Origin of the sequence: Streptomyces sp. NPDC047117 (assembly GCF_040643545.1) — a bacterium.
Lineage (GTDB): Bacteria > Actinomycetota > Actinomycetes > Streptomycetales > Streptomycetaceae > Streptomyces.
The window spans coordinates 57,509-114,002 of record NZ_JBEYUN010000013.1 but is presented as its reverse complement, the minus strand read 5'-3'; the positions used below and the strand labels follow the sequence as shown (position 1 = coordinate 114,002).

At 73.0% G+C, this 56,494-nt stretch carries 52 protein-coding genes and 1 riboswitch (2 of these 53 cut by a window edge); of the genes, 17 read left to right on the top strand and 35 right to left on the bottom strand.

What is annotated here, in order from left to right; genetic code table 11:
• Positions 1-64, bottom strand: the 5' portion of a protein-coding gene (locus ABZ840_RS24615) for an ROK family transcriptional regulator (protein ID WP_361562277.1). The gene continues 1,178 nt to the left of window position 1, outside the view; 64 of the gene's 1,242 nt are visible here — the first part of the coding sequence; it begins with the start codon at positions 62-64; the stop codon falls past the left edge of the window.
• Between the two features lie 80 nt (positions 65-144).
• Between ABZ840_RS24615 and ABZ840_RS24610 the strand changes: the two genes are divergently transcribed.
• Both ABZ840_RS24610 and ABZ840_RS24605 read left to right on the top strand, forming a co-directional pair.
• Complete coding sequence (locus ABZ840_RS24610; protein WP_361562276.1) at positions 145-648, top strand: metallophosphoesterase; 504 nt, start codon at positions 145-147, stop codon at positions 646-648.
• A gap of 157 nt (positions 649-805) precedes the next feature.
• A complete protein-coding gene (locus ABZ840_RS24605; RefSeq protein WP_361562275.1) occupies positions 806-2,569 on the top strand; it encodes a coagulation factor 5/8 type domain-containing protein in 1,764 nt (587 codons plus the stop codon).
• 37 nt (positions 2,570-2,606) lie between these two features.
• Here ABZ840_RS24605 and ABZ840_RS24600 read toward each other — a convergent pair whose 3' ends face one another.
• Entirely contained in the window at positions 2,607-2,834 is a 228-nt protein-coding gene (locus ABZ840_RS24600; protein ID WP_361562274.1) for a DUF6480 family protein, read from the bottom strand.
• A 225-nt stretch (positions 2,835-3,059) separates the two neighbouring features.
• On the opposite strand from ABZ840_RS24600, the gene ABZ840_RS24595 reads away from it, so the two are divergent.
• Positions 3,060-4,682 (top strand): tannase/feruloyl esterase family alpha/beta hydrolase, encoded by a 1,623-nt coding sequence (locus ABZ840_RS24595; RefSeq protein ID WP_361562273.1) that lies wholly within the window; start codon positions 3,060-3,062, stop codon positions 4,680-4,682.
• Positions 4,683-4,709: 27 nt separating this feature from the next.
• Here the strand turns inward: ABZ840_RS24595 and ABZ840_RS24590 are convergent, their stop codons facing one another.
• Both ABZ840_RS24590 and ABZ840_RS24585 read right to left on the bottom strand, forming a co-directional pair.
• Complete coding sequence (locus ABZ840_RS24590) at positions 4,710-6,188, bottom strand: FGGY-family carbohydrate kinase (protein WP_361562272.1); 1,479 nt, start codon at positions 6,186-6,188, stop codon at positions 4,710-4,712.
• Positions 6,189-6,235: 47 nt separating this feature from the next.
• A complete protein-coding gene (locus tag ABZ840_RS24585; RefSeq protein ID WP_361562271.1) occupies positions 6,236-7,753 on the bottom strand; it encodes an MFS transporter in 1,518 nt (505 codons plus the stop codon).
• Positions 7,754-8,132: 379 nt separating this feature from the next.
• Between ABZ840_RS24585 and ABZ840_RS24580 the strand changes: the two genes are divergently transcribed.
• Positions 8,133-8,894: a GntR family transcriptional regulator gene (locus tag ABZ840_RS24580; protein WP_361562270.1), complete on the top strand. Its 762-nt coding sequence runs from the start codon at positions 8,133-8,135 to the stop codon at positions 8,892-8,894.
• A gap of 94 nt (positions 8,895-8,988) precedes the next feature.
• A complete protein-coding gene (locus ABZ840_RS24575) occupies positions 8,989-10,158 on the top strand; it encodes an adenosine deaminase (RefSeq protein WP_361562269.1) in 1,170 nt (389 codons plus the stop codon).
• Positions 10,159-10,237: 79 nt separating this feature from the next.
• Here ABZ840_RS24575 and ABZ840_RS24570 read toward each other — a convergent pair whose 3' ends face one another.
• The gene (locus ABZ840_RS24570; RefSeq protein WP_361562268.1) at positions 10,238-11,131 is read right to left on the bottom strand and encodes a serine hydrolase; all 894 of its coding nucleotides are present in this window, start codon (positions 11,129-11,131) and stop codon (positions 10,238-10,240) included.
• 271 nt (positions 11,132-11,402) lie between these two features.
• On the opposite strand from ABZ840_RS24570, the gene ABZ840_RS24565 reads away from it, so the two are divergent.
• Positions 11,403-11,618, top strand: coding sequence for a hypothetical protein (locus ABZ840_RS24565; protein ID WP_234426847.1), 216 nt, complete (start codon positions 11,403-11,405; stop codon positions 11,616-11,618).
• A 70-nt stretch (positions 11,619-11,688) separates the two neighbouring features.
• Here the strand turns inward: ABZ840_RS24565 and ABZ840_RS24560 are convergent, their stop codons facing one another.
• Positions 11,689-13,068 (bottom strand): peptidase C39 family protein, encoded by a 1,380-nt coding sequence (locus ABZ840_RS24560; RefSeq protein WP_361562267.1) that lies wholly within the window; start codon positions 13,066-13,068, stop codon positions 11,689-11,691.
• Between the two features lie 145 nt (positions 13,069-13,213).
• Here ABZ840_RS24560 and ABZ840_RS24555 point away from each other — a divergent pair, with 145 nt between their 5' ends.
• Positions 13,214-13,861 (top strand): hypothetical protein, encoded by a 648-nt coding sequence (locus ABZ840_RS24555; RefSeq protein ID WP_361562266.1) that lies wholly within the window; start codon positions 13,214-13,216, stop codon positions 13,859-13,861.
• Between the two features lie 468 nt (positions 13,862-14,329).
• Positions 14,330-16,216, top strand: a complete 1,887-nt coding sequence (locus ABZ840_RS24550) for an AAA family ATPase (RefSeq protein WP_361562524.1) — start codon at positions 14,330-14,332, stop codon at positions 16,214-16,216.
• 67 nt (positions 16,217-16,283) lie between these two features.
• Here ABZ840_RS24550 and ABZ840_RS24545 read toward each other — a convergent pair whose 3' ends face one another.
• From ABZ840_RS24545 to ribD, 10 genes are all read right to left on the bottom strand, one after another.
• Positions 16,284-17,405 carry a hemolysin family protein gene (locus ABZ840_RS24545; protein WP_361562265.1) on the bottom strand — a complete coding sequence of 374 codons (1,122 nt, stop codon included), beginning with the start codon at positions 17,403-17,405 and terminating at the stop codon, positions 16,284-16,286.
• Positions 17,402-18,757, bottom strand: a complete 1,356-nt coding sequence (locus ABZ840_RS24540; protein ID WP_361562264.1) for a hemolysin family protein — start codon at positions 18,755-18,757, stop codon at positions 17,402-17,404. The genes ABZ840_RS24545 and ABZ840_RS24540 overlap by 4 nt, the downstream gene beginning before the upstream one ends.
• A 259-nt stretch (positions 18,758-19,016) precedes the next feature.
• Positions 19,017-19,466, bottom strand: a complete 450-nt coding sequence (locus ABZ840_RS24535; protein ID WP_361562263.1) for a PH domain-containing protein — start codon at positions 19,464-19,466, stop codon at positions 19,017-19,019.
• A gap of 105 nt (positions 19,467-19,571) precedes the next feature.
• Complete coding sequence (gene hisG, locus ABZ840_RS24530) at positions 19,572-20,420, bottom strand: ATP phosphoribosyltransferase (protein WP_030610537.1); 849 nt, start codon at positions 20,418-20,420, stop codon at positions 19,572-19,574.
• Between the two features lie 64 nt (positions 20,421-20,484).
• Positions 20,485-20,757 carry a phosphoribosyl-ATP diphosphatase gene (locus ABZ840_RS24525; protein WP_030251465.1) on the bottom strand — a complete coding sequence of 91 codons (273 nt, stop codon included), beginning with the start codon at positions 20,755-20,757 and terminating at the stop codon, positions 20,485-20,487.
• Positions 20,758-20,791: 34 nt separating this feature from the next.
• Positions 20,792-21,277, bottom strand: a complete 486-nt coding sequence (gene ribH, locus ABZ840_RS24520) for a 6,7-dimethyl-8-ribityllumazine synthase (RefSeq protein ID WP_361562262.1) — start codon at positions 21,275-21,277, stop codon at positions 20,792-20,794.
• Between the two features lie 66 nt (positions 21,278-21,343).
• The gene (locus ABZ840_RS24515) at positions 21,344-22,636 is read right to left on the bottom strand and encodes a bifunctional 3,4-dihydroxy-2-butanone-4-phosphate synthase/GTP cyclohydrolase II (RefSeq protein ID WP_361562261.1); all 1,293 of its coding nucleotides are present in this window, start codon (positions 22,634-22,636) and stop codon (positions 21,344-21,346) included.
• Positions 22,633-23,286 (bottom strand): nicotinamide mononucleotide transporter family protein, encoded by a 654-nt coding sequence (locus ABZ840_RS24510; protein WP_361562260.1) that lies wholly within the window; start codon positions 23,284-23,286, stop codon positions 22,633-22,635. The genes ABZ840_RS24515 and ABZ840_RS24510 overlap by 4 nt, the downstream gene beginning before the upstream one ends.
• The gene (locus ABZ840_RS24505; protein WP_361562259.1) at positions 23,283-23,891 is read right to left on the bottom strand and encodes a riboflavin synthase; all 609 of its coding nucleotides are present in this window, start codon (positions 23,889-23,891) and stop codon (positions 23,283-23,285) included. Before ABZ840_RS24505 ends, ABZ840_RS24510 begins: the two co-directional genes overlap by 4 nt.
• A gap of 1 nt (position 23,892) precedes the next feature.
• On the bottom strand, positions 23,893-24,969 hold the full coding sequence (ribD, locus tag ABZ840_RS24500) for a bifunctional diaminohydroxyphosphoribosylaminopyrimidine deaminase/5-amino-6-(5-phosphoribosylamino)uracil reductase RibD (protein WP_361562522.1): 1,077 nt from the start codon (positions 24,967-24,969) through the stop codon (positions 23,893-23,895).
• 182 nt (positions 24,970-25,151) lie between these two features.
• Positions 25,152-25,282, bottom strand: a riboswitch (FMN riboswitch).
• A gap of 199 nt (positions 25,283-25,481) precedes the next feature.
• On the opposite strand from ribD, the gene ABZ840_RS24495 reads away from it, so the two are divergent.
• Complete coding sequence (locus ABZ840_RS24495) at positions 25,482-26,294, top strand: NAD(P)H-binding protein (RefSeq protein WP_361562258.1); 813 nt, start codon at positions 25,482-25,484, stop codon at positions 26,292-26,294.
• Between the two features lie 12 nt (positions 26,295-26,306).
• On the opposite strand, the gene ABZ840_RS24490 is transcribed toward ABZ840_RS24495, so the two are convergent.
• Positions 26,307-27,119 (bottom strand): GAF and ANTAR domain-containing protein, encoded by an 813-nt coding sequence (locus ABZ840_RS24490; protein WP_361562257.1) that lies wholly within the window; start codon positions 27,117-27,119, stop codon positions 26,307-26,309.
• 286 nt (positions 27,120-27,405) lie between these two features.
• On the opposite strand from ABZ840_RS24490, the gene ABZ840_RS24485 reads away from it, so the two are divergent.
• Both ABZ840_RS24485 and ABZ840_RS24480 read left to right on the top strand, forming a co-directional pair.
• Positions 27,406-28,155: a response regulator transcription factor gene (locus ABZ840_RS24485; protein ID WP_361562256.1), complete on the top strand. Its 750-nt coding sequence runs from the start codon at positions 27,406-27,408 to the stop codon at positions 28,153-28,155.
• 6 nt (positions 28,156-28,161) lie between these two features.
• On the top strand, positions 28,162-29,937 hold the full coding sequence (locus ABZ840_RS24480) for an ATP-binding protein (RefSeq protein WP_361562255.1): 1,776 nt from the start codon (positions 28,162-28,164) through the stop codon (positions 29,935-29,937).
• A gap of 25 nt (positions 29,938-29,962) precedes the next feature.
• On the opposite strand, the gene ABZ840_RS24475 is transcribed toward ABZ840_RS24480, so the two are convergent.
• Positions 29,963-31,252: an ROK family transcriptional regulator gene (locus ABZ840_RS24475; protein WP_361562254.1), complete on the bottom strand. Its 1,290-nt coding sequence runs from the start codon at positions 31,250-31,252 to the stop codon at positions 29,963-29,965.
• A gap of 75 nt (positions 31,253-31,327) precedes the next feature.
• Here ABZ840_RS24475 and ABZ840_RS24470 point away from each other — a divergent pair, with 75 nt between their 5' ends.
• Complete coding sequence (locus tag ABZ840_RS24470; RefSeq protein ID WP_361562253.1) at positions 31,328-32,545, top strand: MFS transporter; 1,218 nt, start codon at positions 31,328-31,330, stop codon at positions 32,543-32,545.
• A gap of 102 nt (positions 32,546-32,647) precedes the next feature.
• Here the strand turns inward: ABZ840_RS24470 and ABZ840_RS24465 are convergent, their stop codons facing one another.
• Positions 32,648-33,124, bottom strand: a complete 477-nt coding sequence (locus tag ABZ840_RS24465; protein ID WP_361562252.1) for a thioesterase family protein — start codon at positions 33,122-33,124, stop codon at positions 32,648-32,650.
• A 244-nt stretch (positions 33,125-33,368) separates the two neighbouring features.
• On the opposite strand from ABZ840_RS24465, the gene ABZ840_RS24460 reads away from it, so the two are divergent.
• Positions 33,369-34,778, top strand: coding sequence for a solute carrier family 23 protein (locus ABZ840_RS24460; RefSeq protein ID WP_361562251.1), 1,410 nt, complete (start codon positions 33,369-33,371; stop codon positions 34,776-34,778).
• Positions 34,779-35,094: 316 nt separating this feature from the next.
• Here ABZ840_RS24460 and ABZ840_RS24455 read toward each other — a convergent pair whose 3' ends face one another.
• Complete coding sequence (locus ABZ840_RS24455; protein ID WP_361562250.1) at positions 35,095-35,787, bottom strand: DUF5995 family protein; 693 nt, start codon at positions 35,785-35,787, stop codon at positions 35,095-35,097.
• Between the two features lie 206 nt (positions 35,788-35,993).
• Here ABZ840_RS24455 and ABZ840_RS24450 point away from each other — a divergent pair, with 206 nt between their 5' ends.
• Positions 35,994-36,923 carry an LLM class F420-dependent oxidoreductase gene (locus ABZ840_RS24450; protein ID WP_361562249.1) on the top strand — a complete coding sequence of 310 codons (930 nt, stop codon included), beginning with the start codon at positions 35,994-35,996 and terminating at the stop codon, positions 36,921-36,923.
• 100 nt (positions 36,924-37,023) lie between these two features.
• Here the strand turns inward: ABZ840_RS24450 and ABZ840_RS24445 are convergent, their stop codons facing one another.
• From ABZ840_RS24445 to ABZ840_RS24425, 5 genes are all read right to left on the bottom strand, one after another.
• On the bottom strand, positions 37,024-38,715 hold the full coding sequence (locus tag ABZ840_RS24445; RefSeq protein ID WP_361562248.1) for an NAD(P)/FAD-dependent oxidoreductase: 1,692 nt from the start codon (positions 38,713-38,715) through the stop codon (positions 37,024-37,026).
• Positions 38,716-38,828: 113 nt separating this feature from the next.
• Positions 38,829-39,626, bottom strand: coding sequence for a carbon-nitrogen hydrolase family protein (locus tag ABZ840_RS24440; RefSeq protein ID WP_361562247.1), 798 nt, complete (start codon positions 39,624-39,626; stop codon positions 38,829-38,831).
• 198 nt (positions 39,627-39,824) lie between these two features.
• The gene (locus tag ABZ840_RS24435) at positions 39,825-40,280 is read right to left on the bottom strand and encodes an Lrp/AsnC family transcriptional regulator (RefSeq protein WP_361562246.1); all 456 of its coding nucleotides are present in this window, start codon (positions 40,278-40,280) and stop codon (positions 39,825-39,827) included.
• Between the two features lie 10 nt (positions 40,281-40,290).
• A complete protein-coding gene (locus ABZ840_RS24430; RefSeq protein ID WP_361562245.1) occupies positions 40,291-41,772 on the bottom strand; it encodes an amino acid permease in 1,482 nt (493 codons plus the stop codon).
• A 402-nt stretch (positions 41,773-42,174) separates the two neighbouring features.
• On the bottom strand, positions 42,175-43,611 hold the full coding sequence (locus tag ABZ840_RS24425) for a GuaB1 family IMP dehydrogenase-related protein (protein WP_361562244.1): 1,437 nt from the start codon (positions 43,609-43,611) through the stop codon (positions 42,175-42,177).
• 286 nt (positions 43,612-43,897) lie between these two features.
• On the opposite strand from ABZ840_RS24425, the gene ABZ840_RS24420 reads away from it, so the two are divergent.
• Both ABZ840_RS24420 and ABZ840_RS24415 read left to right on the top strand, forming a co-directional pair.
• The gene (locus ABZ840_RS24420; RefSeq protein WP_361562243.1) at positions 43,898-44,887 is read left to right on the top strand and encodes a hypothetical protein; all 990 of its coding nucleotides are present in this window, start codon (positions 43,898-43,900) and stop codon (positions 44,885-44,887) included.
• Between the two features lie 117 nt (positions 44,888-45,004).
• Entirely contained in the window at positions 45,005-45,454 is a 450-nt protein-coding gene (locus tag ABZ840_RS24415) for a GNAT family N-acetyltransferase (RefSeq protein WP_361562242.1), read from the top strand.
• A gap of 19 nt (positions 45,455-45,473) precedes the next feature.
• Here ABZ840_RS24415 and ABZ840_RS24410 read toward each other — a convergent pair whose 3' ends face one another.
• The 9 genes from ABZ840_RS24410 to fmt all read right to left on the bottom strand — a co-directional run bounded on the left by ABZ840_RS24410 (position 45,474) and on the right by fmt (position 54,514).
• Positions 45,474-45,917 (bottom strand): barstar family protein, encoded by a 444-nt coding sequence (locus ABZ840_RS24410; RefSeq protein WP_361562521.1) that lies wholly within the window; start codon positions 45,915-45,917, stop codon positions 45,474-45,476.
• Between the two features lie 166 nt (positions 45,918-46,083).
• A complete protein-coding gene (locus ABZ840_RS24405) occupies positions 46,084-47,070 on the bottom strand; it encodes a sugar-binding domain-containing protein (RefSeq protein WP_361562519.1) in 987 nt (328 codons plus the stop codon).
• A 205-nt stretch (positions 47,071-47,275) separates the two neighbouring features.
• Positions 47,276-47,959, bottom strand: a complete 684-nt coding sequence (gene rpe / locus ABZ840_RS24400; RefSeq protein WP_361562241.1) for a ribulose-phosphate 3-epimerase — start codon at positions 47,957-47,959, stop codon at positions 47,276-47,278.
• A 42-nt stretch (positions 47,960-48,001) separates the two neighbouring features.
• Complete coding sequence (locus ABZ840_RS24395; RefSeq protein WP_361562240.1) at positions 48,002-49,213, bottom strand: M20 family metallopeptidase; 1,212 nt, start codon at positions 49,211-49,213, stop codon at positions 48,002-48,004.
• Positions 49,210-50,643, bottom strand: a complete 1,434-nt coding sequence (locus tag ABZ840_RS24390; RefSeq protein WP_361562239.1) for an MFS transporter — start codon at positions 50,641-50,643, stop codon at positions 49,210-49,212. The genes ABZ840_RS24395 and ABZ840_RS24390 overlap by 4 nt, the downstream gene beginning before the upstream one ends.
• 87 nt (positions 50,644-50,730) lie before the next feature.
• Positions 50,731-51,384 (bottom strand): TetR/AcrR family transcriptional regulator, encoded by a 654-nt coding sequence (locus tag ABZ840_RS24385; protein WP_361562238.1) that lies wholly within the window; start codon positions 51,382-51,384, stop codon positions 50,731-50,733.
• Positions 51,385-51,576: 192 nt separating this feature from the next.
• A complete protein-coding gene (locus tag ABZ840_RS24380) occupies positions 51,577-53,007 on the bottom strand; it encodes a transcription antitermination factor NusB (protein WP_361562237.1) in 1,431 nt (476 codons plus the stop codon).
• 43 nt (positions 53,008-53,050) lie between these two features.
• Positions 53,051-53,491, bottom strand: coding sequence for a nuclear transport factor 2 family protein (locus tag ABZ840_RS24375; protein WP_361562236.1), 441 nt, complete (start codon positions 53,489-53,491; stop codon positions 53,051-53,053).
• A 90-nt stretch (positions 53,492-53,581) separates the two neighbouring features.
• The gene (gene fmt, locus ABZ840_RS24370) at positions 53,582-54,514 is read right to left on the bottom strand and encodes a methionyl-tRNA formyltransferase (protein WP_361562235.1); all 933 of its coding nucleotides are present in this window, start codon (positions 54,512-54,514) and stop codon (positions 53,582-53,584) included.
• Positions 54,515-54,739: 225 nt separating this feature from the next.
• On the opposite strand from fmt, the gene ABZ840_RS24365 reads away from it, so the two are divergent.
• Positions 54,740-55,261: a hypothetical protein gene (locus tag ABZ840_RS24365; RefSeq protein WP_361562234.1), complete on the top strand. Its 522-nt coding sequence runs from the start codon at positions 54,740-54,742 to the stop codon at positions 55,259-55,261.
• A gap of 285 nt (positions 55,262-55,546) precedes the next feature.
• Here the strand turns inward: ABZ840_RS24365 and ABZ840_RS24360 are convergent, their stop codons facing one another.
• Positions 55,547-56,494 carry the end of a primosomal protein N' gene (locus ABZ840_RS24360; RefSeq protein ID WP_361562233.1) on the bottom strand. Its footprint extends 1,197 nt past the window's final position, so 948 of the gene's 2,145 nt are visible here — the last part of the coding sequence; the start codon falls outside the window, past its right edge; its stop codon occupies positions 55,547-55,549.

Sequence of the window (56,494 nt, the reverse complement as noted above, 5' to 3'; positions counted from 1 at the left end):
GGTTGTGCCGCCGCACGGTGGACCTGTCCGCCTTCGCCGCCGGCGGCACCTGAGTGTTCTTCATCGCCCGGTGAGCCTATGCGACCGGGCCCCGGAGCGGACCACGTGTACCGTGGCGAGCCCGTACGCCAGGGAGGCCGCCCGGTGCGTCTGCTGCTGACCGCCGACACCCATCTGCCCAAGCGCGCCAAGGTCCTGCCGGACCCGCTCCTCGCGGAGATCGCGCGCGCGGACGCCGTGCTGCACGCCGGCGACTGGGTGGACACCGCGACGCTGGACCTGCTGGAGGCGCGGGCCCGCCGGGTCATCGGCGTGTACGGCAACAACGACGGGCCGGAGCTGCGGGCCCGGCTGCCGGAGGTGGCACGCGCCGAACTGGGCGGGCTGCGCTTCGGTGTCGTGCACGAGACCGGCGCCGCGCAGGGCCGCGAGCGCCGCTGCGCCGAGCGCTTCCCGGACCTGGACGTGCTGGTCTTCGGCCACAGCCACATCCCCTGGGACACCGTCGCGCCGGGCGGCCTGCGGCTGCTCAACCCCGGCTCCCCGACGGACCGCCGCCGCCAGCCGTACTGCACGTACCTCACCCTGACCGCGGCCGACGGCGAGCTGAGCGACGTGGAGCTGCACCGGCTGCCGCCGCGCCGCTGACGCTTCACCTCCAACGATTCGCCTCCAACCAACGAAAAGTACAGTCCATTTGGTCCGTACCTCTTGACGCTATGTCGCCATGCGATGAACATGCGTCGGGCAAGAGAGCGCTCCCAGGGAATCCCCACCATTCATTTCCTGAACAAGGAGAGACGCCATGCCCGCACGCCGCACCGTCCTGGCCGCCATGGCCGCAGCCGTCCCGGCGGCCGGCCTCCCGGCCCTCGCCACCCCCGCCGCCGCGGCACCCGCCGCACCCGGGAGGCCCGCCGCCCTCCCCGGCGGCGGCGACCTCGGCCCGAACGTCATCGTCTTCGACCCCGGCACCCCGAATATCCAGGGCAAGCTGGACGAGATCTTCCGGCAGCAGGAGAGAGCCCAGTTCGGCACCGGCCGGTACGCACTGCTCTTCAAGCCGGGCACGTACCAGGGCCTCAACGCCCAGCTCGGCTTCTACACCTCCATCGCGGGGCTCGGCCTCTCCCCCGACGACACGTCCATCAACGGCGATGTCACCGTGGACGCGGGCTGGTTCAACGGCAACGCCACGCAGAACTTCTGGCGTTCCGCGGAGAACCTCGCCCTCACCCCGGTCAACGGCACCAACCGCTGGGCGGTCGCGCAGGCCGCGCCGTTCCGCAGGATGCACATCCGCGGCGGGCTGAACCTCGCGCCCGACGGCTACGGCTGGGCCAGCGGCGGCTACATCGCCGACAGCCGCATCGACGGCACGGTGGGCCCTTACTCGCAGCAGCAGTGGTACACCCGCGACAGCTCGGTGGGCGGCTGGACCAACGCGGTGTGGAACATGGTCTTCTCCGGCGTCGAGGGCGCCCCGGCGCAGAGCTTCCCCGAACCGCCGTACACCACCCTGAACACCACCCCCATCTCCCGCGAGAAGCCCTTCCTCTACCTGGACGGCAGCGCGTACCGGGTCTTCCTCCCCGAGAAGCGCACGAACGCCCGCGGCACCACCTGGGGCAACGGCACCCCGCGCGGCACCTCCCTGCCACTGGACCAGTTCTACGTCGCCAAGCCCGGCGTCACCGCCGCCACCCTGAACGCGGCCCTGGAGCAGGGCCTCCACCTGCTGTTCACGCCCGGCATCTACCACGTCGACCGGGCCATCGAGGTCAAGCGCGCCAACACCGTGGTGCTCGGCCTCGGTTACGCGACGATCATCCCGGACAACGGCGCGACGGCCGTGAAGGTCGCCGACGTCGACGGCGTACGGCTCGCCGGCTTCCTGATCGACGCGGGCACCACCAACTCCGCCACCCTCCTGGAGGTCGGCCCCACCGGCGCGTCCGCCGACCACTCCGCCAACCCGACCACCGTCCAGGACGTCTTCATCCGGATCGGCGGCGCGGGCGCGGGCAAGGCCACCGTCAGCATGGTGATCAACAGCCGGCACACGATCGTCGACCACACCTGGGTCTGGCGCGCCGACCACGGCGACGGCGTCGGCTGGGAGACCAACCGCGCCGACTACGGCGTCCGCGTCAACGGCGCCGACGTCCTCGCGACCGGCCTGTTCGTCGAGCACTTCAACAAGTACGACGTGGAGTGGCGCGGCGAGCGCGGCCGGACCATCTTCTTCCAGAACGAGAAGGCGTACGACGCGCCGAACCAGGCCGCGATCCAGAACGGCAGCCTCAAGGGCTTCGCCGCGTACAAGGTCGCCGACTCGGTCACCACGCACGAGGGCTGGGGCATGGGCAGCTACTGCTACTACAACGTGGACCCGACGATCCGCCAGGACCACGGCTTCGCTGCGCCCCGCACCTCCGGGGTGAAGTTCCACGACCTGCTGGTGGTCTCGCTCAGCGGCCACGGCCAGTTCGAGCACGTCATCAACGACACCGGGGCCGCCACCTCGGGCACCGACACCGTGCCGTCGAAGGTGGTCTCCTACCCCTGAGGAGCCCGGGGGCGGACCCCCACCGCCCCCGGCAGCATCACAGCATGATCGCGTAGGCGAGGAAGAAGACCGCGCAGAGCACGACCACGATGCCGATCGCGATCAGCGGCCCCTTGCCCCAGCCCTTGGCCGGGTTGTACGTCTCCTGCGGACCCGCCCAGGGAGTGCTGCCCTCGGCAGGCGGGGTCTCGCCCGGCGGCACGCCACCGCCGGGCTCCAGCCCCGGCGTGCGCCGCGGGTCCGGGTCCGGATTCTGCTCGGTCATACGAACGCCTCTCCTGTTCACGGCGCGGGGCACGCAACATCTACCACGGTGCTCCCGCGGTGCCGGGGTACCGGCGCGTGCTCAGCGCGGCGCCCCGCCGGGTGGCGGAACCCCCGGTGCCCACAGGATCCGGCGCGCCGCCGTGGGGCCCGTTCACATAGCCGCGGAGCGGGACCGCGCGCAGGATCCGGTGCGGTGCTGTACGACGGGTTCCCGGAGGTGCGCATGCGACACGTTCTTCCCTGGACGGCGGCAGGGCTGCTCCTGCTGCTCGGCAGCGTGCCGGCGCCCCCGGCACACGGCGCGGCCCCCGCGGACTGCGCGGACCTGCGGGGCACCACCGTGCCGGCCGCCGCCATCGGACTGCCCACCGGGGGCGGCGAGGTGACGACCGCCCAGGAGGTGCCCGGCACCCAGTCCCTCGGCGCGTACTGCCGGGTGGAGCTGGCCGTGCGCCCGGTGGACCGCGCGGCGCCGGACATCACCGTACGGATCGGCCTGCCGGCCGGCTGGAACCACAAGGCGGTGATGTTCGGCGGCGGGGGCTACGACGGCGCCGTGCCGGACGTCGCGGGCAACGTGCCGTTCGGCACGGCAGGCGGCCCCACCCCGCTGGCGCGCGGGTACGCCACCTTCGCGAGCGACTCCGGCCACCGCTCGCAGGCCGCCGATCCCTCGCTCGACGGCTCGTTCGCCCGCAACGACGAGGCGCTGCGCAACTTCGCGGGCGACGCGCTGAAGAAGACCCGCGACGCGGCGCTGTACGTCATCGGGAAGCGGTACGGCGACGGGCCGCCCCGGCAGTCCTACTTCGCGGGCGGCTCGACCGGCGGGCGCGAGGCGCTGGCCGTCGCGCAGCGCTGGCCGCGCGACTTCGACGGCGTGATCTCCGCCTACCCGGCCTGGAACGCGGCGAGCCTGGACCTGTTCTTCGGGTACGAGGCACAGGTCCTGGCGCGCCCCGGCGCGTTCCTGAACCAGGCGGAGCAACGCCTGCTGTACGACCGGGTGCTGGCGGCCTGCGACGGCGACGACGGGCTCCGCGACGGTGTGATCTCGGACGAGGCGGGCTGCCGCTTCGACCCGCGCGTGCTGCGCTGCCGGGACGGCGCCGACCGCGGTGACGCCTGCCTCTCGGACCCGCAGATCCGCGCCGTGCGCATGCTGTCCTCGCGCTTCACCTGGCCCTACCGCATCGCGAGCGGCGAGCGGAGCTACCCGGGCTTCCCCTTCCTTTCCGGGGCCGACATGACCACGCCGCGGCTGGGCATGGGCACCACGGCGCCGGCCGACCCGATGCCGGCGACCAGCGGGTACGGCGTGCGCTTCTGGGACCAGTGGGTGAAGCATTTCGTCACCCGCGACCCGGCGGCCGGCGCGCTGTCGGTCGACCCGCGCCGGCCGGGCCCCTGGCGGGAGCGCATCAGCGCGCTGTCGGCCCTCCAGGATGTCAACGATCCGGACCTGCGGCCCTTCGCGGCGGCCGGCGGGCGGCTGCTGCTCCTGCACGGCACCGCCGACGAACTGGTCAGCCACCGCTCGACCGTGGAGTACGCCGAGCGGATGCGGAAGGTCATGGGGAAGCGGGCGGCGGACGCGTTCGCGCGCTTCTACCTCGTGCCCGGCGCCAACCACGCCAACGTCGACGCCGCGTTCGCCGCGGGCTGGGACTCGCTCGGCGCCCTCGACACCTGGGTGGAGCGCGGCACCGCGCCCGCACACCCGGTGGTCGCGGACAACTCCCCTGCCGGGAACGGCCGTACGCGGCCGCTCTGCGCCTACCCGGGCCGGCCGCGGTACACCGGCGGCGACCCCGGCCGCGCGGACAGCTTCCGGTGCGTCCGCTGACCCCGGCGGCCGGGGGGCCGTCCCCGGTCAGCGGCTCCCGCGGGCGGCGAGGGCGTGGACCACGTCCGCCGTCGCCGGATAGAGGTCGCGGTACAGCCCGTACAGCTCGGCGTACTCCGCGGCGGCCGCCGGGTCCGGCACGACCGTCTCCCGCACCGGGTTCCAGTCGTCGGCCGTGACGTCGCCGAGGAGCTGAGCGGCGAGCAGGGCGCCGCCGTAGCTCGCGCCGATGGAGGTTGTACGAACCTCCTGCTCACGGCCGGTGACGTCGGAGACGATCTGCGTCCAGAGCCCGCCCTGCGTGCCGCCGCCCACCGCGACGGCCCGCCGGATGTCGCCGCCGACCGCCTCGATGGCCTCGATGTTGTGCCGGACGCCGAACGCGGTGGCCTCCAGCGCCGCGCGGTAGAGGTCGCCGCGGGTGTGGGAGAGGGTGAGGCCCGCGATGACGCCGCGGGCCTGCGGGTCCATGACCGGCGTCCGTTCGCCCGCGAAGTACGGCAGCATCAGCAGGCCGTTGGCCCCGGTGCCGGACGCCTCGGCCGCCCGCAGCAGATCGGCGTGGTCGGGCGCGCCGGTCAGATCGCGCAGCCAGGCGGTGACCGCGCCGGAGGTGGCCATGCCGCCGGCGAGGTTGCGGGTGCCGGGCAGCGCGCCGACGGTGCTCCACAGGGCGGGCGCGGTGAGCAGCCCCGGCACGGTGTGAACGAGGAACATCGTCGTGCCGTACATCAGCATCAGGTCGCCGACGGAGTGCGCGCCGACGCTCAGGGCCTCGGCCCAGGCGTCGACCGTGCCGGTGATGACGGGGATGCCGGCCGGCAGGCCGGTCTGCCGGGCGGCCTCGGCGGTGACGGTGCCGGCGGCCTCGCCGGACCAGCGCAGCGGCGGAAGTTCCAGGTCCGGGCAGATCAGTTCGGTCCACGGCGCGTACCAGTCGCGGGCGACGGTGTCGTAGAGCGGCGTGGTCTGGCTCGCGGAGTGGTGGTCCAGGACGTAGGCACCGGTGAGCTTACGGACCAGCCAGGAGCTGGGCATGTAGAGGCGGCGGGCGCGGGCGAACACTTCCGGCTCCTCGTCCGCGACCCACGCGATCTTCGCCCCGGCGGCCTGGCTGCTGAGCCCCGATCCGCAGCGCGCCCGGATCTCCTCGGCGCCCAGCCGCTCTTCCAGCCGGGCGATCTGCTCGGTGGCGCGGGTGTCGACGCCGTACAGGATCGCGGGCCGCAGCGGCACGTCGTCGGCGTCGGTGAGCAGGACGCACGGGCCCATGCCGCTGACGCCGACGGCGCCGACCTCGGGCCCGCCGTCCGCGGTCAGCTCACGGACGAGCGAGCCGAACTCCTCCCACCAGACGGCGGCGTCCATCTCGACGTGTCCCGGGGCCGGCCGGTCGACGGTGTGCTCGCGGACGGCCGAGCGGAGCAGTGTGCCGTCCGGCCCGACCAGGACGCCCTTGCTGCTGGAGGTGCCGATGTCGACACCGATCACTGCGTGAGGAACCATGCGCACACGTTCGCAGAGTCCGCGGGCGCCGGCCGGGCCCGGGGCCGTCAGAGGTGGACGGCCGGCACACGCTCCGCGTCGCGGGCCCCTTCCCCCGCGTCCGCCGGGACCGCCTTGATCGCGAGGGCCGTGACCATGGCGAGGGCCAGCAGCGCGAGGGCGGCCTCGAACGCGCCGGTGTACGCGGCGGAACCGGTCGCCCCGCCGGTGCTCGCCGCGGTGATCAGCCCGGAGGCGAGGGCGGTGCCGAGGGAGGCGCCGATGCCGAAGCACGCGCCGGTCAGGCCGGTGAGCGCGCCCTGCTGGTCCTTGGGCGCGGAGACGACCGCGAACCCGTTGAGCGCGGTGATGCTGAGGCCGTTGTACGTCAGGCCCAGTACGGCGAGCGCGGCGAAGAGCGCCCAGGGCTGCTCCCTGAAGGGCACGGCGACCGCGAAGGCCAGCAGCGAGCCGGCCGAGCCGACGAGCGCGACGCGGCGCCAGCCGACGCGCGGCCCGAAGTAGCCCGCCAGCGGGGCGCCGATCACGCCGATCGCCGCGGCGGGCGTCGCGTACAGCAGTGCCGAGCGGGTCGCGGAGAGGCCGTATCCGGCCTGCGGGTCCTGCGTGAAGAGCGGGATCGTCAGGGCGAGGGCGCCGAACGCACCGGCGAGGGTGAGGGTCACCGTCAGCAGCAGCGGCCAGGCCCGGCGCGAGGCGAGCAGCCGGATGTCGATGACGGCGGTGGTGGTGCGGGCGGCCGGGCGGGCGTCGGCACCGGCGGCCGTACCGGGGTCCGTGCCGCCGCCGGCCGAGCGGGTCCGCTGGACGAGGACGAAGGCGGTCAGCGCGGCCAGGCCGCCGAGTACGCAGCCGAGCGTGGCCGCCGAGGTCCAGCCCCAGCCGGCGCCCTGCGCCAGGCCGACGAGCACGCCGGACAGTCCCAGCCCGAGCAGCGTCGCGCCCAGCCAGTCCATGGCCCCCTCCGCCTTCGGCGCCACGGCCGGTACGTACCGGGCCACGGCCGCCGTGCCCACGACCGACAGCAGCAGACCGCCGAAGAAGATCGCGCGGAAGCCCACCGTGTCGGCGAGCCGGCCGCCGACGATGGCGTCCACTCCCGCGAAGCCGCCGTTGACGGCGCTGATGATGCCGGCGGCGCGGCCGAAGGCGGCGGGCGGGAGCAGGTCGTTGAGGGTCAGGAAGGAGAGCGAGAACATCGCGGCCGACACACCCTGCAGGACGCGCCCGGCGAGGTAGACGGAGATGTCGGGCGCCAGGGCGCAGGCGAGGTTGCCGAGGATGAGCAGCGCGCCGCACAGCAGCATGATCGGTTTGCGGCCGCGGTAGTCGCTCAGCCGCGCCATCGTGACCTGTCCGACGGCGGCGAGCAGGAAGAACAGCGTCTGCGACAGGCCGACCAGGCTGCTGCTGGTGTCCAGCCGGCGGGCGACGTCGGGCAGCGCCGGGCTGAGCATCGTCGCGTTGATCTGGTACCCGAGCACGGCCAGCACCAGCGCGGGCAGCAGGAAGCGCGGGGTGGCGGGCGGCGCGGTGACCACGCGCTCGCGGCTCCGGAAGGGCATGACGGCTCCTGGGACTGAGGGGAGAGGCGGCGGGCGGACGCGTCGCACGGTCGCGGCCGGGTCACGGCCCGCTGCACCGGGCGCCCGTCCCGCACGGAGGGCGTCAGCAACGCTCGTGCGCGTCACGTGGCATCGGCGACGCTCGTTCGGCGTCACTTGTCAGACAGGAACGCGTCGTGCGCTCTGGTCTACCCCTCGCCCCGGAGGGTGTCAAGAGTTCACCTGAAGATCACCAACGACGGGACCGGACCCCACCACCCCTCCCTTCGGGCTGCGTACGCCCCGTTCCCGCGATGCGAAACTGGGGGCCGCGCGCTGCCGCGAGCGCGCGGCCAGCCACCCCCGCGCGGGGGCGACGTCGGACCGCGGCCCCAGGGAGATGAACATGGCCGGCAGACAGCCCGCACCGCCTCAACGGCGGCCGGTCGTCGTGCTGTACGAGCGCCTGATCGAAGCCATCCGGGACGGCACCTACCCGCCGGGCTCCACCCTGCCGACCGAGCCGCGGCTCGCCGCCGAGCTGGGCGTCAGCCGCCCCGCGCTGCGCGAGGCGCTGATCCTGCTGCAGGAGGACGGCGCGATCACCGTACGGCGCGGGGTGGGCCGTACGGTCAGCCCGCACCTGCCGCCGCGCGGCTTCGAGTACCTCAAGCCGGTGGAGCAGCTGCTCAGCGAGGGCCGGCAGGTGCGGACCTCGGCGCTGGCCCGCGCCCACGAGGAGCCGACCGACTTCTCCACCCAGCACCTGCTGCTGCCGGGCACCAGCCGGGTGCGCTTCTGGGAGAGCCTGATCGAGGTCGGCGGGCTGCCGGCCTGCCTGACCCAGGAGTGGGCGGCCCGCGACGAGACACTGGACGAGCTGCTGCCGGACGCGGCGGCCGCGTTCGACGGACCCGCCTCGACCACCTCGTCCATGCTGGGGATACTCCTGGAGACCGGCCGCGAGCTGCCGCTGACGGGCAGCAGCAGCATCGTGGCGACCACGCTCGGCCGCCAGCGGGGCGAACAGCTCGGCCGCCCGGCCGACTCCCCCGCCGTCCTGGTCACCCAGGTCGTACGGCTGGACCGCACCCCGCTGCTCGCGGCCAAGCACATGCTGCCCGCGGGGGCACCGGCGCTTCCCGTGTGGCAGGCGCGCTGACAGGACCCTTCCCGGCGTCCCGGGTGCGGTGCCGGCCGGTCGTCGATGAGACGCGGTCGCTCGCACCCGGGACGCCGTGTCATACTCCGACCCCATGACGCTGTCTGACAAGTACACCGACGCTCCGCACTCCCCCGCGCACCCCCTCGCCGAGGACCTCGTCCGCCGGGCCCCCAAGGTGCTGCTCCACGACCACCTCGACGGCGGCCTGCGCCCGCGCACCGTCGTGGAACTGGCCCAGGAGGCCGGCTACGACGCGCTGCCCACCACCGACCCCGCCGCGCTGGGCGAGTGGTTCCGCGACGCCGCCGACTCCGGTTCGCTGGAGCGCTACCTGGAGACCTTCGCGCACACCTGCGCCGTGATGCAGACCGCCCCCGCGCTCTTCCGCATCGCCGCCGAGTGCGCCGAGGACCTGGCCGCCGACGGCGTGGTCTACGCCGAGGTGCGCTTCGCCCCCGAACAGCACCTCGCCGCGGGGCTCACCCTGGACGAGGTCGTCGACGCGGTGAACGCCGGCTTCCGCGAGGGCGAGCGCCGGGCCGCGGCCGACGGCCGCCGGATCCGCGTCGGCACGCTGCTGTGCGCCATGCGGCACGCCGACCGCGCGCTGGAGATCGCCGAACTCGCCGTCGCCCACCGCGACAGCGGCGTGGCCGGCTTCGACATCGCGGGCGGTGAGATCGGCAACCCGGCGAGCCGGCACGCCGCGGCCTTCGACCACCTCCGCAGCGAGGGCGCCCGGGTGACCGTGCACGCCGGTGAAGCCGTCGGCATGGAGTCCATCCGGGAGGCGGTGCTGCGCTGCGGCGCCCACCGCATCGGCCACGGCGTCCGCATCACCGACGACATCGAGATCGCCGACGACGGTTCGGTACGCCTCGGCCGGCTCGCCTCCTACGTACGCGACATGCGCATAGCCCTGGAGGTCTGCCCCACCTCCAACCTGCAGACCGGCGCCGCGGCGAGCTACCCCGGCCACCCGATCGACCTGCTCCGCCGGCTCGGCTTCCGCGTCTGCCTCAACACCGACAACCGCCTGGTGAGCGGCACCACCATGACCCAGGAGTTCCAGCACCTGGCCACCGCGTTCGGCTACGGCCCGGCGGAGCTGGAGGAGTTCACGGTCAACGCGGCGAAGGCGGCCTTCCTGCCCTTCGACGAGCGCACCGCCCTCATCAACGAGGTCATCCGCCCCGGCTACGCCCACCTGCACTCCCGCGCCCTGGGCCACGTCCCGGTGCGCGGCGCGGCGGCGGCCTGACGCGGAACGGGGCCGGAACGGCCGGGAGGTCGCCCTCCCCGCCGTTCCGGCCCCGCGTACTTCCGCCGGGTTCCCGCGGCTACTTCTTGAACCCGTAATCCATCAGCTTCTTCGCGTCGGCGGTGCGGTTGGCCACCGAGGTGGACGCGAGGACGGTGCCGATGACCGTCTTGCCGCTGCGGGTGGCGGCGAAGACCAGGCAGTACTTGGCCTCAGGACCCGAACCGGTCTTGACGCCGATGGTGCCCGAGTAACTGCCGAGCAGGTTGTTGGTGTTGCTCCACGACATGTAGCGGTAGCCACCGCTCTTCGTCGTGACCTTCTGCTTCGTGGACTTCGTCTTCACAACCGTACGGAACGTGGAGTACTTCATCGCACTGCTGGCCAGCTTCGTCAGGTCGCGCGGCGTCGAGTAGTTCGCGCCCTTCCCGATGCCGTCGAACGAGTCGAAGTGGGTGTTCTTCAGCCCGAGGCTCTTGGCCGTGGTGTTCATCTTGCCGATGAAGGACTTCACGCGCGCGGACCGCGTGGATCCCGTGCCGAACTTGTCGGCCAGGGCATAGGCGGCGTCGCAGCCGGACGGCAGCATCAGCCCGTACAGCAGCTGGCGGACCGTGACCTTGTCGCCGACGATCAGCTTGGCCGAGGAGGCCCAGTTGTTGTCGACGATGTAGTCGCTGTACGCCTTCTGGATCGTGACCTTCGAATCCAGGTTCAGGTTCGCCTGCGCGAGCACCACCCGGGCGGTCATGATCTTGGTGGTGGACCCGGTGGAAAGCCGGGAGTCGGCGGCCTTGGTGAAGAGGCTCTTCCCCGTGCCGTTGTTCATCACGAACCCGCCCTTGGCGGTGATCGTGGGCGCCTTGGGCGTGGCGGCCTGCGCCGGGGCGGCGAACGCCCCGGCGGCCAGCACCGCACCCGCGGTCACCAGGACCGCGGACGCACGACGCGTGCCATTGATGCCAATGTTCAAGTCGAGTACTCCATTACCCTGCCGTGCGGTCACATGAGAGTGCCGCTCACTCTTGAGACGCACGAATCGCAGCAATGGATGCGCTCCCCCGTCCGCCTCACCCTTCGCACACCAGTCGGTCAACCGGTGACGCGGGAGAACCGACGTGACGGAGGTTGACGGAGGTGGCCGTGGCCGATTGCGAGCGGCCCACCGGACAAGGCAGGGTTACGCCATGTCCTACGTGCGGCTTGAAGCCTGGATCGGGGGTGCATGGCTCGAGGTGAACTGCGTGAGCGTCACCGTCATGGACTCTGCGCTCACCCTGTCCTTCGAACGCCAGCGAACCGAGTCCGGCTACCAGGAGCTCATCTGGCAGCCCCTGGAGAAATTCCTCAAGGAGTACCGCGACGAACCCCTCGTCGTCGTCCCCCGGGGCCAGGACCTGCCGGCCATGTACGGCCCCGGCGCCGCGGGCCCCTTCCGCCTGACCAAGATCACCGACTGACCCCGGACCGCCCGCACGAAGGGCCGCACGGACACCCCGTACGGCCCTGCGACTCCCCGCCGGCACCCGGCTACGGACAGATCCCCAGCTCTCGCAGCGCCCGGTTCTGGGTCGGGGTGGGCCTGGCCGGGAAGTAGAGGTAGCAGACGCCGCCGGTGCCGGACTTCACGGCGCCGCTCGCGTCCTTGCGCTTGGTGCGGAGCCAGATGTTCTCCCACTGGCGGCGCTTGTAGATGTGGCGGACGGCGACGTTGGAGGGGGAGGCGGGGTCGTTGGCGATGATGTCGCCGGACTGCGTGAACCCGATGACCGTCATCAGGTGGCCCGACGTGCCGTAGCCCGCGCCATCCAGTTCCGAGGCGATGAAGGACTGGGAGGTGATGACGGGGATGCCGACGTGGATGAGCTTCTCGATGTCGGTGAGGGAGTGCAGGCGCGTCACCACGCCCTGGAGGTCGTGGTACGTCGCGGCGTAGGCGGCGTTGAAGGGCCAGTTGCCGCAGCCCTCGTACTGGTAGTCGAAGGTGTAGCGGGCCGCGTGGCAGACCTGGGGGTCCGCGTAGTCGGGGTTGACCCATGCCAGGTCGTCGGGGCTGGGGCGGCGGCCCCAGGACTCGATGATCATCTGGGACGAGGTCGGGCTGCACCACGCCTCTCCCCCGTTGTCGTACTCGGGGTACTGGCCCTTGTGGATCTCCTGGGAGTACCGCGGGACGGCCAGCTCGCGGCCACGGGCGATGCCGGGCTTGGAGGCGGGGACGGTGTAGCGGTCGGGGATGTCGGATCCCATGGCGCCCACCCGCCACACCGTGGGCGTGAGGTCCGTACCGGGTTTGCGGTAGAGGGTGACGCGCAGTTCGTACGAGACGATGCGGAGGCCGCTCGCCGGGGAGTCCACCGAGAGGGTGTCGGTGTAGACCGTGCTCTTGTCGTCGGTCTGGTCGTCCACGGACGTACGGCGGATGTCCTGGTCGCCCGCGGCCCAGCGGCCCATGACGTACCACGGGGTGCGGGACTTGTCCGAGTACATGCCGCGCACCTCGACGGCGATCCAGGTGCCGGCGGGGGTGTGCGCGTTCCAGGACGCGATGATCTCGGTGGCCGGGACCCTGAGCTTGTGGGCCGGGGAGGTCCAGGTGGCGTACTCCCACGTCGAGGTCTTGTTCAGGTGCGGGTCGCGGTAGTCGATGGTGCCGATCGGGACCGCGATCTGCACGCCGGGCCGGGCGCCGGGCTCGATGCGGGTGCCCTGCCCCGAGCCCGCGAGCCAGTCGGCCACTCCGGTCCAGCCGTGGTAGTCCACGAGCGGGGCGGCGGCGGGGTGCGCGGCGCCGTGCGGGTCGGGCGTTCCGGAGCGGCCGGCGGCGAAGGCGGGCAGGGGGGTCGCGGCGCCGGCGGCGACGGCGAGGGCGGCGGCCAGCACGGTGCGGCGGGGAGCGTATCTGGTCATGGGCGTCAGGTCCCCCAGTCGGGTGCGGGATGAGCGTCACGGCAGTCGTGGCTCAACTATCACCGCACCGTCGCGGTTCGGCCAGCGGTTCGACGCGCGTCGCGCGACGAAATATTGGTGTGGACCAGTGTCGTACGCTGGCCCGATGGAAGGTGCCGCCGATCTCTCCCTCGCCGCGCTCGCCGCGCGTCTGCGCGCCCTGCCCCCTTCGTGCGGTCCGGTGCGGCTGGTGGCCGTGGACGGGCACGCGGGGTCGGGCAAGAGCACGTTCACGGAACGGCTGGCGGCGACGCTCGGAGCGGCAGCGGCAGCGGCCGAGGAAACGGCGGAAGCAGGGCAGGTCACGGCGGCGGCCCCCGTCATTCACCTCGACGACCTGGCGACGCACGACGAGCTCTTCGGCTGGGACGAGCGGCTGCGGGAACAGGTGATCGAGCCGTTCTCCGCGGGGCGGAGCGCGCGGTACGGGGTGTACGACTGGGTGCACCGCCGCTTCGCGCGGGAGCGCACGCTGGCGCCCGCCCCGGTGGTGCTGCTGGAAGGCGTCGGCGCCGGCCGCCGCGCGCTCCGCCCGCACCTGGCGTGCCTGCTGTGGATGGAACTGCCCGACGAGACCGCCTGGTCACGGGGGCGGCGGCGGGACGGGCCGGAGCTCACCGGGTTCTGGGATGGCTGGATTCCGGCGGAGCGCGCGCACTTCGCGGTCGATCCTTCCCGCCCCCACGCCGACCTGTTGGTGACACAGGGACAGGTGGGGTACGAGTGGCTTGCGGGGCCGGTGGACGCGCGTTGACTCCCCCATTCCTTCACACTCCGTGACGGGCCGGGGCCGGCGCACCGAGGCGGGCCGACAGGCTCCCGCCGAGTGCCCCAACTCGGCTTGACCTGGGGGCCGTACAGGACTTACGTTCTCAATGTGCGGTTCTGACGGACCGCCCACAGACGCGAAGCCCCCGGTTGTTCCCCCGTGATCGGGGGCTTCGTTCTGTCCTCATCCCCCGAATCCCGCGCTTCGCGCCGCTTCTCCCTCACCCTCGGTCACCGGCCCCTTCGCGCCGCCGAGTCCCAGCTTCCCCGCTGCGCCCCTCTTCGGCAGGCGTCCGCACCGCAGGTACGATGCCAGTTCGTGCCACCCGAGGACACGAACCGACGGGCGCGCGACGGCGTGCAGATCCCGTCCACAGCACGCTGCTTCGATCACGCCGCTGCCGGGTAGCCACCTGGCGGGCACGGGCGCGGGGGATCATTTGTGGGGGACAGGATGGATTGTGGCGCGCAGGGCACGGCGGCCCCGGCCGAACTCGCCTGGCTGCGCGCGGTGGACGCGTACACCATGGGCGCGTACGCGCAGGCCGAGGAGGAGTTCCGGGCCGCGGTACGCATCGATCCCTCGATGGCGGACGCCTGGCTCGGACTGCACGCGCTGCGCGCGGACACCACCACGGCACTGCTGCGCATGTACCGGCACCGCGACCGCTTCGGCGAGCAGCGCGCCCGCCACCGCCGCACCCTGAACTCCTGGTACTGGCTGGGCTGGTGGGTGCAGCCGGTGCTGGAGACCGGCCGCGACCTGCTCCTCGCGCACGCCTCGCACTGGCTGGACGGTCGGCACGTCGCCGAGCTGGACCAGGCGCTGGCCGGCTGCCCGCCGGTCGACACCGACCCGCAGGTGCGTTTCCTGCACGCCTGCCGCGCGTACCTGGTCAAGGACTGGGAGCAGCTCGTACGGCACACCGAGACGCTGATCGACGATCCGCTGCTGGGCATCGAGTCGGGGCTCTTCGGGGGCATGGCGCGGGTCCGGCTGGAGATGTACGGCCAGGCCGAACCGCTGCTGTCGGCCGCCCTGATGCGGTGCCGCAGCGAGCAGCCGCAGCGCAAGGAGCTGCGGTACTGGCTGGCGCGGGCGCACGAGGGCACGGGCCGCAGCGCCGCTGCCCTCCCTCTGTATCGCGCCGTCCACCGCGTGGATCCGGCCTTCATGGACACCGCGGCCCGGCTCGCGGCCATCGCCGAGTGCGACGGGCTGGAGGAGGGCGCCGACCTGGCCACCGTCCCGGCCGGGCTCGGCCAGGAGAACGGCGCGGACCTCGACCCGCTGGCGCCGCTGGACCCGGTGGACGGCCGGGAGCTGCTGGCGACGGCCGACCCGGACGGGCCGGACGACAGTGATCTGCTCGGCACGCCGGCCGCCGGCGTCCCGGGCCCGGCCCGCGTCAAGGGCGTACCGGAGCAGCGCACCGCCGACCAGCTGCCGGCCGGCCCCGCCGACCCCGTCCTGCTGGAGCAGGCGCTCCAGGAGCTGGAGCGGATGGTGGGCCTGGAGCCGGTGAAGCGGCAGGTGCGGGCGCTGTCCGCGCAGCTGCGGATGGCGCGGCTGCGGGCCGGGCAGGGGCTGCCCGTCCAGCCGCCCAAGCGGCACTTCGTCTTCTCGGGCCCGTCCGGGACCGGCAAGACGACCGTGGCACGGATACTCGGGCGGGTCTTCTACGCACTGGGGCTGCTCGGCGGCGACCATCTCGTGGAGGCCCAACGCGCCGACCTGGTGGGCGAGTTCCTCGGCCAGACGGCGGTGAAGGCGAACGAACTGATCGACTCGGCGCTGGGCGGCGTGCTCTTCGTCGACGAGGCGTACTCCCTCTCCAACTCCGGTTACACCAAGGGCGACGCGTACGGTGACGAGGCGCTCCAGGTGCTGCTGAAACGCGCGGAGGACAACCGCGACCGGCTGGTGGTGATCCTCGCCGGGTATCCGGAGGGCATGGACCGGCTGCTGGCCGCGAACCCCGGGCTCTCCTCGCGCTTCACCACCCGGGTGGACTTCCCCAGCTACCGGCCGCTGGAGCTGACGGCCATCGGCGAGGTGCTGGCGGCCGACAACGGCGACCGCTGGGACGAGGAGTCGCTGGACGAGCTGCGCAGCATCGCCGGGCACGTCGTGGACCAGGGCTGGATCGACGAGCTGGGCAACGGCCGCTTCCTGCGCACGCTGTACGAGAAGAGCTGCGCGTACCGGGACCTGCGGCTGTCGACGTGGTCGGGCACGCCGTCCCGCGAGGACCTCGCGACGTTGCGGCTGCCGGACCTGATGCAGGCGTACGGCGAAGTACTGTCGGGGCGGGGCCCGGCGCCGGACCCGGGAACGTGACGGGGGCCTGAACGCGCGGCGGGCGCGGCTGTCACAGCCGCGCCCGCCCGTTGCCCGATGCGAGCCGTCAGCCCGCCATCGCCCGCTCCCCCGGCTGGACCTCTCCGGTCCGCAGGTCGCCGGCGCCGCGCGGCTCGGCGATGCGGGCGGGCTCCGCCGTGTCGCGGTGGGCGGGGTCGCGGACCTCGCCGACCAGCTTCTCCAGCACGTCCTCCAGGGCGACCAGACCGAGCACCCGGCCCGCGCCGTCGGAGACCGCCGCGAGGTGCGAGGCGGCCCGGCGCATCGCCGTCAGCGCATCGTCCAGCGGGAGTTCGGCGCGCAGCGTGGTCATCGGGTGCCAGATGCGCTGCGGCACCGCACGGTCCCGCTCCTCCAGGTCCAGTACGTCCTTGACGTGCAGATAGCCCATGTAGGCGCCGCCCGGCGCGCACACCGGGAAGCGGGAGAAGCCCGTCTTGACGGTCAGCTCCTCGACCTGCCGGGGGGTGACGGACGGGTCGACGGTGACCAGGGCCGCGCGGTCGATCAGTACTTCGGTGACCGGGCGGCGGCCCAGCTCCAGCGCGTCGGAGAGGCGTTCCTGCTCCCCCGGGTCCAGCAGCCCGGCCTGTCCCGCGTCGGCCACGAGGTGGGTGAGCTGCTCGGTGGTGAAGACCGCCTCGACCTCGTCCTTGGGCTCCACGCGGAAGAGCCGCAGGATGCCGCGGGCGCACGCGCCCAGCAGGGCGGTGACCGGGCGGCACATCCGGGCGAAGACGACCAGGCCCGGGCTGAACCAGAGGGCGGTCTTCTCGGGCGCGGCCATCGCGAGGTTCTTCGGCACCATCTCGCCGATCACCAGGTGGAGGAAGACCACCAGGGCGAGGGCTATGGCGTAGCCGAGCGGATGGATCAGCGCCTCGGGGAGGTGCACGGCGTGGAAGAGCGGCTCCAGCAGCCGGGCCACGGTGGGCTCGGCGACCGCGCCCAGCGTCAGCGAGCAGACGGTGATGCCGAACTGCGCGGCGGCCATCATCTGCGGCAGGTTCTCCAGGCCGTACAGCACCCGCCTGGCCCGCTTGGAGCCTTCGGAGGCGAGCGGTTCGATCTGGCTGCGGCGTACGGAGACCAGCGCGAACTCCGCGCCGACGAAGAAGCCGTTGGCGAGGACGAGGAGGGCGGCGACGAACAGCTGCAGTGCGCTCATCGGACACCTGCCCGCCCGCCGGCCTGCGCGGCGACGGCGGTCGGCGCCGGCCCCGTACGTATCAGGCGTACCCGGTCGGCACGGTGGTGCGCGACCAGCCGCACCCGCAGCCGCCAGCCGTCCAGCTCGGCGATGTCCCCGGAGGCGGGGATCCGGCCGAGGGTGTGGGCGACCAGTCCGGCCACGGTCTCGTACGGGCCGTCCGGAGCGGCCAGCCCGATCCTGCGGAGGGTGTCGACGCGGCAGCCGCCGTCGGCGTCCCAGGCGGGATGTCCGTCCTCGGCGGGCGCGAGCACCAGTTCCGGCAGGTCCGCGTGGTCGTGCTCGTCGCGGACCTCTCCGACCAGTTCCTCGATGATGTCCTCCAGGGTCACCACGCCGGCCGTGCCGCCGTACTCGTCGACGACCACGGCGATCGGCTGTTCGCTGCGCAGCCGCTCCAGCAGCGGCTGCACCGGCAGGCTCTCCGGCACCAGCAGCGGCGCGACCGTTATCCGGCCGACGGGCGTGCGCAGCCGCTCCTCGGCGGGCACGGCGAGCGCGTCCTTGAGGTGGACCATGCCGACGACCTCGTCGATCCGGGTGTGGTAGACGGGGAAGCGGGACAGGCCGGTGGCGCGGGTGAGGTTCAGGACGTCCTCGGCGGTCGCGGAGGACTGGAGCGCGGAGACCCGCACCCGCGGGGTCATCACGTTCTCCGCGCTCAGCTCCCCGAGCGAGAGGGTCCGGACGAACAGGTCGGCGGTGTCCTGCTCGATGGCGCCGGCCTGTGCGGAGTGCCGGGCCAGCGAGACCAGTTCGCCGGGGGTGCGGGCCGAGGCCAGCTCGTCGGTGGGCTCGACGCCCATGGCCCGCACGAGGCGGTTGGCCACGGTGTTGAGCAGCGCGATGACGGGGCGGAAGAAGCGCGAGAAGGCGTTCTGCGGCCCGGCGACGAAGCGCGCGACCGTGAGCGGCTTGGAGACCGCCCAGTTCTTCGGGACCAGCTCGCCGATCACCATCTGGACGGCGGAGGCCAGCAGCATGCCGATGACGACGGCGATGCCGGGCACCGCGCCGGCGGGCAGCCCGGTCGCGGCGAGCGGCCCGCCGAGCAGGTCGGCGAGGGCGGGCTCGGCGAGCATGCCGACCACCAGGGAGGTGATCGTGATGCCCAGCTGGGTGCCGGAGAGCTGGAAGGAGAGCTCGCGCAGCGCGGTGACGACCGTACGGGCGCGGCGGTCACCGGCGTCGGCGGCCCGTTCGGCGGCCGCCTTCTCGACGGTGACGAGGCCGAACTCGGCGGCCACGAAGAAGCCGTTCGCCAGGATCAGCACGAAGGCCGCGGCGAGCAACAGCAGCGGAACTGTCATGCCGCCGCCTCCGTGGTACTCAGGACAGCCGCGGTGCGCGGGCGCTGTCCGGGAGGGGCGGCGCAGGTACTACAGGACGATCCGTCCATTGCTGGAAGGAGTCACTCCTCGGGTCGCAGGGTCCCCGCGAGGGGGGCGGGGCCGCGGCACGGCCCCGGGCTACAGAGTAAACAGGCCGGGCGTGGCAAGGGGAGAGCGGACGGGCGTGCGGTATGCCGCAGATTCGGTCCGCCCTGATCGGTACGGCGGGGGAAACCGGTCAGCCGGCGTGGTCGCCGCTGCCGTGCGTCTCGGCGAGAGTGCGCAGCGTACGGGCGTCCTGCACGGCCTGCTGCTTGGCGATGCCGGGCTGGATGCCCATCGCCGGCAGGCTCGTGCCGTCGGCGAGGTCGAGATGGACCCAGGCGTCGCCGACCCGCAGATTCACCCGCAGGACCTCGGCCCAGGCCAGCGTGCGCCTGGTCGTGAGGTTGACGACGGTGATGCCGCGCTCGGTGGCCACGACCTTGGGCCGGGCGAGCAGCAGCAGGACGCCCAGCACGATCAGCCCGGTGAACACGAAGCTGATCCGCTCGCCGCCGCTGAGGGCCGGCAGCAGGAACGCGATGATCGTCAGGGCCACCAGCTGGGCGATGCCGACGACGTACAGGACGGCACGGGTGCGGGCGGGCCGGAAGGTCACCGGGAGGTCGGGCAGAGGCGCGGACACGTCGTCGTCTTCCGTGGCGGGGTGGCGGCGCGGGCCGTACGCCGGCCGCGAGGCGGTGCGTACGGCCCGGCCGTGCGGGCGGTCAGAAGAGCCCGGGAACAGGCTCTAGAGGCGGCAGGCGTGGATGCCCGTGGTGAGGATCGCGCGGGCGCCGAGGGCGTACAGCTCGTCCATGATGCGCTGGGCGTCCTTGGAGGGGACCATCGAGCGGACCGCGACCCAGCCTTCGTGGTGCAGCGGGGAGACGGTCGGGGACTCCAGGCCCGGGGTGAGGGCCACGGCCTTCTCGACGTGCTCGACGCGGATGTCGTAGTCCATCATCACGTAGCGGCGGGCCACCAGGACGCCCTGCATGCGGCGGAGGAACTGCTGCACCTTCGGGTCGTCGACGGGCGCGCCCTTGCCGCGGATGACGACGGCCTCGGACTTCAGGATCGGCTCGCCGATGATCTCCAGGCCCGCGTTGCGGAGGGTGGTGCCGGTCTCCACGACGTCGGCGATGATCTCGGCGACGCCCAGCTGGATGGCGGTCTCCACCGCGCCGTCGAGGTGCACGACGGAGGCGTCCACGCCGTTGTCGGCGAGGTGCTGCGTGACCAGCCCGGAGAAGGAGGTCGCGACGGTCATGCCGCCGAACTCGCTGACGTCCTTGGCGGTGCCGGGCGTGGTGGCGTACCGGAAGGTCGAGCCGGCGAAGCCGAGCTGCATGATCTCCTCGGCCTTGGCGCCGGAGTCCAGCAGCAGGTCACGGCCTGTGATGCCGATGTCGAGCTTGCCGGAACCGACGTAGACCGCGATGTCGCGCGGACGCAGGAAGAAGAACTCGACCTCGTTCTCGGCGTCGACCAGGACCAGCTCCCTGCGGTCCTTGCGCTGGCGGTAGCCGGCCTCATGGAGCATCGCCGACGCAGGCTCGGACAGTGAACCCTTGTTGGGGACGGCGATGCGCAGCATGAGAGGGACTTCCTTTGTACGAGGGAGTGATGAGGAAAGGGAAGAAACGGCGAGAACGTGCGGCTCAGAGATGGGCGTAGACGTCGTCGAGGCTGATGCCCTTGGCGACCATCATCACCTGAAGGTGGTAGAGGAGCTGGGAGATCTCCTCGGCGGCGGCGTCGTGGGATTCGTACTCCGCGGCCATCCACACCTCGGCGGCCTCTTCGACGACCTTCTTGCCGATCGCATGGACGCCGGACTGGACCAGCTCGGCGGTGCGGGAAGTGGCGGGGTCGCCGGTGGCGGCCTTCTGCTGGAGCTCGGCGAAGAGCTCCTCGAAAGTCTTCTTGGACATGGTGGTACCCACCCTAGCGGTCGCCCGCCCCGGCTCAGCGCCAGGGTTCGGATACTGAACGGAGCGTGGCGGCGGTGGCGACGGCCGCGGTGACCGCCTCGTGGCCCTTGTCCTCGTTCGAGCCCTCAAGGCCCGCACGGTCCAGCGCCTGCTGCTCGTCGTCGCAGGTCAGCACGCCGAAGCCGATGGGCACGCCGGTGTCGATGGAGACCTGCGTCAGGCCCTGGGTGACGCCCTGGCAGACGTACTCGAAGTGCGGGGTGCCGCCGCGGATGACCACGCCGAGCGCGACCACCGCGTCGTACCCGCGGCCCGCGAGCACCTTGGCGACCACGGGCAGCTCGAAGCTGCCGGGCACGCGGAGCAGGGTGGGCTCGTCGATGCCGAGCTCGGCCAGGGCGCGCAGCGCGCCGTTGACCAGACCGTCCATGACCTGGGTGTGCCACTGGGCCGCGATCACGGCCACCCGCAGGTCGCCACAGTTCTTCACGGACAGTTCGGGTGCGCCCTTGCCGCTCACGTTGCTCCTCGTACTGGTGGTGCGTAATAGGGAAGTGGGATGTGTGTCTTACTGCGCTGTGCGTGCCTACTGGCTGTTGCAGGCCGAGGCGCGGTCCGCCGGGTCCAGCCACGGCAGGTCGTGCCCCATCCGGTCCCGCTTGGTGCGCAGGTACCGCAGGTTGTGCTCGCCGGCCTGGACCGGCATCGGCTCCCGGCCGGTGATGTGCAGGCCGTACTCGACCAGGGCCGCGGTCTTCTCGGGGTTGTTGGTCATCAGGCGCAGCGAGCGCACGCCCAGGTCGGTGAGGATCTGGGCGCCCGCGGCGTAGTCCCGGGCGTCGGCGGGCAGGCCCAGCTCCAGGTTGGCGTCCAGGGTGTCCCGGCCGCGCTCCTGCAGCTCGTAGGCGCGCAGCTTGGAGAGCAGTCCGATGCCGCGTCCCTCGTGGCCGCGCAGGTAGATCACCACGCCGCGGCCCGCCTCGCTGATCCGGCGCAGCGACTCCTGGAGCTGCGGGCCGCAGTCGCAGCGCAGCGAGTGGAAGATGTCGCCGGTCAGGCACTCGGAGTGGATCCGGACCAGGACGTCCTCGCCGTCGCCGAGGTCGCCCGCGACCAGCGCGACGTGCTCGACGCCGTCCACGGTGGAGCGGTAGCCGTGCGCGGTGAAGTCGCCGAAGGCGGTGGGGAGCCGCGTGGTGGCCTCGCGGCGGACGGTGGGCTCGGCGCTGCGGCGGTACGCGATCAGGTCCTCGATGGAGATGATCGCGAGGCCGTGCTTGCGGGCGAAGGGGATCAGCTCGGGCAGCCGCAGCATGGTGCCGTCCTCGCCCGCGATCTCCACGATCGCGGCGGCGGGCCGCAGCCCGGCGAGCCGCGCGAGGTCGACGCCGGCCTCGGTGTGGCCGTTGCGTACCAGGACGCCGCCGGGCTTGGCGCGCAGCGGGAAGATGTGGCCGGGGCGCACGAAGTCGCCGGGCCCGGACTCGCCGGAGGCCAGCAGGCGCAGCGTCATGGCGCGGTCGGCGGCGGAGATGCCGGTGGTGACGCCGTGCTCGCCGGTGGCGTCCACGGAGACGGTGAAGGCCGTCTGCATGGACTCGGTGTTGTGCTGGACCATCTGCGGGAGCTCCAGCCGGTCCAGCTCCGGGCCCTCCATGGGCGCGCAGATCAGGCCGCGGCACTCGCTCATCATGAAGGCGACGATCTCGGGGGTGGCCTTCTCCGCGGCGAGGACGAGGTCGCCCTCGTTCTCGCGGTTCTCGTCGTCGACGACCACGACGGGGCGGCCGGCCGCGATGTCGGCGATGGCGCGCTCGACGGGGTCGAGGGTGAGGTCGGTCGCGTCGGGGCCTTCGTACCAGTTCTGCTGTGCGGTCATGCCGCCGCTCCTTCCAGGACGGGCTGCGGGCTCGTGCGGGAGCGCAGCCACCAGTCGCGCAGGCCCCACAGGACGAGACCGAGGTAGACGACGTAGACCAGGCCCGAGAAGGCCAGGCCGCTGCTGAAGGCCAGCGGGACGCCGACCACGTCGACCAGCAGCCAGGCGAACCAGAACTCCACGAGGCCGCGGGCCTGGGCCACCATCGCGGCGAGCGTGCCGACGAAGATGTAGGCGTCCGGCCAGGGGTTCCAGGACAGCTGGGGGACTTGGGTGAAGAGGAAGCCGACGGCGAGGGTGCCGACGACGGTGCCCGCGAGGAGCGTGGAGCGCTCGCGCCAGGTGGCGAAGCGGACGGCGATCGTCCCGTCCTGGGCCTGCTGCCGGCCGCGCTGCCACTGCCGCCAGCCCCACAGGGCGACGGCGATGACCAGCAGCTGCTTGCCCACCCCGCCGCTGAGCTGCGCTGACGCGTACGCGGCGACGAGGATGACGCCGGAGAGGAACTGCGCGGGCCAGGTCCAGATGGAGCGCCGCCAGCCGAGGGCCAGGGCGAGCAGGCCGACGGTGTTGCCGATCATGTCGGACCAGATGACGTGCTGGCCGAAGGCGGCGAACGCCTCACCGTTCAGCCAGGTCAGGGCGGTCATCGCGCGCCTCCGTCGCTGTCCTTGCCGAGCAGCCGCTCGACGTACTTGGCGAGGACGTCGACCTCCAGGTTCACCGGGTCGCCGACCTGCTTGATGCCGAGGGTGGTGAGGTCGAGGGTGGTGGGGATGAGGCTGATGGTGAAGTAGTCGTCCCCGGCCTCGACGACGGTGAGCGAGACCCCGTCGACCGTGATGGAGCCCTTCTCGACGACGTACCGGGCAAGCCCGTCCGGCAGGGCGACCTTCACGATCTCCCAGTGCTCACCGGGGGTGCGCTCCGCGATGGTGCCCGTACCGTCGACGTGGCCCTGGACGAGATGGCCGCCGAGCCGCCCGCCGAGCGCCATCGGGCGCTCCAGGTTGACCCGGGAGCCCTTCTCCAGCGCGCCCAGGCTGGAACGCTTCAGCGTCTCGGCCATCACGTCGGCGGTGAACTCGCCCTCGGCGGTCTCCACGACGGTCAGACAGACGCCGTTGACGGCGATGGAATCGCCGTGCTTGGCGCCCTCGGTGACGACGGGGCCGCGCAGCCGGAAGCGGGAGGCGTCCGTCAGCGTCTCGACGGCGACGACCTCACCCAGTTCTTCGACGATTCCGGTGAACACTTCAGTTCTCCTCGTGGAGGGCAGGGGTGGCGGTGATGCGCAGATCCGGGCCGAGCCGTTCGGTGTCGGTCACGTCGAGGCGCAACGCCCGGTCGATGGTGGAGATTCCGGCGTCGCCCAGCGCGGCCGGGCCCGCGCCGAGCAGCGCGGGGGCGAGATAGCCGACGACCTTGTCGACGACGCGGGCGGCGAGGAAGGACCCGGCGAGGGTGGGGCCGCCCTCCAGGAGGACGGACCGCACGCCGCGGTCGTAGAGCGCGCCGAGCAGGGCCGGCACGTCCAGGCCCCGGCCGTCGGCCGCGCGCGGCAGCCGGACGAGGGGCGCGAGTTCTTCGAGGTGGGCGGTGTCGGCGTCCTCGGCGACCGCGATCAGGGTCGGGGCCGTGCCGTCCAGGACCCGGGCGCCGGGCTTCACGGCCGTGGCGGAGGAGTCGACGACCACCCGCAGCGGCTGGGTGACCTCGCTGTCCGGCAGCCGGGCGCCGAGCTGCGGATCGTCGGCGCGGGCGGTGCCGGAGCCGACGATCACCGCGTCGGCCAGGGCGCGCAGCCGGTGCACGTCGGCGCGGGACTGCGGGGAGGTGATCCACCGGCTGGTGCCGTCGGCGGCGGCGATCCGGCCGTCCAGGGTGGCGGCGTACTTCCACAGTACGAAGGGGCGGCGGCGCAGTACGGAGGTCAGCCAGGCCTCGTTCCCGGCGGCGGCCTCGTCGACCAGCAGCCCGCCCTCGACGTCGACGCCGGCCGCCCGCAGGGTGGTGGCGCCGCCGGTCGCGGCGGGATTGGGGTCCGGTACGGCGTAGACGACCCGGGCGACCCCGGCGTCGACGAGGGCCTGGGCGCAGGGGCCGGTACGGCCGGTGTGGTTGCAGGGCTCCAGCGTGACCAGCGCTGTGCCGCCGCGGGCACGCTCGCCGGCGGCGCGCAGGGCGTGGATCTCGGCGTGCGGGCCGCCCGCCTGCTGGTGCCAGCCCTCACCGGCGACGGCGCCGTGCGCGTCCAGGATGACGCAGCCGACGACGGGGTTGGGGCTGGTGTGCCCGAGGCCGCGCGAGGCGAGCGCGATGGCCCGGCGCATTGCCGTGGTCTCAGCGGGGGCTGTGGCGGCCACCGGGTCCTCCTGCCTCTTCGGGCACGGACTCCGGGGCTGTCGCGAGCGACAGAAGCGGTACGGAACAGCACGGTCACCGAGGCCGGAGAGGTGATCCCGACCGTCGTGGACGGGACCGCCGGCGGCGGTGTACCGGTGTTGCTCGCCCGCCGCGCACTGCCTCCCATCCGGACTTTAACCGTCGGTGCAGGAATTTCACCTGCTCAACCGGCCGCTGGCTGCGGACGGGTCGCGGACTGTAACCGCCGGTTCGGACTTTCACCGACCCCGGAGTGCGCTGCGTATGTCAGTACCCCTCCAGTCTGCCACGTCTGATCGTCGGCCATGCGGGCGCATGCTTGTGGGCTGGCTCACACTGGGTGGCGGGGCATGTACGCACCGGCCCCGGGAGTTCTCCGCGCGTTCCCGGGGAGTTCTTACGGTGACAGACTGCGCCCGGCGCGGTCGCATGACAGGACAGCCTCCGGGAGGAGCGGGCGATGACGACGTTTCTGGTGACCGGCGGGACGGGGACCCTGGGGCGGGTCGTGGTGGACCGGCTGCTGGCCGATGGACACACCGTGCGGGTGCTCAGCCGCTGGCCGCACACCCGGACGGAAAACCCCAGGCTGCGCTCGTACGCCGTCGATCTGCGCAACGGTGTCGGGCTCGCGGACGCGACGGCCGGCGCCGAGGTGATCGTGCACTGCGCGTCGACGCCGGCCGGGGGTGACCTGGACGCGGCAGGACAGTTGGTGGACGCGGCGCGGACGGCGGGCGTACGGCATCTGGTGTACATCTCCATCGTCGGCGTGGACCGGGTGCCGTTGCGCTACTACCGCACCAAGCGCGAGGTGGAGCGGCTGCTGGCGGAGTCGGACGTGCCGTGGACGGTGCTGCGCACGACGCAGTTCCACGATCTCGTGCTGCGGCTGGTGAAGTCCGGCGCGCGCTCGCCGGTGCTGCCGGCCCCGGCGGCCGTACGGGTCCAGCCCGTCGACGTCCGCGAGGTGGGCGCGCGGCTGGTGGAGCTGGCGTACGGGGAGCCGGCCGGGCAGGTGCCGGAGATGGGCGGCCCCGAGGTGCTCGACGCCCGTGAGCTGGTCGGTCTCACGCTGCGCGCGGGCGGGCGGCGCCGCATCGTGCTGCCGGTGCTGCTGCCCGGGGCGACGTACCGGGCGCTGCGGGCGGGCGGCAACCTCGCCCCCGACCACGCGGTCGGCAAGATCCGCTACGCGGACTTCCTGGCCGAACGCGGCGGGCACGTACCGGGGTTGCGCATGGTGGGGACCGGCAACGCGTCGGACGGCTGAGCGCCCGGCGGGTCAGCTCTCCGGCCGGTCCGGTGCCGGGGGCGGCCAGGGCCCCGTGGGGTCGCCGATGACGACGTCGGCGAGGTCGCGCATGCGCATCTGGTGTGCCCGGGCGTAGGTGCGGAGCAGTTCGAAGGCGCCCTCCGGGGTGAGGCCGAACCGGCCGGCGAGGATGCCCTTGGCCTGCTCGATCGGGACGCGGGACGACAGGGCCCGCTGGAGCTGGCCGGCCCGGGTGTGGCAGTCGGTGAGCGTCCGCTGGAGCAGCAGTCCGGTGGTGGCGGCGCTGGCCAGGCTCTGGGCGCGCTGCCGGTGGCGCGCGCCCAGCGTCCCCGCGTCGCGGAGGTAGAGGTTGATGACCCCGACGACGGCGTCGTGGTGACGCAGCGGTTCGGCCCACATCGCCCGATAGCCCGCGGCCCTCGCCCGCACGGCGAGTGCGGGCCAACGGCGTTGCCGGCCGGTGAAGTCCGCGACGTGGTGGGGACGGCCGGTGCGCACGGCTTCCATGCACGGCCCGTCCGCGCTCTCGATCTCGTACAACTCCACGCTGCGCAGCACCTCGTGGGAGGTGGCGGTCACCTCGACGCTCTCCCTCGGGGAGTCGGCGCGCTTCCCCTCCTTCGGCGCCGCGGGGACGACGAGGATGACGCCCGCGGCATCGACGGGCAGCAGGGCGAGGCAGTGCGAGACCAGGCGGCGGGAGAGCGGGCCCGCCGTACTGTCGGCGCGCACCTGGATGAGATTGAGCAGGGCCCTGGCGAGGGCCCCTTCCTGCTCGTCGGGGACGGAATCGGCACCGGGGTCGGGATCGGGATCGGGCATCGCGGGTCCTGGAGGTGAGCGGGGTCCGGGCAGGCGGATGGCGGCAGCCTCACCAGATCTCGTCGGAGCCCGCTTCCACCCGGTTCAACGCGCTTCATGGTGCCCCTCGTCCCCACGTGAGATGCTGCGGTCGACAGCACTTCGAGATCCGGTGCTCCAGTGATATCGCGGCAGGCTGGCCGCCTCCTGCACGCCGGATCAACGCCGGATCAACTCTGCGAGCCACGCGGGAACACCGTTGCCGTCACCTTCCGGGCCGACCCGGTCCAGCGCCGCAGTGAGCAGCGTGCCGGCCACACGCCGGCCGGTGGTCGCGCTGATCGAGGACGAGCCCGACCTGGTCGCGATGTCCTGCGCCTACTTGGAACGCGAGGGCTTCACCGTGGTGAGCGCGCCCGACGTCCGGTCGGCGCGTGCGGTACTGCGATGCCATCAGGTCGACCTCGCGGTGCTCGACCTGGGGCTGCCCGACGGCAACGGCCTGGACCTGCTGCGCGGCATGCGCGACGAGGACGGCCCGCCGGTGATCATCGTGACCGGGCGCGGCGAGGAGACCGACCGGGTGCTCGGCCTGGAACTGGGCGCCGACGACTATGTGGTCAAGCCGTTCTCGCAGCGTGAACTGGCCGCCCGCGTCCGGGCCGTACTGCGCCGCACCGCGCCCCGTCAGGACAGGGGAAAGGCCGAACGACGGCCGGTTCTCCGGCTGGGCGACCTCATCGTGGACACCGGGGCGCGGCAAGTGCGCAGCGTGGGCGGCCCGATCGCCTTCACGCCGCGCGAATACGCGCTGCTGGAGTTCCTCTCGGCCTCCCCCGGCCAGACGTTCTCCCCCGGCCAGCTGCTGGAGCGGCTGTGGGAGGGCGCCGACTGGCAGGACCCGGCCACCGTCACCGAACACGTCTACCGCGTACGGCGGAAGCTGCTGGCCGCCGGGGTCGGGGCACCGCAGATCACGACGGTACGCGGGTTCGGCTACCGGCTGGACGTGGCGGACGACCCGCCGGACGACCCACCCGCACTCCGCACGAGGTGACACGCCATGGCCCAGGGGCCCGACCGGGACAGCACCGCTCGCCGCGATGCCCCGCAGCCGGACTATCACGCACTGTTCGACGCGACACCCTCGCCCTACCTGGTCCTGGACCCCGAACTGCGCATCGTCGAGGTCAACCGGGCGTACCTGGCCGCCACCGTCACCGACCGGCGGTCCCTCCTCGGCCACCCGATCTTCGAAGTCTTCCCCGACAACCCCGCCGACCCGGCGGCGGACGGCGTCCGGAACCTGGCCCGCTCCCTGCGCACCGTCCTGGCCACCCGCCGGCCCGACACCATGGCCATGCAGCGGTACGACATCCCGGCCGGCCCCGGCGGCGCCTTCGTGGAGCGGTACTGGTCACCGGTCAACACCCCGGTCCTGGACGGCTCCGGCACGCTCACCCACATCATCCACCGGGTCGAGGACGTCACCGAGTTCGTACGTCTGCGCCGCGCGGGGCGGCGCCAGCGGCGGGCCGCCGCCGAACAGCAGCAGCGCGCCGACCGGGTGGAGAGCGAGCTGTTCGCCCGCAGCCGGGAGGTCCAGGAGGCGAACCAGCGGCTGCGGCAGGCCAACGACGCGCTGACCACCGCCGGGGCCGCGCTGCGCGAGCAGCAGGAGGCCAAGGACCGGTTCATCGCCACCCTCTCGCACGAGCTGCGCAATCCCATGGCAGCCCTTCAGGCCGCCGGCGAGCTGCTCGCGCTGGACGGTCCGCCGCCGCGCGAGGCGCTGGCCGTACTCCAGCGGCAGATCACGCACATGGCGCGGATGACCGACGACCTGTTGGACGCGACGAGGGCGCTGACCGGCCGGCTGAACCTGGCGCGCGAGCGGCTCGACCTGCGCTCCGTGGTCACGACCGCGGCCGAGGACATGCTGCCCGAGTACGCCAGGACACGGCGCAGGCTGCTGGTCGTGATGCCGTCCGGGCCGGTGCACGTCGAGGGGGACCGCGTCCGGCTCGCGCAGCTGACCGCCAATCTGCTCAGCAACGGCCGCAAGTACACCCGGCCCAACGGCCGGGTGGAGGTCGAGCTGGACACGGTGGCCGGCTCCGGTGCGGCGGGGGCGGGGCACGCGGTGCTGACCGTGCGCGACGACGGCATAGGGTTCGATCCGGCCGTCGCCGGCACCCTCTTCGACGCCTTCGTCCGCGCCGTCCCGGCCTCGGACACCACGACCGGCGGGCTCGGGCTCGGCCTGCCCATCGTCCGCGGCATCGCCGAACTGCACGGCGGCACCGTACGGGCGCACAGCGACGGCCCCGGCAGCGGCGCGTGCTTCCGCATCCGGCTGCCGCTGGCCGCCCCCGCGCTTCCGGCCGAACGCCCGCCCGACGAGGGGGAGGCGGCCCTCCCCCGCCCGCCGCTGCGCATCCTGGTGATCGAGGACAACGCCGACCTGGCCGTCGGCTACCGCGCCCTGCTGGAGCGGGGCGGCGACCGGGTGACGGTGTGCCACACCGGCGTGGAGGGGCTGGCCGCCGCCCACGCCGCCCCCTTCGACCTGGTACTGAGCGACCTGGCGCTGCCCGACGTGCACGGCCACGACCTCGCCGGCCGGCTGCGGCAGGCGCTGCCGGCCGGCCGCACGCGGCTGATCGCCGTGTCGGGCTTCAGCCAGCAGGCCGACCGCGACCGGTCGGCCCGTGCCGGGTTCGACGCGCACCTGGGCAAGCCGCTGAGCTTAGCCGCCCTGGACCGCCTCCTGGCGGGCTGGGCCGCCGATCCGTCCCCGTGGCCGCAACAGGAGGCGTCCGGGCCCCCTCTGTTGTGAACCTGCTGAACCGCCCCGGCGCGGTTCAGCGCGCCGCGCCCTCCGGGGCGAACAGGTCGTCCTGGGCCGCGTCCTTGGCGGCCAGTACGGCGCCGCGCAGCACGGCACGGCCGCCGACCGTGCTCGCGCGCACCTCGGTGTGCAGCGGTGACATGCCGGCCGCGCAGGCGGCCACCCGTGTGGCGAGCGCCGCGCCGCCCGCCCGGCCGATCTCGCCGCCGAGCACGACGCAGCCGGGGTCGAGGAGGGCGGTCACCGCGGCCACGCCCACTGCGATCCGCCGCGCCAGCGCGTCGAGGAAGTCCGCCCCTGCGGGCCCCGCGGCCACTGCGGCGCGGACGACGCGCTCGGCGGCCGGCGCCTCGTCGTCCGTGCCGGAGCCCGTGTCGCCCCCGGCCCCCGGCCCGGCGGGCACTCCGGCGAATCCGTACTCCCCCGCCAGCTCGACGATCGCGCCGGAGGCGGCCAGCGAGTGGAAGCCGCCGTCGCAGCCGGTGGCGCTGGGCAGGGCCGGCGTGCCGGGCACGGGCAGGAAGCCGATCTCGCCGGTGCCGCCGGAGGCACCGCGGCGCAGCCGGCCGTCCAGCACGACCGCTGCGCCCACTCCGTGGCCCAGCCACAGCAGGACGAAGGTGTCCCGGTCCCGGGCCGCGCCGTCCCGCCGTTCGGCGATCGCGGCGAGGTTGACCTCGTTCTCCAGGAGCAGCGGTACGCCGAGCCGGTCGCGCAGCCCCGCGACCAGCGCGCCGTGCCAGGAGGGCAGCGTTCCGGTGCCGGTCAGCCGGCCGCTGGCGGGGTCCACGAGGCCGGGCGCGCCGACCACGACGGTGTGCGGCCGGACCCCGCCCGCGCGCTCCAGTGTCCGGTCCAGCGCGGCGTACGCGCAGGTCAGTGCCGTCTCCGGCGCGGCGTCCGCGGCGACCGGCACGGACTCCTGTGCGCGGACGGTGCCGAGCAGGTCGGCGACGGCGACGGTGACGCCGTGCGTGCGGACGTCGATCCCGGCGAGGTGGGCGCGGCCGGCGACGATGCCGTAGAGCCGGGCGTTGGGGCCGCGGCGGTCGGCACCCGCCTCGCCGACGACCTCGATCAGCCCGGCACCGCCCAGCCGGTCCACGAGGTCGGCGACCGTCGGCCGGGACAGGCCGGTCCGCTCCTTGAGCTGATGGGCCGTCAAAGGACCCTCGGATTCCAGCAGCTGGAGCGCCAGGCGGTCGTTGATGGCCCGCGCGGTGCGCGGCGACGCCGTACGGGACCGGGCCCGGGGGACGGTGCCGGCCGGCGCACGGCCGGGTCGCGCGGTGGTGTCAGGCATGGCGGAATCCTTCCAGACCGAACCCCTCGAAATATTCGGCGGTTAATAGGCAGGGATCCTGATAGTTTCATCGCCATGCCAGCCAACGGTGGTTCCCCCACGGCAGTCCCGCCTCCCCAACTGCGCCGCGCACGCTGGTCGGTGGCGCTCGTCTTCCTCGTGCACGGCGCGGTGACCGGCAACTTCGCCACCCGCGTCCCCTGGATCCAGGAACACACCGGGGTCAGCGCGGGGCAGCTCGGGCTCGCGCTCGCCTTCCCCGCGATCGGCGCGTCCCTCGCGATGCCGCTGGCGGGCCGGATCAGCCACCGCTTCGGCGCCCGTACGGCGCTGCGCGGCCTCCTGGCGCTCTGGACACTCTCCCTCGTCCTCCCCGCGGTCGCCCCGAACCTCTACACCCTCTGTGGCGCCCTGCTGGTCTACGGGGCCACCGCCGGGATGTCCGACGTGGCGATGAACGCGCTGGGCGTCGAGGTCGAACAGCGCCTCGACAAGCCGATCATGTCGGGGCTGCACGGCATGTGGAGCGTGGGCTCACTGCTGGGCTCGGCGGCCGGCACCGTCGCCGCGCACACCGAGACCGACGCCCGACTGCACCTCGCCCTCGCGGCCGGCGTGCTGACCGTGCTCGGCGCGGTCTTCTGCCAGGGCGTACTGGACCTGCGCAGCGCCCCGGACGAGCATCCGCCGCCGCGGTTCGCGCTGCCGCCGAAGTCCGCGCTGATCATCGGCGCCATCGGCTTCTGCGCCGTGTTCGCCGAGGGGGCGAGCCTGGACTGGTCGGCGGTGTACCTGCGGGACGTACTGGGCACGTCGGCCGGGCTCGCGGCGGTCTCGACGACCGCGTTCACCTGCACGATGGCGGTGGCGCGGCTGGCCGGCGACCATGTGGTGGCCCGCTTCGGCCCGGTGCGCACGGTGCGCGCGAGCGGCGTACTGGCCACCGTGGGCGGCCTGCTGATCGTCACGGCGCAGCACCCGGCCATGGCGGTGGCGGGCTTCGCGCTGATCGGCACGGGCATCGCGGTGGTCGTGCCGCTGGCGTTCGCCGCGGCGGGGCGCAGCGGCCCGGCACCGAGCCAGGCCATCGCGGGCGTCGCGACGATCACGTACACCTCGGGGCTGATCGCGCCCTCCGCGATCGGCTCCATCGCCCAGGCCACCTCGCTGACCAGCTCGTTCATTCTGGTCACGGCGCTGGCCCTGGGCCTGGTGCTGGGCGCGGGCGTACTCCGCGCACCGGAGCGCCGCGCCTCGGTCAGCTCGACCACGTTCGACCTGAAGGGGTCGTGATGACGGGCGATTCGTTGAAGGGGGCGCGACGGGCGACTCGTTGAAGCGGTCGTGACGGGCGACGGGCCGGCGCGGCGCCGCGGCTGCCGTCGGCCGCGGTGCTCAGCTCGCGTCGGGCAGGGCCTCCGGGCGGGCCAGCTTGCGGGCGATCGCGCGGGCCTCGTCGGTCCAGGGCGCGGGGCGCAGGGTCTGCGCGTCGACGCGGACCAGGATGCGGTGGCCCTGCGCGTACGTGGTCGCGCCGTCCGCCGAGCAGACCCGGAAGCCGTAGGTGAGGCTGGTCCGGCCCAGCTTCTCGACCCACAGGTGGGCGGCGAAGGTGCCAGGACGGGTGATCGGCGCCTCGTAGGAGACCCGCATCTCCTTGATCACGTTGGCCATGTCACCCGCGCTCGCCCAATCGCCGGTGAACCCGAAGCCGTGCGAGTGCCAGTACGCGCCCCAGGCCCGCTCGACGAGCAGCGGGAAGCGCGAGTTGTGGAGCATGCCGAGCGCGTCGAGGTCGTCGAAGTGGACCGTCACGGGGACCAGCTCGCCGTACGGAAGGGTCTCGGCGGCATACGGGGCGGCGTCACTCACGGTCGTACTCCTGGTGCTGCGGTGCGGTGGGATGCATGCAAATCGGATGCATTCAAAAGTTGAACCATCTCATCGTAAGCATGCGCTTAGACTGCTTCCGCCCCGGGCCGAGTGACCGATTCCATCCGCGGCCAATCCGGACCGTAACCGGAGGAAGCGGACCAGGCCCGCACTAACATTGGCCGGTCACCGCCGGTCGGTGGCCTCACGACGACTTGACGAGAAGACGAGAACGGGAGCTTCCATGGGCCTCGGCGTGCGCTGGACCCTCCACGGAGACGGGCGCACCCCCGCGCCGGGAGCCGTGGTCAGACCCGACGAGCGGCTGTCCTGGCCGCGTACCGCCGGCCTCGGCGCGCAGCACGTGGTGGCCATGTTCGGCGCCTCGTTCGTCGCTCCGGTCCTCATGGGCCTGGACCCGAACCTCGCCATCATGATGTCCGGCGTCGCGACGATGATCTTCCTGCTGGCGACCCGCGGCCGGGTGCCCTCCTACCTCGGGTGCAGCCTCTCCTTCGTGGGCGTCGCCGCCGTCATCCGGGCCCAGGGCGGTACGAGCGCCACCGTGACCGGCGCGGTCCTCGTGGTCGGCGCGGTGCTCTTCCTCATCGGGCTGGCCGTGCAGCGGTTCGGCGCGCGGATCATCCACGCGGCGATGCCTCCCGTCGTCACGGGCGCGGTCGTCATGCTGATCGGCTTCAACCTCGCCCCCGTCACCGCCAGCACGTACTGGCCGCAGGACCAGTGGGTGGCGCTGCTGACCATGCTGTTCACCGGGCTGGCCGTGGTCTGCCTGCGCGGCTTCTGGTCGCGCATCGCGATCTTCCTCGGGCTGATCTTCGGGTACCTCGTCTCCTGGCTCTTCGACCTGCTCTTCGGGATGATCCACTCCCAGAACGGCGCCGGGAAGGTCACCGACCACTGGCGGCTCGACTTCTCCGCCGTCGGCAAGGCCGATTGGGTGGGCCTGCCGTCCTTCCACGGACCGAGCTTCCAGTGGTCCGCGATCCTGGTCGCGCTGCCGGTCGTCATCGCGCTGGTCGCCGAGAACGCCGGGCACGTCAAGGCGGTCGGCGAGATGACCGGCGACCCGCTGGACGACAAGCTCGGCACCGCGATCTCCGCCGACGGCGCCGCGTCCGTGCTCTCCACCGCGCTCGGCGGCCCGCCCAACACCACGTACTCCGAGAACATCGGCGTCATGGCGGCCACCCGCGTCTACTCCACCGCCGCCTACTGGGCCGCCGCCTGCTTCGCCCTCCTCTTCGGACTCTGCCCGAAGTTCGGCGCGGTGGTCGCCGCGATCCCGGGCGGGGTGCTCGGCGGCATCACGGTCATCCTGTACGGCATGATCGGCCTGCTCGGCGCGCAGATCTGGGTCCACAACAAGGTCGACCTGCGCAACCCGCTCAACCTCGTCCCCGTCGCCGCGGGCATCATCATCGGCGTCGGCGGCGTCAGCCTGAAGATCTCCGACAACTTCGAACTGAGCGGCATCGCCCTCGGCACGATCGTCGTCCTCTCCGGCTACCACGTCCTCCGCGCCCTGGCCCCGGCACACCTGAAGACGCAGCAGCCACTGCTGGACGAGGGGACGTCGGCTTACGACGAGGAAGGGGCCGGGGACGGCGGCACGGCCAAGGGCACGGACTAGGAGCGGCCGGCCCGGAATCGCCTCTGCGGGGCGGGGGCTCAGTGGCCCCTTGCCGGGGCGGCGTCTTGGGGGCCCCTTGCCGGGGTGGCGTCTCGGGGCCCCTCGCCGGGGCGGCGTCTCAGCGGTTGTTCCTTGCGGGGCGGCGCGCATAGAGGTGCAGCTCTCGGAGGCCCCCACCAGGGGGTTACCCAAGTGGGCAACCGGCGAAGCACCCCGGCCCGGCGGAGCGCATCCGCCGGGCGACGGCCCCGGCGTGGCGACAGCGGTGCAACGGTGCGGCGCCCCCCCCCCCCGCGGCGGCGCCCCCGCAAGGGCGTCACCCCCGCAACGGCGTCAGCAGTAGCTGGCCCACCAGGCCGACGCCCGCGTCGAGCCGCTGTGTGAATTCCTCCGCCACCTCCGGCAGGCCGCGCATGCTCCACAGCGCGCGGGCCGCCGTCCACGCGCCGTCCCGGGCCGCCTCCAGGCTCCACGAACCGGCCAGGTGGGTCAGCGGGTCGGCGATGTCCAGCAGGTCGGGCCTCGGCATCAGCCGCTCCCGCACCCGTTCCTCCAGGCCGATGAGCACCCGCCCCGCCCGGTCGAAGTCGGCCTCCAGCGCGGCCGGTTCGCACCCCAGCGCCCGGCAGGTGTCCACCAGGGCGAGCGCCAGGTCGTGCCCGATGTGCGCGTTGATCCCGGCCAGCGCGAACTGGAGCGGCTCGACGCCGGGGTGGCAGCGCAGCTGGAACAGCGGGCGCCAGCACGCCGGCGGACGCAGCCCGGCCGTCACGGCGTCCACCGCGCTCAGGTACCGCAGCGCGAACCGGACGTCCAGCTCGGCGGCCGCGCCCGCGTCCCGGAAGCCGCCCGCCCCGATCTGCCGCCCGACCTCCTCGGTGACCTGCAGGTACACCCGGTTGAAGACCGCGACGCCGTCGCGCGGCGGCAGCGTCGCGTCCAGCGCGCGCATCCGCGCCACGATCCGCTCCACGCCCGCCGTCACGCCGGTCGGCTGCATCGTCGTCATGGCGATCAGCGTGGCAGGGGCGGGCGGGCGGCAGGGACGGCGCGGTGAGGCGTGACCGGATCGGACTAAAGCCTTGGCCGGACCCTCACCGGCCGTGCGCGCCGGTACCGCGCGCCATCGCGCCCCCCGACGCCGGAACTCCCGCGCCCGCGGCGGACGTTGATCGCACATAACCCGTCGGCGAACCGGATCCGAAGGAGCACGGTATGACTGTCCGACTCGGACTGAGCCTCCCGCAGATGCGCCAGTACGACCTCGGCCGCGACGTGCCGGACGTGGCGCGCGCCGCGGAGCAGACCGGTTACGAGAGCCTCTGGGTCTTCGAGCGCGTGCTCTTCCCCGAGCCCGCGACCCAGGGGCTGTACGGCATACCGGGCCTGCCCTGGCCCGATCAGTACCGCTCGGTGGCCGATCCGCTGGTGACGCTGACGCTGGCCGCCGCGGCCACGGAGCGGGCCCGGCTGGGTACGAGCGTGCTCATCGCCCCGCTGCACGTCCCCTTCCAGCTGGCCCGGAGCCTCGCCTCGCTGGACGCGGCGAGCGGCGGCCGGGTGATCGCCGGGCTCGGCACGGGCTGGTCCCTGGACGAGTACGCGGCGGCCGCGGCGGCCCCGTTCGAGCAGCGCGGCAAGGTGCTGGACGAGCTGCTGGACGTGTGCCGGGCGGTGTGGGGCCCGGACCCGGTGACGTACGAGGGCGAGCTGACGACGATCGCGCCGTCGGAGGTCGGCCCCAAGCCGGCCCGGCCGATCCCGGTGCTGCTGCCCGCCAACAGCCCGCGGGCGCTGCGCCGCCTGGTGGACCGGGCGGACGGCTGGATGCCGGCGGGCATGGGCGCGGAGAAGCTGGCCGAGCAGTGGCGGCAGCTGCGGGAGCTGGCCGACGAGCGCGGCCGCGAGGCACCGTTCGAGAACGTCCTGCGGGTCAACACCCAGCACACGGCGAAGGCGTACGAGGGCCAGGACCGCCTCCCGTTCCAGGGCAGCGTCGCGCAGATCGTCGAGGACCTGGCGGGCCATGCCGAGGTGGGCGTCGGGGAGATCCTGCTCGACCTCCAGGGCCGGGCCCGGGACGCGGAGGAGCTGAAGGACCTGGCGGCGGAGGTGTACGAAGCGGCGCGCGCGGCCGGGATATGACCGCAGGGGGAGCTGCGCGGCGGCAGCTCCCCCTGTCCCCTCCGTCCCCTGGTCCGGGGCTCCCCCGCCGGTCGACGGTCGTCGGGCGGTCGTCGGGTGGTCAGTCCTCCGGCAGCTCGACCGGGGCGATCTCGTCGTACACATCGCCCGGGCCCGGGTTGGTGGCGTCCGTGCCGCCGCCGAGGTGGTGCATCACGCCCCACACAGCGTTCAGCGCGGTCTGCACGGCGCCCTCGGCCCAGCCGGCGGTCCAGGAGATGTCGTCACCGGCCAGGAAGATGCCGCGCTTGTCCTCGGGAAGGAGGTCCTGCATGAAGTGCGTGAACAGGCGGCGCTGGTAGCGGTAGTGGCCCGGCAGGTTGGCCTTGAACGCGCCCATGAAGTAGGGCTCGTTCTCCCAGGACACGGTCACGGGGTTGCCGATGATGTGCTTCCGGATGTCGACCTTCGGATAGATCTCCGAGAGCGACTTGAGCATGACCTCCATGCGCTCGTTGGCGTCCAGCGGCAGCCACTTCAGGCTGTCGTCGCACCAGGTGTAGGAGAGGCAGATGACGGCCGGCCGGTCGGGCCCGTTGTCGAGGAGGTACGTCCCGCGGGTCATCCGGTCCGTCAGCGTCATCGACATGACGTCGCGGCCCGTCTCCTCGTCCTTGTCCAGCCAGAACGGCCGGTCGACGGGCACGAACAGCTTGGAGGACTCCATGTAGTGAGTGCGCTCCATCGCCGTCCAGTGGTCGATGGGGAACAGTGCGTCGTCGCACTCGATCTTTGACAACAGCATCCAGGACTGCGCGGTGAAGACGGCCGCCCGGAAGGTGCGGATGTCGCCGGAGGCGTCGGTGACGGTGATCCGGTTGCCGGCGGTGCGGTGCAGCCGGGTGACGGCCGGGCGGGGCGCGCCGTCGTGCAGGGAGGACAGCGAGGTGCCCTGCGCCCAGTGCACGATCTTCGCGGGCTCGCGCTCCCACAGGCGCAGCGGGAGCTGCTGGCTGCCGCCGACGATGCCGCGGTGATGGTCGTCGGCCTCGGTGTAGACGACGCGGAGGATCTCCAGGATGGAGTTGGGGAAGTCGGTGTCCCAACCGCCGGTGCCGAAGCCGACCTGGCCGAAGATCTCCCGGTGCCGGAAGGACTTGAAGGCGCTGGAGTCGCAGAGGAAGCCGTAGAAGGTCTGGTTGTCGAGCTTCTCGACGAGCTTGGCCCAGATCTCCCGGATGCGCGGCACGTCGCGCTCCCGGAGGGCCTGGTTCATGTCGGAGAAGTCGGCGCCCTCCTCCAGGCAGGTGTTCCAGGCCTCGGCCACCTGACGGTAGACGTCGGGCAGGTCGTCGACGGTCTCGGCGTAGTGCGACTCGCCCTTGAGGTCGACGACGGTGGAGGGGGTGTCGGGCGCGAGCGGGTTCGGGAACGGCTGCGTCTCCAGCCCGACCAGGTCGATGTAGTGCTGCAGCGCCGTGGAGGACGGCGGGAAGCGCATGGCGCCCATCTCGGCGGTGAGCGAGGAGTCGCAGCCCTCGAAGCCGACCGTGCGCAGCCGGCCGCCGATCCGGTCCGCCTCGTAGACGACGGGCTTGAGGCCCATCTTCATCAGCTCGTAGGCGGTGACGATGCCGGAGAGGCCGCCGCCGATGACCGCGACCTCGGTGCCGTGCTCGGTCGCGGGTATCTGGCCCAGCCCCGCCGGGTTCGCGAGGAAGTCGTCGTACGCGAAGGGGAAGTCCGGTCCGAACATGGTGATCGGCGGCTGAGCATCGGTGTGCTGGACGGCGGTGGGCACCGTGGACGTCATGAGGGCGGGACTCCTTGCAAAACCATGCGGAACGGGAGGAAGGGGGCAGGCGAGGGCCGGGCCGGGGCAGCCCCCGGCCGGACGGCCGGCAGGCGGGGCGTGCGGGGCCGGGCTCAGCCCAGGGAGCCGTACAGCTCCGGGCGGCGGTCCTTCAGGTACGTGTTGGCCTCGCGGGAGGCCGCGAGGAAGCCGGGGTCGACATCGCCGAGGACCGTCTCCTCGCCGCGGCCGGCGCGGGCCCGTACGACCCCGTCGGGCCCGGCCAGCGTGGAGAGACCGACGAACTCGAACTCGCCTTCCGGACCGGTGCGGTTGACGTAGGCGATGTAGAGCTGGCTCTCGAAGGCGCGTACCGGGATCAGCGATTCGGCGACGAACTGGTACGGGTGCATCTGGGCGGTGGGCACCACCAGGAAGTCGGTGCCGGCCAGCGCGTGGGCCCGGACGTTCTCCGGGAACTCCACGTCGTAGCAGATCATGAGGCCGATCCGGACGCCGGTCAGCTCGGCCTGGACGACGGTCCGGTCGCCGGGGGTGAACATCTCCTGCTCGAAGCAGCCGAAGAGATGCGTCTTGCGGTAGTTCGCGAGCCGGGTGCCGTCCGGGCCGATCAGCTGGACGGAGTTGTACACCTTCCCGCCGTCGCGCTCCGGGTAGCCGTACGCCACGGCGATGCCGTGCTCGGCGGCGATCCGGGCGATCTCGTCGGCGCTCTCGCCGTCGGCGGGCTCGGCGAGCTCGCGCACGCCGGAGCCGATGGCGTAGCCGGTCAGGTACAGCTCGGGGCAGGCCAGCAGCCCGGCGCCGGCCGCGGCCGCTTCCTCGGCGGCGCGGTCCAGCGCCTTGAGGTGGTACGCCACATCGCCGGGCCGTCCCGAACTCTGGAGCAGGGCGGTGCGCAGCGCAGACATGGGACCCCTCGGATGGTGCGTACGGTGCGTACGGGCTTTCGGAAGACGTAAAGACGGTACGGTCCGCGGAGCAAGTGGTACAAGGCTGCACCATTGCGCTTCACATACCGATTTGTTGCGCCTTCGGAGCCTGTTCCGGCGATTCGTTGCGCCCCGCCGCGTACAGCCGTGGCACCGGGCCCCCGCGGGACGGGAGCGTCAGACCGGGGAGCCCGAGGAGAAGCGCCGCAGGAGGGGCGAGAGCACCAGGACGGACTTGGTCCGCTCGACGAAGGGCTCGCCCGCGATCCGCTCGAGGACCCGCTCGAAGTGCCGCATGTCGGCGGCGAAGACCTGCACGAGGGCGTCCGCCTCACCGGTCACGGTGGAGGCGGACGCCACTTCGGGATAGCGCGCGAGGCCGCGGTGAATGGACTCGGGCGAGGTGTTGCGACGGCAGTACAGCTCGACGAAGCCCTCGGTCTCCCAGCCGAGCACCGCCGGGTCCACCCGTACGGTGAACCCGGTGATCGCCCCGTCGGACCGCAATCGGTCCACCCGGCGTTTGACGGCCGGCGCGGAGAGCCCGACCTCCTGACCGATGTCGGCGTAGGAGCGGCGGGCGTCCTCCGCGAGGGCGTGGACGATGCGTTCGTCGAGGTCGTTCAGTCGCACGAGGGGTTGTTCACTTCTGGTCGGTGGCCAATCGGGAGCGGCGCATGCCGTAAGCGAAGTAGAACACGAGACCGGCCACCATCCAGACTCCGAACACCACCCAGGTGACCACGTCGAGGCTGCCCATCATCCAGATGCACAGCACGAAGCCGATCACGGGGAAGAGCGGCGACAGCGGCGTACGGAAGGACCGCGGCATGTCGGGGCGGGTCTTGCGGAGCACGATGACCGCGACGTTGACCAGCGCGAACGCGAAGAGCGTGCCGATGCTGGTGGCGTCCGCCAGCTGGCCCAGCGGCACGGCCGCGGCCAGGATGCCGCAGAACAGCGAGACGATCACGGTGTTGGCGCGGGGCGCGCCGGTCTTCGGGTGGACCTTGGAGAAGACCTTGGGGACCAGGCCGTCGCGGGACATCGCGAAGAGGATGCGGGTCTGGCCGTAGAGCACGGTCAGCACGACGGACGCGATGGCGACGACGGCGCCGAAGGCGAGCAGCACGGCCCAGAAGCTCTGGCCGGTCACGTCCTTCATGATCCCGGCGAGCGCGGCCTCGGTGCCGGAGAACTTCTGCCACGGCAGCGCACCCACGGCGACGGCCGCCACGAGGCAGTACAGCGCGGTGACGATGACCAGCGAGAGCATGATGGCGCGGGGCAGGTCGCGCTGCGGGTTCTTGGCCTCCTCGCCGGCCGTGGAGGCGGCGTCGAAGCCGATGTAGGAGAAGAAGAGGGTGGCGCCCGCGGCGCTGACACCGGCCATGCCCAGCGGCATGAAGGGGGCGTAGTTCCCGGCCCGGATGCCCTGGAAGGCGACGCCGCAGAAGAGCAGCAGCGCGGCGATCTTCACGGCGACCATGATGGCGTTGGCCCGGGCGCTCTCCTTGGCGCCCCCCAGCAGGAAGACCATCGCGAGCAGCACGACGAGCAGGGCCGGCAGGTTGAAGATGCCGCCGTCACCGGGCGGTGCGGCGATCACCTCGGGGATGGTGAAGCCGAGCGTGCCGGACAGCAGCTCGTTGAGGTACTGCCCCCAGCCGACCGCGACCGCGGCCACCGAGACGCCGTACTCCAGGATCAGGCACCAGCCGCAGACCCAGGCGACCAGCTCGCCGAGCGTGGCGTACGCGTAGGAGTACGAGGAGCCGGAGACCGGGATGGTGCCGGCCAGCTCGGCGTAGGAGAGCGCCGAGAAGAGCGCGGTGATGCCCGCGATCACGAAGGAGATGATCACGGCGGGGCCCGCGTCGGGGACCGCCTCGCCCAGCACCACGAAGATGCCGGTGCCGAGCGTGGCGCCGATGCTGATCATCGTCAGCTGCCACATACCCAGGGAACGGCGGAGGGTGCCGCCCTCGCCGTGGCCGGCATCGGCCACCAGATTCTCGACGGGCTTGCGCCGCATCAGGGTGCCGAGCGGCCCGGGGCGGGACGGAGGCTGCTGCGGCTGGGGGTCGCTGCCCTCGGAGTGAGGGGCTGCGCCGTGGTCCAACACTGGGGTGGCTCCTTTTTCGCTGCCGACCAGGCGGCGGTGACCGCGGCGGCCCGCACCCGGGCAGCACGAAGCAACCCGCACGGGAACCGCCGAGCGGACGGTCCCCGCCACTCCACGTAACTAACTTGCCTGACCTTAAGGCCCGCGCGTGACCTGCCGTAATGCGGGTTCTTTGCGCATTCGCGCATGATCCTTGCGCACCGCGCTCCACAGCGGCCATTTGTTGCGCGGCAGCGGCGTGTTGGGGCCGTGGAATCGAAGGAAGCCACCGGAGGCCGTACGGCCGTACGGGCACGGAAGAGAGCGATCTCACTCGGTGACGCCCCGCGCGGACGCGAACGGGCCCGGCCCCGCGCGAGGTGTGCGCGGGGCCGGACCCGTGAGAGGCGTCGAGTGTGGCTGTTACCAGCTGTTGTGCAGCGGCTTGCCCTCGGCGTAGCCGGCGGCGCTCTGCACGCCGACGACGGCCTTCTCGGCGAATTCCGCGAGGTTCGAGGCGCCCGCGTAGGTGCAGGACGAGCGCACGCCCGCGATGATCGAGTCGATCACGTCCTCAACGCCGGGCCGGGCCGGGTCGATGAACATCCGGGAGGTGGAGATGCCCTCCTCGAAGAGGCCCTTGCGGGCCCGGTCGTACGCCGACTCCTCGCTGGTGCGGTTGCGCACCGCGCGGGCCGAGGCCATGCCGAAGCTCTCCTTGTAGAGCCGGCCGTCGGCGGTCTGCTGGAGGTCGCCGGGCGACTCGTACGTACCGGCGAACCACGAGCCGACCATGACGTTGGACGCGCCGGCCGCCAGGGCCATGGCGACGTCGCGCGGGTGCCGCACGCCGCCGTCGGCCCAGACGTGCTTGCCGTACTTCGCGGCCTCGGCGGCGCACTCCAGGACGGCGGAGAACTGCGGGCGGCCCACGCCGGTCATCATGCGGGTCGTGCACATCGCGCCCGGTCCGACACCGACCTTGATGATGTCGGCGCCGGCGTCGATGAGGTCGCGCACGCCGTCGGCGGCGACGATGTTGCCCGCCACGATCGGGACCTGCGGGTCCAGCGCCCGTACGGCCTTGACCGCGCTGATCATGGATTCCTGGTGGCCGTGCGCGGTGTCCACCACGAGGGTGTCCACGCCGGCGGCCAGCAGCGCCTTGGCCTTGCCCGCCACGTCGCCGTTGATGCCGACGGCCGCGGCGATGCGCAGCTTGCCGTCGGCGTCGGTGGCCGGGGTGTAGAGGGTCGCGCGCAGCGCGCCCTTGCGGGTGAGGATGCCGACCAGCTGGCCGTCCTTGCCGACCGCGGGGGCGAGCTTGCGGTTGGCGGCGTCGAGCTGGTTGAACGCGTCGCGCGGGTCGATGACCGCGTCCAGCACCAGCGGGTCCTTGGACATGACCTCGGCGACCTGGGTGAAGCGGTCCACGCCCGCCAGGTCGTGCTCGGTGACGATGCCGACGGGGCGGCCGCCCTCGACGACGATGCCCGCGCCGTGCGCACGCTTGGGCAGCAGGGACAGTGCGTCGGCGACGGTCGCGATCGGCGAGAGCACGATCGGGGTGTCGAAGACCAGGTGCCGGCGCTTGACCCAGCTGACGACGTCGGTGACGACGTCGATGGGGATGTCCTGCGGGATGACGACGAGGCCGCCGCGGCGCGCCACCGTCTCGGCCATCCGGCGGCCGGCGATCGCGGTCATGTTCGCCACGACCAGCGGGATGGTGGTGCCCGTGCCGTCGGGCGAGGAGAGATCCACGCCCTGGCGGGAGCCGACCGCGGAGCGGTTCGGCACCATGAACACATCGTCGTACGTCAGGTCGTACGGCGGCTTCGAATCGTTCAGAAATCGCATGCTAACTCTCTCACCTGCGGTTGTGCTTCGGTAGCGGGCGGGGAGTCAGCACCGGTCCGGTGGCGGGTACGGCTGTGCCGGCAGCGGATCAGGCATCAAGCTCCTAGTCCATCATCGCCGATCGGGCACCGGATTGACGAGCCTCGGCCGCCGTTCGGGCAGGTTCTGTGTCATCACCCGACCGGGACTCGTGCCGGCTGTGGTTTCACCCGAAATTGTGCGGGTGAAGGTAAACCCTGTGCATACGAGCTGCTCGCGGAGCGGTGGGCTCCCGTACCGTGCCGTGATGATCAGAAAAGCACTCCTCGCGTCGGGCATCGCCGGCGTGTCCCTCGCGACCGTTGCGGCCACCGTCGCCTTCGCCGACGGCACGGAGCGGCCGGCCGCCGCGAAGTCCGGATGGCAGAAGGTCGGCGACGGGATGACCGGCGGCGTCAGCGGGCTGGCCGTCGCCGGCTCCGAGCACGGCCGCATCGACACGGTCGTGGCGCGGGACAACAAGGAAGCGGGCCAGGTCCGGCTCTCGGCCGTACGGCTGGAGCACGGCCACGCGCCCGTCGTGCGGGACCTGAAGTGGGCCGGGAGCGAGGTCCCCAAGGACCTGGAGTCGCTGGACACGGTGCCCGGCCGGCCGGGCGAGTACACCACGCTGAGCAGCGGCGACGGCGGCAAGTTCCGTCCGACGGTCTACGGCCTGAAGGTGAGCGGCGGCACGGCGACGGTCCGCTGGTCGACCCCGCTGCCGGGCACCGGGAACTACAAGGGCGACGACACGCAGAACTACGAGGCGTTCGCCGTCCACCGGGACCGGGCCACCGGTAAGGACGTCGCCGTCTGGGCGACCCGGGGCAGCAACGGCACCGCTTCGCAGGTGCGGACGGCCGTACTGAACCCGTCCGCCTCCGCTGCGAAGGACGTGTTCTCGCACGTCACCGACCCGGTTGCGTTCCGCGCGCCGTGGCCGGCGCAGGACGAGGTACGGCACATCAGCGACATCAAGATCGCGGCGGACGGGACCGTGGTGCTGTCCGCGGCCCAGGACCCGAACAAGAACTCCGGTCCCTTCAGCTCCGCGGTCTACGAAGCGGGCCGGCTGACGGCCGACAAGGGCCGCCCCGAGCTGAAGCTGACCAAGCCCGAGGAGGTCCGCCGGTACACGACGGCGGACAACCGCAAGATCGAGGCGGTCGCCCTGCTGCCCGGCAACCGGGCGCTGTGGGGCACGGACGACGAGGACTTCGGCGGCTCGGTGCTGCTGGACCACGTCGGGGACTGACGCGTCCGACGCCTGCCCCGTTCCGGCCGGCTGCCCTGTTCAGGGTGGCCGGCCGGTTCCGTACGGCGGGGCCGCGGCGTAACGCACCAGAAACGGGGCCTCGGCAGAATCCCCGTCATGAAGATCGAACAGGTGGCCTGGGAGGAGCCGGACGCGGCCGTGCTGCGGGCCCGGCAGCGTACGGAGATCGCCGAGATCTACGGGACCCCGGACAGCGAACCCGGGGTCCCGCCCTCGGCGGCGGACATCACCGCCTTCTTCGTCGCGTACGAGGACGACGGCACGCCGGTGGGCTGCGGGGGTCTGCGCGACCTCGGCGACGGGACCGGCGAGGTCAAGCGGATGTACGTGGTGCCGGACCGGCGCGGCACGGGCACCGCAGCGGCGGTCCTGCGCGCCCTGGAGGAATGGGCCCGCGGCCGGGGCTGGGACCGGCTCCGCCTGGAGACCGGCGACCGGCAGGACGCCGCGGTGCGCTTCTACACCCGCGCGGGGTACACCCGGACACCGAACTTCGGGGCGTACGCAGGGGTGCCGTCGTCGTGGTGCTTCGAGCGGGCGCTGTAGCGCGGACCGCGACGGCCGCTCAGCGGCGGGCGGTTGCCGGGCCGCCCGCGTCGCGCGTCAGCAGCACGGCCAGCCCGGTGTCCGTGTCCCGCCAGCGGGCCACCGCGTCCGCGAGGACCGACTCCGCCACCCGCCACTCCTCCGGCTCGGCGGCGGCGTACCCCTGCCAGGCCCGTACGGCCAGCAGCCGGCCGCCGTGCTCGGCGGGCCACCAGGACAGGTCGCCGAGGCAGTCGGCGAGCGCGTCCCAGTTGGCTCCGAACCAGGACGGCAGGCGCAGCGCCGCCGCGGCGCGCGTCATGAACTCCGCCTTGTCGGTGACGCCTTCGAGGTCGAGCACCGTGCCCTGCCAGCCCGCGGCCAGCGCGGCGTCCAGCGCTTCCTGCACGGGCCGGCCGGCGGGCCAGGACAGCACGCCCGGCAGCGTCCGTCCGTCGAGCACGGCGGACAGCGACCTGGGCACGCCGTCCTTCTCGGTGCGGGCGCCGTCGCGCGGGCCGGCACCCTGACCGGGGACTCCGGGGGTATCGGGCATGCCGCGATGCTGTCACAGCCCCGGCCGCGGCGCCGGACGAACGGCCGCCGTACGGATCACCGCGTACGGCGGCCGGGGCGGCGGCCCGCGTCGGTCAGGAGCCGTCCGGGTCCGCGCGGTCCAGGGCCGGGCGCGGCCCCGGGTCGGACTCCAGCAGGAGGTGGTCGGCGGCGGCGGTGTCCGTGACCAGGCTCGTGACCAGGCCGGACTTCAGGACCGCGCCGATGGCGTGGGCCTTGCGGTGGCCGCCGGCGATCGCGACCACCTCGGGGATGCGGCGCAGCCGGTCGGCCTCGACCGTGATGCAGCGCTCGCCCAGGTCGCGGCCGATGCGCCGGCCCTCGGCGTCGAAGAGGTGCGCCGACATCTCCGCGGCGGCGCCGAGCGAGGCGTAGTGCTCGCGCTCGCTCTCCGAGAGCATGTCGTACACCGTCGAAATGCCGGGCGCCCAGGAGCCGATGGAGACGCAGGCGACGGTGACCTTGTCGAAGTAATCGAACGCCCGTGCGATACCCGTCTGGCCCCGCAGCGCCGCCGCTGTGGCCGAATCCGGCAGCAGCATCGGCGCGTAAATGGGGTGCGCCTCGCCGCCGGAGACGTCGGCGGCGCGGCGTACCGCCTCCACCGAGCCGCGGTCGGCGGTGCCCGCGTCGTACACACCGGTCAGCTGGACGACCGTGCACGGCGGCAGCCGGTGCAGCGCCGAGGCCATGTGAATCGTCGCCCGGCCCCAGGCGAGGCCGAGCACGTCGCCCTCGGTGACCAGCTCGCCGAGCAGGTCGGCGGCGACCTCACCGAGGTTCTCCGGGTCGGGCGCGTCGTCGGAGTCGGCGGCCGACTCCACGACCACGGCGTGCCGCAGGCCGTACCGGGCGCGCAGCGCGTCCGAGCGCTCGGCGTCCAGCTCGGCGGGGACCCGGATCTCGATCCGCACCAGGTCACGCTCCAGTGCCGTCTCCAGCACCCGCGCGACCTTGAAGCGGCTGACGCCGAACTCCTCGGCGATCTGGATCTTGGATTTGCCCTCGAGATAGAACCGGCGGGCCATGGCCGCAGCCTGCACCAGCTCGGCGGGGCCCATCCCGGAATGTGGGCGGCTGGCAACCACGAAAATCTCCCCTACTGCGCACCTGATCGACTCTGCGCTCATCCTTCCAGAAACCCGAGGTCGGCGTGGACCGTGACCGCTCGGTCCGCGATGAACGCTGCGTGGCCGCGAGGTCAACCCCCGTCGCCCCGCGGTGCCGCCCCGGGTGGGCCGCGCCGTGCGCGCGGCCCGGGCCGCGTCAGTGCGCGCAGCCCCAGCCGGCCGCCGCGGTGGCGGCGTCGGCCTTGTCCCGCAGGTCACGGACGGCCTTCGCCGGATCCTCGGCGCCGTACACGGCCGAACCCGCCACGAAGACGTCGGCACCGGCCTCGGCGCAACGCTCGATCGTCTTCGCGGACACCCCGCCGTCCACCTGGAGCCACATCTCCAGGCCGTGCTTGGCGATCAGCGCGCGAGTGCGGCGGATCTTCGGAAGCATGATGTCGAGGAACGCCTGCCCGCCGAAGCCCGGTTCAACCGTCATGATCAGCAGCATGTCGAGCTCGGGGAGCAGGTCCTCGTACTGCTCGACGGGCGTGGCGGGCTTCAGGGCCATCGAAGCGCGCGCGCCCTTGGCCCGGATCTCCCGCGCGAGGCGGACCGGCGCGGCCGCGGCCTCGGCGTGGAAGGTGACCGAGCCGGCCCCCGCCTCGACGTACTGCGGGGCCCAGCGGTCCGGCTCCTCGATCATCAGGTGGCAGTCGAGGGGGGTGTCGGTCGCCTTCCGCAGCGACTCCACGACGGGGACGCCGAGCGTCAGATTGGGCACGAAGTGGTTGTCCATGACGTCGACATGGAGCCAGTCCGCGCCCTCGACGGCCTTCGCCTCCTCGGCGAGCCGGGCGAAGTCGGCGGACAGAATGCTGGGGTTGATCAAGGCCATGCCACCTAGTATGTCGTGACCGCGGCGACAACCATAAGCGGGTCAAGGACGCGGACCACCGCCGTCCCGCGCGGCGCGCTCCCGGTCGGCCGCGCGGCGGCCCACCTCGGCCAGCAGCCGCTCCCGGTGCCCGGCGTCGGCGGCCAGCGCGACACCGGTCCAGGCCATGGCCACGGCGCCGTCCAGCACCGCGCGGTCCGCGCCCGCCGAGGTGCCGGCGGCGGCGAACTCCTCCGTGTGCTGCCGGGCGCCGCCGGTGTCGTAGCCGATCATCGGGTGGATCGTGGGCAGCAGGTGCGAGACGTTGCCCATGTCGGTGGAGCCGGTGCGCTGCGGCGCGCGGCCGACGGTACGCCCCAGGGCCTCGGCGGCCCCCGCGTACAGCTCGGCGACGGTGGTGTCCTGCCGCAGGTCGGCGAAGTCGTGCCCGTGCGGCGCCACGCGCAGTTCGGTGCCGGTGGCCAGCGCGCCCGCCTCGAAGCAGGCGCGTACCCGCTCCTGGAGCGCGCGCAGCTGCTCCAGCGTGGGCGACCGCGCCTCGTACCGGGCGGCGGTCCTGGCGGGTATGACGTTGGCGGCCTGCCCGCCGTCGGTGACGATGCCGTGCACGACGCTCTCCGGGGGCAGCTGCTGGCGGAGCAGGCCGAGCGCGGTCTGGGCGACGGTGAGCGCGTCCAGCGCGTTGCGGCCGTCCCAGGGCGCCGCCGAGGCGTGTGCGGCGCGGCCGGTGTACGTGAGGTTCCAGGAGCTGATGGCGAGCGAGCCGTTGCCGACGGTGTCGGCGTCGTTGGCGTGCACCATCATCGCGACGGCCACCTCGTCGAAGAGCCCGTGCTCGATCATGTCGACCTTGCCGCCGCCGTCCTCCTCGGCCGGGGTGCCCAGCAGCTTGACGGTGATGCCCAGGTCGTCGGCGACGGCGCCGAGCGCCAGGGCCGCGCCGAGCGCCGCCGTGCCGTTGACGTTGTGCCCGCAGGCGTGGCCGATGCCCGGCAGCGCGTCGTACTCGGCGCACACCCCGATCACCAGACCGCCGCTGCCGCGCACCCCGGTGAAGGCGGTGGGCAGCCCCGCGACGCCGCGCTCGACGGTGAAGCCGGCCCGCTCGGCGAGCCCGGCCAGCGCCGCGGCCGACCGGTGCTCCTCGTAGGAGAGTTCGGGGTCGGCGTGCAGCTGGTGGCTGAGGCCGAGCAGTTCCTCGCGCCAGGACTCGGCGGCGTCGCGTGCGGTGCGGTGGTGGGCGGTGAGCTTCATCGGTGTGCTCCTTCGGATGCGGTGGCGTACGGGGCGGCGGCCGCGGCGCGGCGCAGCCCGAGGACGGCGAGCGCGGCGGCGACCCCGGCGACGGCGCACAGCGCCCAGCCGGTGATGTAGCCGCCGAGGGCGACCCGGCCCGCGGGGCCGGTGTGTGCCGCGAGCGCCGCGCCGAGCACGGCGGATCCGACGGCCGCGCCGAGCGACAGCACCAGTTCGTTGACGCCGGCCGCGGTGGCGGTCTCCTCGGGGGCGACCGCCTCGACGGTCAGCGTGCGGGTGACGGACTCGAAGAGGCCCAGCGCGACGCCGATGAACAGCGACGCGACCAGGTAGTGGGCGAGCGCGGTGTGCCGGAGGACGAGCAGCCCGAAGCCGACGGCCGCGGTGACACCGGCCGCCGCCACGGTGACCCGCTCCCCCAGCCGCCGCAGCAGTACCGGGCTGAGCGCCGAGGCCGCCACGCTGGCCAGCGTCATCGGGAGCAGCGCCCAGCCGATGGCGGTGGCGTTCAGGCCGATGCCGTAGCCCACGGCGTCCGGCGCGGCGGCGAGGAAGGTGGCGTTGAACGCGATCGACCCGATGGTCACCGCCGCGACGCAGAAGGTCACCACGCTGAGCACGGCCACCCGCGGATTGCGGAACATCCGTACGTCCACGAGCGGCTGCGCCACGCGCAGCTCCAGCACCCACCAGCCGGCCAGCGCGGCCACGCCGACCAGCCCGCAGCCCACGGTCGCGGCCGACGCCCAGCCCCAGGTGGCGCCCTGCGCCAGCGCGAGCACCACGCCGACCAGGCCGACGGTGAGCAGCACGCAGCCGGGTACGTCGAACCGCCGGGCCGCGGGCGCCGTCGCCCCGCCGTCCGGCAGCAGCCACCCGGCGGCCAGCCCCAGGAGGCCGGCGCCGACGCCGATCCACAGGCCGAGCCGGGCGTCCCGCGCGCCGACCGCACCGGCGACGATGCCCGCACAGCCGACGGCCAGGAGCAGCGCGCCCACCAGGACGCCGATGCCGCGCCGGGAGGCCGCCTCGCCCTGCTGGTGGCGGAGGATGCCGATCATCAGCGGCATGAAGCCCACGACGCCACCCTGGAGGGCCGCGCCGAGCGTGAGGAAGGGCAGCGTGGGCCACAGCGCCATGACGAGCGAGCCGAGCACGACCATGAGGATCGAGGCACGGAGGAGCCGCCGGTGGCCGAAGCCGTCGCCGAGCCGGGAGAGGACCGGGGTGAGCACGGCGCAGCTCGCCATCTGCACCACGATGATCCAGTTCTGCTGGGCGGTGCCGAAGCCGGCCTGCGCGCCCAGTCCCGGAAGGATCGGCGGCAGGTACTGCTGCGTGGCACCGCTCGCGACCTCGACGAGGGCCATCGAGGCGAGCATGGCGCGGGGGCCCAGGGGGCGTGCGGGTCTGACTGTTCTGTTCATGACAGAGACCTCGGTTCGGGAAACGGCGGTACGCGCTTCAGGGCAGGCCGGAGCGACGCCCGGAGGCGTACCGAAAAGGGGGAGGGTTCAGGAATCGGCGCCGGGCCGCGGCAGCCGTGGCACGGCCCCGGAGAGCGCGAGGTCGACCATGGCGTCGGCCTGGGAGGCGAGCAGCGCATCGGCCCGTACCTCGGTACGGAACATCACCGTGCCCGACCACATGTCGATCAGCAGGTCCACGTCGATGTCCGCGGGCAGATCACCACGGGCCACGCCTCGCTGGACAGCCGCCCGCGCGTACTGCCGCCGCGGCCCCAGCACCTCGGTACGGAAGCGCTCCAGCACGGCCGGGTCGCCGATGGTCGCCCACAGGGACGACAGCAGCCTGCCCCGGCTCTCGCCCACGTCCTGGACGATCTGCTCGAAGAGCATCCGCATCTCGCTGCGGGTGTCCCCGAGGTCGGGGATGTGGTCGACCGCGGCGTTCCGGATCAGCAGCTCGCCGACGAGCGCGGACTTGTTGGCCCAGCGGTGGTAGACCGTCTTACGGGTGACGCCGGCCCGGGCGGCGACCTTCTCGATCGTCAGCTCCAGATACCCCAGCTCCACGAGCAGCTCGGCCGCGGCGTCCAGCACCCTGCCGTCCAGCTCGGGGTCCTTGGGACGGCCACCGCGGGCCACGGGGCGGTCGGCCCCGCCGGGCGTGCCGGCATCGGTCTTCGGGGTACGACGCGAGCTCATGGTGGCACTCCGCAGCGGCAAAGGGAGAGGGAGCGGCGGCCAGGGCGCGCCGGCAGGGCAACAACGTATGACCGCCCACGCCCCTGGTCAATACTTCAACGGAAACACTCTGTTCCCTAATGCCGAAGCAACCTCCCCCACCAGCGCCCCCCCGGGACGCCCTCTTCGGGAACAGAGTGTTCCCCAACTCCCTCAGGCCGTACGGCGCAGCAGAGCCAGATACATCGCGTCCGTGCCGTGCAGATGCGGCCAGAGCTGCACGTCGGGCCCGTCGCCGAGCGCGGGGACACCGGGCATCAGCGGCCGGGCGTCGACCAGCTCGGCGGCCACCCCGCCGCGCTCCTTCAGCACGTCGTCCACCACCGCGCGGGTCTCCGCCAGATGCGGCGAACAGGTCGCGTACCCGACGACCCCGCCGACCCGTACGGCCCGCAGCGCCTGCCGCAGCAGCTCGCGCTGGAGCGGCGCGAAGCCGTCCAGGTCCTCGGGCCGGCGGCGCCAGCGCGCCTCGGGACGGCGGCGCAGCGCCCCCAGCCCCGTGCACGGCACGTCCACCAGCACCCGGTCGAAGGAGCCGGGCCGCCACACCGGGCGCGTACCGTCCGCGGCGATCACCTCGTACGGCCCAGGATTGCCCGCCAGCGCCCGCCCGACCAGCCGGGCGCGGTGCGGCTGCTTCTCCGCGGCCAGCAGCGCGGCCCCCCGCTCCGCCGCCAGCGCCCCCAACAGCGCCGCCTTGCCACCGGGCCCCGCACAGGCATCCAGCCACCGCGCGTCGGCACCCTCCACCGGCGCATTGGCCAAGGCCACCGCGACCAGCTGACTGCCCTCGTCCTGCACCCCCGCACGGCCCTCCCGCACGGCGTCCAGCGCACCCGGCTCGCCACCTTCGCTGAGCCGGACCGCGTACGGCGACCAGCGCCCCGGCAGCGCATTCTCCTCGCCGACCGCGTCGAGCAGCTCCTCGGCCGTGGCCCGGCCGGGCCGCGCGACCAGCGTCACCTCGGGCCGCTCGTTGTCGGCCTCCAGCAGATCTTCGATACCGGCCCGGCCACCGCCCAGCGAGTCCCACAGCGCGGAGACGACCCACCGCGGATGCGAGTGGACCACGCCCAGATGGTCCTCCGGGTCCTCGTCGTAAGGAGGCGCGACCCGCTCCAGCCACCCGTCCAGGTCCTCCGCGGCGATCTTCCGCAGCACCGCGTTGACGAACTTCGCTCGCCCGTCCCCCAGCACCACCCGCGCCAGCTCCACGCTCGCGCTGACCGCCGCATGCGTAGGAATACGCGTACCGAGCAGCTGGTGCGCGCCCAGGCTCAGCACGTCCAGGACCGGCGGGTCGACTTCCCGCAGCGGCCGGTCCACGCACGCCGCGATGATCGCGTCGTACGTGCCCTGCCGGCGCAGCGTCCCGTAGACCAGCTCGGTGGCCAGAGCCGCGTCGCGCGCGTCGAAGTCGCCGCCCTCGCGCGCCTTCCGCAGCAGCGGCGGCAGTACGAGGTTCGCGTACGCGTCCCGCTCGTCGACCGCGCGCAGGGCCTCGAACGCGAGGATGCGCACGGGGTCCTTCTTCGGCCTCCGATAGGGCTTGCTGCCGGGACGACGACGAGGCTGGTCGCTCACGAGTAAGGTGCTCCGCTGCTGACGAGGATGAATCCCACCCAGCCTACCGTCGCAGCTGATCCCCCCAGCCGCCCTGGATCATGGTCTGGAACGCCCACCCCCCGTCGCGCCTGACCAGCACGTCCGCGTACCGCACCGACTGCGACCGCCCGTCCACGGTGAACACGGCGTCCGTGAACACCACGACGATCCCCGTACTCAGAAAATGCGGCGTACGCGTCGACTCGAACGTCACATCGCCTCCGCCCCCCATCACTTCCGCCATCGTCCGCACGAACTCCGCGCGGCTCCACTGCCCCGCCTGCCCGTTCCCGTCCGAGTCGTCACTGACGAGGTTGAGCGGAAAGACGGCCATGTCCGCCATCCCCTCGACGTCCACTCCGGCACTCAACGCGTCGTACCGAGCGAACCACTCCTCGACCTCCCGCAGGTCCTGCTCCGAAGGCACGTAACCCCCCGCCTCGGGCACAACGAACTCCCCCACGAGCCCCTCCTAATCAAACTTGACTACCACTCCCCCACTCAATACCCGCTCATCCCCACTAGTCAAACTTGAGCAATGCCAATCGGGGCGTCAGTCCCCGACGCGCTCGCCCTCCGAGATGCGCACGCCGCGGGCCCAGTCCGCCGCGGCCATCGGCTTCTTGCCCTGCGGCTGCACCCACTGCAACTGCACCGCGTGGCTGCCGGTGCCCACGAACACGGCCTTCTTCGTCGCCTCGATCTCGCCGGGCTCCAGATCCGTACGGTCGGGCAGCGGCGTCACCGCCATCACCTTCAGCCGCTCCCCCCGGAACAGCGTCCACGCGCCCGGCGCGGGGGCGCAGCCCCGGACCACCCGGTCCACCCGCAGCGCGGGCGCCGACCAGTCGATCTTCGCGTCCTCGACCTCGATCTTCGGCGCGAGCGTGACCCCCTCGGCCGGCTGCGGCACCGCCTTCAGCGAGCCGTCCTCGATGCCGTCCATGGTCGCGGCGAGCAGCCCGGCCCCGGCGAACGCCAGCCGGGTCAGCAGATCACCGCTGGTGTCCGTGGCCCGCACCTCCTCGGTCAGCACTCCGTAGACGGGTCCCGAGTCCAGCCCCTCCTCGATCTGGAAGGTGGAGGCGCCGGTCACCTCGTCGCCCGCCAGCACCGCGTGCTGCACGGGCGCCGCGCCGCGCCACGCGGGCAGCAGCGAGAAGTGCAGGTTCACCCACCCGTGGACCGGAATCTCCAGCGCGGCCTTCGGGAGCAGCGCGCCGTACGCGACGACCGGGCAGCAGTCCGGCGCGATCTCGCGCAGCCGGGCCAGGAAGTCCTCGTCCCGCGGCCGGGCGGGCTTGAGCACCTCGATACCGGCCTCCTCGGCACGCTGCGCGACCGGACTCGCGACGAGCCTGCGGCCGCGGCCGGCCGGCGCGTCCGGCCGGGTCACGACGGCCGCCACCTCGTGCCGGTCCGACGCGATCAGGGCGTCCAGGGCGGGAAGGGCGACCTCGGGGGTGCCGGCGAAGACGAGCTTCATGGGTGGCGTACTACCTCTCAGCGCTGCGGAAGGACACACCAGTCTATGGGTCGTCAGACACGGGGGCGTACGGGTTACCGCGCGCCCCAGCTGAAAGCTCGTACGCCCCCATACCGTGACCCCACCCGGCGCTGTCGCGTTGGTCAAACGACATTGACCAACCGGGCCGCCCAGCCGGTCCACGCATTCATTTTCCGCATCAACGCCGGTTCGAGAGGCTTGTTCATGGCCGACCACGCAACCCACGACGCCCAGGCACGCGCCAGTCTCCATCTACTGGTGCGGGACATCGAGCGGGTCCGCCGGCAGGTGGACGCACTGCGTACGCTGACCGCACAGCTCGGCAACGTCTACCGTCCGCGGCGCACCGGCCCGTCCACGGGCTTCGTCGTGTACGGGCGCGCCCCGGCACCCACGGTGCGCCTCGCCCAGGAGCTGCGGGACAGCGTCGAAACGCTCGTCACGGCCGCGGTCGACTTCGACCGCTCGCTCGGCTTCTCGTGGGACGCGGTGGGCTCGGCACTCGGCGTCACCAAGCAGGCGGTCCACCGCCGCTACGGCGCCCGCCGCCCCGCACCCCAGCCCCCGGCCGACGCCCAGGACACCCCCCGCGCCACCGAAGCCACCCCCCGCCCGGTCTCCGTGGCCCCCGCCATGCCGCCCGCGGCCGTCCCCGCGGCCCGCGCCATGCCGACCCACCCCGCCCAGGACCGCCCCAACGCCTTCCCGGGCCCCCGCAACGGCTGACCGGGCCACGGACGCCTTCCCGTACGCACGCCGAAGCGCACGGGCGGCACCGGCCCACCCACGCCACGACGCGCCGCAATCCACTTTCCCGACGGGAGGGGGTGGGCCGCAGCGGGTGGGGGTTCGGACGTAAAGCGAAGCAGTCCGAACCCCCACCCGCGGAGGCCCGCCACCGCACCCAGTACGACCCAGCCCGTCCGGCGCTTGAGGACAAACGTCACCGGGGTCACCCCGACGAAACCGCACCGTACGGGCACCCGGCACCGCACCGCGGAACCCCCACCGTCACCCAAGGTCCAGCGGATCAACCCGCACCCGCACAGCGGCCCCCTCCCGCCGCACCATCCGCCCCGCCCAAGCCGTCTTCAAGGCGAAAACCATCGCCGCCCCCTCCCCCGGCGGCACCCGGACCAGCACCCGCTCCCACGTCTCGCCCACCGGCGGATCCCCCACCCGCCGCGGGCGCCCCGCAGGCGGGTCCGGCACAGGAACCGGCCCCAGCACCTCCGCCGACGGCGGCAACGCCGCCCCCCGCACCAGGTCGGCGACATCCTCGGCCCGCCCCATGACCGAGGCCATCCGCGACACCGGCGGAAACCCGAGCTCCGCCCGCTCCGCGAGCTCCCGTACCGCGTGCCCCACCGGATCCCACCGCACCAGCGCCTGCACAGGCCGCAGCGTGGGCTCCCCGGTCACCACGACGGTGCCGCCCTCCTCCGCTCCGCGGACAAGGGCTCCCGCACCCAGCCACCGCCGCAGCGCCTCCTCCCCGGCCCGCAGATCGGGCCGGTTCAGCAGGGCCCAGCCGTCCAGCAGCAGCGCCGCCGCGTACCCACCGGCGGCGACCGGCTCGGCGCCGGGCGTGGAGACGATGATCGCCGGCCGGTCGGGCACACTGTCCAGCACATGGTCCCGGCCGGACGTCCGCACCGGCACCCCCGGGAAGGCCCGACCCAGCTCCTCAGCCGTCCGCCGAGCCCCCACGACCTGCGCCCGCAGCCGGGCGTGACCGCACTCGGCGCAGTGCCAGTCCGGCGCCGCGCGCCCGCACCAGCCGCAGCTCAGCGCGGTGTCCTGGTCCGCCGCCTCCAGCGGCCCCGCGCAGTGCCGGCAGCGCGCGGGCTCGCGGCACCGCGCGCAGGCCAGCCGGGGGACGTACCCCCGCCGCGGGACCTGGACCAGTACCGGGCCACGGGCCAGCCCCGCGCGCGCCGTCTGCCAGGCGAGCGAGGG

Coding starts and splice junctions, on each gene's coding strand:
- ABZ840_RS24605 (WP_361562275.1), top strand. CDS start 806: ATGCCCGCACGCCGCACCGTCCTGGCCGCCATGGCCGCAGCCGTCCCG.
- ABZ840_RS24600 (WP_361562274.1), bottom strand. CDS start 2,834: ATGACCGAGCAGAATCCGGACCCGGACCCGCGGCGCACGCCGGGGCTG.
- ABZ840_RS24595 (WP_361562273.1), top strand. CDS start 3,060: ATGCGACACGTTCTTCCCTGGACGGCGGCAGGGCTGCTCCTGCTGCTC.
- ABZ840_RS24590 (WP_361562272.1), bottom strand. CDS start 6,188: ATGGTTCCTCACGCAGTGATCGGTGTCGACATCGGCACCTCCAGCAGC.
- ABZ840_RS24585 (WP_361562271.1), bottom strand. CDS start 7,753: ATGCCCTTCCGGAGCCGCGAGCGCGTGGTCACCGCGCCGCCCGCCACC.
- ABZ840_RS24580 (WP_361562270.1), top strand. CDS start 8,133: ATGAACATGGCCGGCAGACAGCCCGCACCGCCTCAACGGCGGCCGGTC.
- ABZ840_RS24575 (WP_361562269.1), top strand. CDS start 8,989: ATGACGCTGTCTGACAAGTACACCGACGCTCCGCACTCCCCCGCGCAC.
- ABZ840_RS24560 (WP_361562267.1), bottom strand. CDS start 13,068: ATGACCAGATACGCTCCCCGCCGCACCGTGCTGGCCGCCGCCCTCGCC.
- ABZ840_RS24555 (WP_361562266.1), top strand. CDS start 13,214: ATGGAAGGTGCCGCCGATCTCTCCCTCGCCGCGCTCGCCGCGCGTCTG.
- ABZ840_RS24550 (WP_361562524.1), top strand. CDS start 14,330: ATGGATTGTGGCGCGCAGGGCACGGCGGCCCCGGCCGAACTCGCCTGG.
- ABZ840_RS24545 (WP_361562265.1), bottom strand. CDS start 17,405: ATGAGCGCACTGCAGCTGTTCGTCGCCGCCCTCCTCGTCCTCGCCAAC.
- ABZ840_RS24540 (WP_361562264.1), bottom strand. CDS start 18,757: ATGACAGTTCCGCTGCTGTTGCTCGCCGCGGCCTTCGTGCTGATCCTG.
- hisG (WP_030610537.1), bottom strand. CDS start 20,420: ATGCTGCGCATCGCCGTCCCCAACAAGGGTTCACTGTCCGAGCCTGCG.
- ABZ840_RS24525 (WP_030251465.1), bottom strand. CDS start 20,757: ATGTCCAAGAAGACTTTCGAGGAGCTCTTCGCCGAGCTCCAGCAGAAG.
- ABZ840_RS24515 (WP_361562261.1), bottom strand. CDS start 22,636: ATGACCGCACAGCAGAACTGGTACGAAGGCCCCGACGCGACCGACCTC.
- ABZ840_RS24510 (WP_361562260.1), bottom strand. CDS start 23,286: ATGACCGCCCTGACCTGGCTGAACGGTGAGGCGTTCGCCGCCTTCGGC.
- ribD (WP_361562522.1), bottom strand. CDS start 24,969: ATGCGCCGGGCCATCGCGCTCGCCTCGCGCGGCCTCGGGCACACCAGC.
- ABZ840_RS24495 (WP_361562258.1), top strand. CDS start 25,482: ATGACGACGTTTCTGGTGACCGGCGGGACGGGGACCCTGGGGCGGGTC.
- ABZ840_RS24490 (WP_361562257.1), bottom strand. CDS start 27,119: ATGCCCGATCCCGATCCCGACCCCGGTGCCGATTCCGTCCCCGACGAG.
- ABZ840_RS24480 (WP_361562255.1), top strand. CDS start 28,162: ATGGCCCAGGGGCCCGACCGGGACAGCACCGCTCGCCGCGATGCCCCG.
- ABZ840_RS24475 (WP_361562254.1), bottom strand. CDS start 31,252: ATGCCTGACACCACCGCGCGACCCGGCCGTGCGCCGGCCGGCACCGTC.
- ABZ840_RS24470 (WP_361562253.1), top strand. CDS start 31,328: ATGCCAGCCAACGGTGGTTCCCCCACGGCAGTCCCGCCTCCCCAACTG.
- ABZ840_RS24460 (WP_361562251.1), top strand. CDS start 33,369: ATGGGCCTCGGCGTGCGCTGGACCCTCCACGGAGACGGGCGCACCCCC.
- ABZ840_RS24455 (WP_361562250.1), bottom strand. CDS start 35,787: ATGACGACGATGCAGCCGACCGGCGTGACGGCGGGCGTGGAGCGGATC.
- ABZ840_RS24450 (WP_361562249.1), top strand. CDS start 35,994: ATGACTGTCCGACTCGGACTGAGCCTCCCGCAGATGCGCCAGTACGAC.
- ABZ840_RS24445 (WP_361562248.1), bottom strand. CDS start 38,715: ATGACGTCCACGGTGCCCACCGCCGTCCAGCACACCGATGCTCAGCCG.
- ABZ840_RS24440 (WP_361562247.1), bottom strand. CDS start 39,626: ATGTCTGCGCTGCGCACCGCCCTGCTCCAGAGTTCGGGACGGCCCGGC.
- ABZ840_RS24425 (WP_361562244.1), bottom strand. CDS start 43,611: ATGCGATTTCTGAACGATTCGAAGCCGCCGTACGACCTGACGTACGAC.
- ABZ840_RS24420 (WP_361562243.1), top strand. CDS start 43,898: ATGATCAGAAAAGCACTCCTCGCGTCGGGCATCGCCGGCGTGTCCCTC.
- ABZ840_RS24415 (WP_361562242.1), top strand. CDS start 45,005: ATGAAGATCGAACAGGTGGCCTGGGAGGAGCCGGACGCGGCCGTGCTG.
- ABZ840_RS24405 (WP_361562519.1), bottom strand. CDS start 47,070: ATGGGCCCCGCCGAGCTGGTGCAGGCTGCGGCCATGGCCCGCCGGTTC.
- rpe (WP_361562241.1), bottom strand. CDS start 47,959: ATGGCCTTGATCAACCCCAGCATTCTGTCCGCCGACTTCGCCCGGCTC.
- ABZ840_RS24395 (WP_361562240.1), bottom strand. CDS start 49,213: ATGAAGCTCACCGCCCACCACCGCACCGCACGCGACGCCGCCGAGTCC.
- ABZ840_RS24390 (WP_361562239.1), bottom strand. CDS start 50,643: ATGAACAGAACAGTCAGACCCGCACGCCCCCTGGGCCCCCGCGCCATG.
- ABZ840_RS24385 (WP_361562238.1), bottom strand. CDS start 51,384: ATGAGCTCGCGTCGTACCCCGAAGACCGATGCCGGCACGCCCGGCGGG.
- fmt (WP_361562235.1), bottom strand. CDS start 54,514: ATGAAGCTCGTCTTCGCCGGCACCCCCGAGGTCGCCCTTCCCGCCCTG.
- ABZ840_RS24365 (WP_361562234.1), top strand. CDS start 54,740: ATGGCCGACCACGCAACCCACGACGCCCAGGCACGCGCCAGTCTCCAT.